Origin of the sequence: Gelidibacter salicanalis (assembly GCF_016469035.1) — a bacterium.
Lineage (GTDB): Bacteria > Bacteroidota > Bacteroidia > Flavobacteriales > Flavobacteriaceae > Gelidibacter > Gelidibacter salicanalis_A.
The window spans coordinates 1-53,650 of sequence record NZ_JAEHJZ010000012.1 but is presented as its reverse complement, the minus strand read 5'-3'; the positions used below and the strand labels follow the sequence as shown (position 1 = coordinate 53,650).

Genomic DNA, 53,650 nt, shown 5'->3' with positions numbered 1-53,650 from the left:
CCGTTCAACCAGTTCCAGCTTAAGTTCGATAAATTTGACAGGCAGTTCCTTACAGAGCGTGAACTCGAACTGATTGAGAATACGCATTATACCAATGCGCGGTTGGAACGTGTAAAGGATTGTTTTATTTTCTCCTGTTACACGGGACTTTCCTATGTAGATGTCAGGGAACTGACCCTGGACCATATTACCCGGGGCATCGATAACAACTATTGGATCTTTACCAAACGTGAAAAAACAAATGAAACGGTCAAAATTCCTATTTTGCCCAAGGCCTTGTCAATTATAGAAAAATACAGGGATGAAGCCGAAAAAACAAAAAATAAAAGAATCCTACCTCTCAGCTCAAACCAGAAGACCAATAAATACCTAAAGGAAATAGCAGGGGACTGCGGAATCCATAAGAGCATCTCGTTCCATGTTGCCAGACATACTTTTGCTACAACGGTAATGCTCTCCAATGGGGTTCCCATTGAGACCGTATCAAAGCTCTTGGGGCACAACAAGCTATCGACCACACAGATTTACGCCCGGGTGGTAGAGTCAAAGATAAGCGAGGACATTGGCAATCTGCTGCTAAGGTTTGAAACTAAAAAGTCAGTGCCAGGACCACAGACCAAACAAACATTTTTTTAGACTTAAAATGAATTTCCTTTCAATGCGCTCCTCACAAGGTTACGGGAGTGTATTGAAAGGAAATTTCAGTTAATATTAAATTTCAAAAACACAATTTTAGTTTTAAGGACTCGTACTATTCAATTCAAACGGCCTTGGCCAAAATACAAAAGAGCTTTTGGCTGGCTTTATGTTTTTTAAAAATTTCAATTTTTTAGTAATTTGGAGTTCATAAGTAAAATGAAAAACTCCATCTACAATAAGTTTAACTTTAAAATCATTCTTGCCTTTCTGAAAATTTTCCACGTTTTCACTTTTTTCCTTATAGTGATAATTGCTATTGAAAAGAAAAAAAAACATTATAGCCGTTACGACACTATGTGGATTGAATAGTTTTCTGAAATTCTTAAACACTGTTGGACATTATTAAACTTCCCCATAAAGACTCGATAATTCATCAATTGACGCAAATTCTTCCCTATTTACAGGCGGTTTGAGACCATTTGACGCAAATCGATGAAATTTTAAAAAACAGTATATTTTTAACTAATTGATAATCAATAAATTGTACTGGAATGGGAATATGTAACGTGGCTTTGCCCGTTACCCTCTTGCTATTCCATCCCTTACTTTAATTCATACCTTTAGAGGAATTTTTTGTGCCATGTGAAATAAAAATCCGCTTAACTTAAAAATACCTTACAAAACTTTTAATGCATTCTCAGCTTCTGTTTTTATTAATTTGTTAGAATGCTTGCTAAGTACCACTATTTTCTCTCTTGCTTTTAACGACTTCAATTGACCTAATGCTTTGATAGCTTGCACTACAACTTCATCATCGTCAAGTAAATCAATTAATACATTTTCGACATTTTGCAAATTGACTTTTCCTAAGGCTGCAACAAACATTTGCCTAGATATACCATTCTCTTTATCTTTTATTATTGGTATTATTCGATCGACATCATGTTTGGTAATTGTTTTAAATATGGCATTTCCTATGGTCCAACGCAATATTGTTTGATCTTTCGACAATTTCATATATTCATCGATTAAAGTTGGTGTCGCTTTTCCAATTGCTTCTTTTACCGTCAGAGCTCTTACTATGCCTTCTTTATTTTTTTCACTATAATCTTTAACTAAATGTTTTAATAAAATACTTATAGCTCTGGGGTATTTTTTCCTCGTGTTAACCAAGTCCCATATTGAGGATATATTTAAACCGATACCATTGAGTTCATCCACTAACGTTGAAGCTTCCTCATTCAATGCTATTTCTAATTTAATTCCAATCTCATTTTGCAATTCTAATTCTTGCCTTGATTTCTTGGGCTTTTGAATTAATTCTTTGAAGTTTTTAGACAATTCATTTAAGTTCATGTTCGCGATTATTTAAATGGAATAGGTTGAACAATAATACTACCATTATTTATTAAATTTTGCAAAGGTTGAGAAAAAGTTGTAGTTGATCTAGTAAATAAATTAAATTGCAGCCCATTTTGTTGTGAAAACAGATGAAAATCTCTTAATTGTCTAGTTAAACTTAAATGACTGACATTCTTAATTTCGCCTAATGCAGTAGAAGATAAGTGATCAGGAACTCTGTAGGCTGCCGTATTAGTTAAAGAGGGTATTCTTGTTTTTGTCCCCACTCCCACAGCACTTTCTCCTTGCAATCCTAAAGCTCTAGAATTGGCAATTCCAAAATTATTAGTTTCTACATTAACCAAATCAAGTGGATTTTGCACTGGTCTAATATTAACTTCCACGACACCCATACCATCCTTTATTGGCGTAGTGGGTGCTGGCGCAACTGACGGGCTGGTTGATGGAGCAGGACTGGCAATTTTTGAGGTTAGAACTTCGGTTTTTATACTTGCGGCATCGTCTATTGTTGACACTCCCGTTGCTTGGATGGTACTTACAGGCGCAACGGCTGCGCGAGGTGCAGCACCAGTCCAAACGTTATGACCCTTCGGGGTCATAAGACCTCCAATAGAAGCACCCAAAATCCCTCCAGTTATAGCGCCCATAATAGCGCCCTTAACTACTCCTCCCCAAAAATTGCCACTTCCACCTGGAAGAATATTACTAAAGCCCCCTGAAAAAGCTCCAGCGGCCGTACCAGTAGCAATGCCCGTAATAGCTCCCCCCAGAATGCCCCCAGTAATACCTAAGCTAGCCAATGCTGGAGTGATTGCGGCCGTGACAGCAATTCCTATTCCTGCGGTAGCAATACCTATTGCAGCACCACCCGCCATACCAATCCATGTACTACTACTTTTATAAATCCATTTAAGCGGATTCCAAGTTCCATTCGCCTGTGCTCCACCCATATATGCACCCACCAATGCCGCGCCAATTATTAATAAAGGAATAATTTCACCGCTTGGGTCGGAATATAATAGTGGGTTATTCAATACATACCCATACCTATTATAAGACTGGGTACTGTACGGATCCTGAACAAAATTATCGGGCATCAAAAACCTATGTACTATTGGATCGTACAAGCGTCCGTTCATGTGCACCAGTCCAACCCCCAACAAATGTTCGTGGCCTGTATAGCCTCTATCACTTACGGCAAATTTGCGAGGCGCAACTAATTTTGTTTTTTTCTCTTCGGGAATCCCTAATAGCCTTTTTTAATTTGAAAAAAGTTCTTTTAATATGACCTTATTCTTTTTTAAACCATATAGGTTTGCGGTGATCTCTTTATTGTCGAACGATTCAATGATTAAAGGTACTTCGTCGTAACCAAGATTTAGCCATAATACTTTGTAACCATCAATGTCAACAAAAGACCATCGATCTGAACTATTTGAAGTCATATTTCTATAACTATTCGCAGTGCTGAAAAATATGGTATCATTGTTAAATTTGGATTTTAGAACAAATTTTTTATTCTTAAAATAAAATTTATCAATTTTTATTTTATTGTTCTCCTTATCTAAAATTCTATAAATAGATTTTACATTAGAGTTTGAAATCTCCAATATGTTTTCTGTAAACTTGAAGGTCAAACCATCAAGGAGAAATTCGGACTTTTTTTTTGGAATTTCGCCCATAAAAGTTAATGTCTCAGGTTTATATAAATCTCTAAAAAACACCGAATCATTCTTAAGATGAATAAATGAATAATTCGGAGATTTTTTTTGGCCGTTTTTTTGTACCAAGGAGCTACTAATATACGTTACTTCTGCCTGATTATGAATTTGACAAGAAAGCGCAATTAAAAAAAGGAAGTATATATTATATTTCATTTTCATGATTAAGATTTATTTATAAATATAATCTCTTATATATTGGTAGTTCGCATTATTAGGAATACTTAGTCTAACAACACTACCTGAACCTGTGAGAGCAAACGAATTTACCAAAACCTGGCCAAATATAGTGGCTCCGGAACCAATATGTTTAACGTAAGTTACATAATTTTCCGGTCTTGCCCGATAGGTGGCATTAAATTCAATTTTCCTACCTCCTATGGTCATTCTCCCTGAAAGATTTGCGTATTCATTGTCGGCTAAAATACCTGATCTATAAGGATATTCACTAAAATTGAAGTCTATAGCGTTAAAACTATCATGAACAGGATTGAATGGATCCGAAGCTAAAAATCTTAACATCGCTTCTCTTTGAGCTTCTATTGCTTGTTCAATTTTGGAAATTAATTTACTTGAGGCAGTTTTTTGCTGTATTAAATGCGCTGTATGATTCAACCCGGAACTTATAGCACCTTGGCGCACCCCGTTCCAAAAATTGCCACCACCAATTACACTACCGACGCCTCCAGAAACAGAACCGGCACCTACTATTCCAACCGCTTTCCATACCTGGCTTGCATTCTTTAGCAGGCCTCCCGCAAAAGAACCTATTCGGGAACTAATGCCACCTGCCAATGCCGCGCTTAAAAAACCCCCACCTTGGGCGACAGAGAGGAACCCGCTTGTGTAGAAATGGGCAGCGGATTGAAAGGCCGCAGACCCTAGGGTCGATGCAATATTTGCAGCAACTTGGCCTATTCCAAAAGCTGCTGCCCCGCCAATAGCTCCAAAAAAAGCTGCTTTTCCGGCCCCTTTAAAAAAACCTTTACCATTTATGGAGTTATTTATTCCATTGGTAATAATACCAATGGCTGCTCCTATTAGAGCTGCTATTATGAACTCCCCACTTGGATCTGTGTACATCAACGGATTGTTCAACACATATGCGTATCTGTCAAAGTTTTGGGTGTTTAACGGATCCTGAACAAAATTATCAGGCATCAAAAACCGATGCACTACAGGGTCGTACAAACGTCCGTTCATGTGCACCAGTCCAACGCCCAATAAATGCTAAGGGTTCAATAATGTTAATGATATTTCAAAGAGCTTTTCCTTTAGGCATATCTATTGTATAAATTGCTGAATGTTACATGGGTGACAATTACTGGATTAATTTTCAGCAATGAATTTGTAATAATATACTCTCTTATTAATTGATATTTTTACTTTTAAGGTATCATTTTTCCAATAATTAATAAAATCAACTTTTTTAAATCTCCGCTTTGGATAAGCAATTACATCAAGACGCATAGTGTCATGTGCCCCTAATTGAACAATTACCTGATCAAATCGATTGATTTTAAAATCTTTACTTATGTCAATATTTCCAATAAAAGTGGAGTCGTACTTAATATTCTTATAAGAATATTCAAAGTCTATAGGCTCTACTAATATAGGGTCCAATCCACTGTTGATTATTTTTAGTTCTCCCCAAAGATCTATGTATGTCTGTCCTGCTGTGGTGGAGTGGATCTTCAATTTTAAATTAACTTGATCTTTTTCAAAGCTTGGACATTCTATACATTTATAACCAAAGAATTTAGGTGGAGGTGGCATAAGGCACCCATTAATGATAACACAACAGGTTAAGAAATAAGAATATCTTAAAATTTTCATAATAGTTTAAATTAAATTATTACCATTTTGGTGCCTTTCCATAATCACGTGCGAAGACTCTAGCTTCATATTCGTTGCTGCCAGGTCTATCATAAACACTTTGACCTATAAATATTTGCTCAAAAATACCTCTGCCTTGGAATGTTGACCAACCTTGTTGTCTAGCTTGTATAATATGACCAAACTCATGAGCAAATATATCTGGATCTGTATTACTAAATGTAGCAACGCTATTACCCCAAGTTACCTCTCTTTCATTATCGATTAGCGATTGAATTGCTTGATATGCCCCACCTTTTCTCCATGCTACTTTGTCAGTTGAGAGTCCAAAGGCATCAGCCATTTTATTGGCGTATTTTAGTTGTTCGGTCCCAGGCTTGTAGGTTGCCCCGAAAGTGCCTATCATCAATGCTGATTGGCTAAAAGCACCTATTGCACCATTTTTTGCTCCGTTGACTATAGCATTTTTAATGTTATCTCCATCAAGTCCTGCACCTACGGCGCCTGCTACTGCGCCCCGGACAGTGCCCTTAAATGTGTTAAAGCCAAGTTCGCCAATCCCATTTTTCAACCAACTGCCTTTAACTCCTTTCCAGTTTCCTATTCCTGCTCCAGCAAAACCACTGACCGCACTGCCAGCAATTGTGCTCAACGTTATATTATCGCCCATTATTGCACTAGTTCCAACCTGAGAGGCTACTTCCGAAAGCATATTACCCGTTGCACTTTGCAAAAATGATGATACACCAGTACTTGCAATGGATGCCGCTGCACTAAGTCCACCCGATATAGCTCCTCCAATTGCTCCAAAAAGTATTGACGTGCCAAACCCACTCAAATTCCAATTTCCTGTGACTGCTGCGCTTATTGTATAGACTGCTGCAGAAATTGCTGCACCCACTAAAGCTCCATAAGCCATTCCTATAAGAATAGGGATGAAAAACAACTCTCCACTAGCATCGGTATACAATAAAGGATTATTCAATACATACCCATATCTATTATAAGACTGGGTATTGTACGGATCCTGAACAAAATTATCAGGCATCAAAAACCGATGCAATACCGGGTCGTAGAGCCGTCCGTTCATGTGCACCAACCCAACACCCAATAAATGCTCGTGACCTGTATAGCCTCTATCAAAGACTCCAAATTTGGTCAGCGCAACGTTGTTGCCATCTGTTAACTTTAACTCCCTCGCACGCCGCCTGGCTCCATCGCTAAAAAGCCAAACCCTTGGCTTTTTTTTAACGCTCGGCCCTCCCACGCATCAAAATGCCGCTTTTCTTTAAAAGTGCCATCCTTATCGGTAATGCCAATAATACTGCCTAAATATTCACGGTGCAAATATAAGTATTGCTCACTGGTGATGGTAAGCTGTTCAGAATGAAATATTGATGGAGCACAACATAAATCCCAACTCCTATAATTTATGAAAATATTATTATTGGTGTATTCTTTTTCATATTGTCTTTGTTGTTATTTATTTTAGTCTAAATTGATAAATCTAAAATTGATAAAGCATCTTTAATTGTATAAAATTTATCATGAACCATTTCGTTCTGTTCAAAATGTTCAACCAGATCAACAATAATTTTTTCGCTCTTTGAAAGTTTACGATCAATTAAATACCTGGAAAACATCATTGCTTCGTGTCCTAAATCAATCCACTTATCATCTTGTTCGATTTTTCCTGATTCGATTATTTCAAAACCAGAAAAAAAAATTTTGATGATATGATTGAAATCTGATTCATAAAAGCAAGATTTTTTTATAAACAAATTAACTATACCGGTAGGGTGCCGTTCTCGAATTTCCACCTGCCAATTTATCTTCAAATCGTTCTTTTCAACAATTTGATTCAATTTTTCTCGCAATACTTGATAATATGTACGATTCTTTTTAAAGAATAGAGTTATATCTTCCGTCATTGAGGCACTACGTCCAACAGATAGACCGAATTGCCTAAGCACTAACGCTAGTAAAATAAAGCTTCTTCTATCTAAACAAACTAATTTCATTTACCAAAATTTTAAATTTATATAGTACTGAGCTTGGTTACCAGGATTTATTACAAAATTACCTCCACCACTATTTACCCTAAAATAGTTTGAATAAGCTGGATGTGGACTTTGATAGGGTATTAATATGTCATTTGAAAGTCTCATTTCAATGAAAGCACCGTTTTGATAGTTATCGAAATTTTGATTTCCATTGAAATTTGGACTTCCCTCGAAATCTGTTCCTTTAAAACCATATCCAGAATCTCTTGATGGTGTAATTTCTTGGCTGTTTTTAATAGAAGCCATAGCTTGGGGGCTAGTATGATGCCTAACAACAGTTGAGCCTTCTTTAGGTATAAGTTTTCCAGAGAAAGGATCTAAACCGTTGGTTTTTGCATATTTTAAACCTTGTGCTCCACCAATAATACCACCGACAGCCATTCCCATCTTGAGGATATATTTAAACCGATGCTATTAAGTTCCTCCAACAGTGTTAAAGCCTCTTTATTCAATGCAATTTCTAATTTAATTCCAATCTCATTTTGTAATTCTAATTCTTGCCTTGATTTCTAGGTTTTTGAATTAATTCTTTGAAGTTTTTAGACAAATCCATTTAAGATCATAAATATTGTGATTTTAAAAAATAAGTTTTACTTTCTAAAATCACTTACTTTATGCGAATATCCTTTTTTATCTTTAAAACCAACAAAATTAATTCCTTCACAAAAGTTTAAATTTCCGTCCAAAATTGTAGTGTCCCAAAAACTTAAAAAATCGAGATTCTCCAATTTTTCAATGAAATCTAAGCTTTTAATTTCACCACATTCTGTTATAATTAGTTTCCTTAAGGACTTAACTTCTCCCAATAGATGTAGATCATCTATATTTTTACATTTTTGAAGTCGAAGTTCTTTAATTGAAAACAATGAAGTTAAAGAAGCAATTGTTTTTAGTTTATTCGCATCGAATATTTCCAATTTTTCAAGCTTTGATAAAGCTTCAATACCTTTCAAATCTTTAATGCCAGTCTTAAATAAATTTAACTCCTTGAGATAAATTAATTGTGATAATTCAGATAAGTTATCATGTTTAGAGTTAAATCCTGTCAATGTTAAATTGTTTAATGTTATACAAGTTTCTAATCCTATTAATCTACTAGAATAATTGGTTGCCAAAATTTCAATTTTCGGAAAATTGGATAGATCTATGGTATTCTTTTTATTGTCAGCAAATCCTAAAAACCTTAATTTATGAAGGCTATTAATAATTTCAATGTCGAATTTGGTTTCTGGTAAGTGTAATCCTTCTATAACTTCTGATATTTCTTTTAAAAAATCTATGTTATCCAATGAATATCCTTGAAAACAATTGATTGTAATAGATTTTGTATTTCCATCTAAAATATATTTTATGCAATCCTCTAATCGTGAAGATTCGATTATTAATTTTTTTGAACCGTCTATTTCATTTTGAAATTTAAATCTATGCATTATATGAAGTTATTAACACATTGTTTAAAGAAAAAAATTATCCTATGCAAACATTTATAATTTCATCTTTGAAAGTGACATTTAAAAAGTTAAATTTCCAAATTATTCAACAACCAATGCAATAGAGTCACCAATTAAAGTTGCGTCATCTTTCCCCATACCTATAAATGGCATTTCATAAATTAAACCGGTTTTGCGCTCAATTGCGAAAGCCGTATCAGCTCCATCACTACCGAAGATAAAAAATTCAGGAGCATAAACATCTACTTGGTAAGCATGGTTTAACTCCTCCATTTTCTCAAGACTCCATAGAATGATATAACCTTCATCTTTTTGAATTTCTAAATTGTTAGAATTGATATAAAAATCAACAAACCCCTTTGGTAATTTAAAATTGAATTTATTTAATATCTCTTGTTTGTTCATGGTTTCTTATTTATGTTTCTCATAAGAGAATTCCATAATTTGGATATATCGCTTGCCTGCATTCTTCTCAAAAAGATCTTGGTTGAAACCAAGAAAGTCAAAGTTATTGCCACACCCGACCCGATAGCCCTGTTTGCACCGCTCTCCGCAGGGTGCGAACTGCAGTAAATTCTTGCAGACCTTCGCAGCTCTAAAAATCAAAAGCCTATATAAAAGGGCGTTAGATTTTACTGGATGTGTGCAATTTCAAAGTCAAACCCGCTTAGCATCTCTTCTTCTACCATTTCTCTAAAAGCAGGTGAACAAAAGTATAATGGCTCAGGTCGTAGTAAGCCCCTCTTAACACCTATCTGCTGTTTGCTTGAAAAAAAATCATTCTCAGTGATTGATTGGCTGTTTAAAACATATGCTTCTGATAACAAATTTAAGCCTAGAGTATGCCCCTTCGGGCATTTGTAAATTTCTCTTTCACTACTGGCTGACAAGTCAAATGGATTAATACCTGCGACTGTGCTTTGTGATAACTCAATTTTTGTCGAAGCAACTAACTGGTAATAATTAGAAGCTCCTTTATCAAAAACAACGGGTTCAAATATTAATCCTTTTAATCCTTTTTGTTTAAACGCTGTTGCGAACTTTTCGGATACCACTACTTCTCCTGCTATCGTTCTAGCTATATCCTTTTTCGGAACAGAACCATATTTTAATCTTAATGGACTTCTCTGTTTTCTTTTTGCTCCACATATTTCGCAAGCTACTGTTTCATCATAAAGCGTTCCGCATTCTTCACCTGCAGGTTCAAACGTGGACTTAATTTTTATGTGCAATAATGGGGCGGTATCTAATTCTTTCTTACTGTACTTCCGTTTGATTTCCCAACCAAAAAAAAACACTTCATCATATTTCTGCTTGACCTTCTTTGCAATTATTGGAACCTGATTATATCGTGGGTCATTTTTTAACAACTCAACCACTTTTACAGAAGTTCCTAATTTTTTTCCTTCATCTGCTTTAAAAAGCAAATTGGCATAATCATAATTTATTCTAAGCTCAATTGTTTCTTTCATTGTCGATTGTTTTTAATAGCCTGGTGGCAATGGATTTTTAGAATAAACTTGTCTCATTATGTTCTGTAATATCAATCGAAAAGGCTTGGTTTTTTTTATTACTTATTATTCCCACTCCCTAATATTTCTTATTTAGCGTATTTGTCACATTTCGATAATTTCTTCCTTGCTCCAATACTGTAATAAATTCCAAAGATATTTCCCTAATGCTCCTTTAGATTTAAGATCCCTTTTAACTTCGGATTCGGATAGAGCTTTTTTAGCATATAAAATCATCTTTTCTTTATTGTCTGATTCTCGCATATCTAAATTCCTATAGTTAGCCCACTTATAAAGGGTATAATTGGGTTTAAGCTCTAATGCTCTATGCATCATGCTTTGGGCTTCTTCAATTTCAATATCAAAATACCATTCAGATATACAGGCTATTTGTCCTATATAAAATAGATATTCTGGGTCATGGGAAAACTTAGAGTAGGATTCAAGAAAATACTTTTTTAATAACCCCGCATAATAATCATGATTCCTGAGTTCGTATTGTTCTTCAACTAATAAATTCATAAGTAAGTAATTCATACTTAAATAGGCATTTATTGTATTATTATTTCCATCAATAGTTTCCTGTATTAAAGCAATAGCCGATTCCCAATCTCTGTTTTGTTCGAATTTTGATAACTGTTGTTTCCAGTTCATAGTATTATTTTTTTAAGGGATAAACATTGTTCCAATTTTCGGAATTCCATTGACAACACTGCCTCTTACAATAACATTGTAACCTCCAACATCTAAAAACACATTATTAAAAACACCACTCGTCGGAAGTTTTCCATTTGCAGCATTTAAAACAGATCTAAAGGTGTTTTCTTGTCCACCAAGACTTTTTACTAATGGGTCAAGATTATGAGCAGAATTTCCAAAGACGTGAGAAATTTTATTTTTCATTGCATACGCTACACCATCTTCAATAGCACTACCTGAAAATTGGGATATAGTTTTTGTTCCCGTATTGACGGTAGACAAATCAAGCGATTTCTGCACAGGTCTAATATTAACTTCCACGACACCCATACCATCCTTTATTGGAGTAGTGGGTGCTGGCGCAACTGACGGGTTAGTTGATGGAGCAGGACTGGCAATTTTTGAGGTTAGAACTTCGGTTTTTATACTTGCGGCATCGTCTATTGTTGACACTCCCGTTGCTTGGATGGTACTTACAGGCGCAACGGCTGCGCGAGGTGCAGCACCAGTCCAAACGTTATGACCCTTGGGGGTCATAAGACCTCCAATAGAGGCACCCAAAATCCCTCCGGTTATAGCGCCCATAATAGCGCCCTTAACTACTCCTCCCCAAAAATTGCCACTTCCACCTGGAAGAATACTACTAAAGCCACCTGAAAAAGCTCCAGCGGCCGTACCAGTAGCAATGCCCGTAATAGCTCCCCCCAGAATGCCCCCAGTAATACCTAAGCTAGCCAATGCTGGAGTGATTGCGGCCGTGACAGCAATTCCTATTCCTGCGGTAGCAATACCTATTGCAGCCCCACCCGCCATACCAATCCATGTACTACTACTTTTATAATTCCATTTAAGCGGATTCCAAGTTCCATTCGCCTGTGCTCCACCCATATATGCACCCACCAATGCCGCGCCAATTAATAAATAATCCCCGAGGCAGAGCCGTCGGGGTATTCAACGGAAGAAAGTTTTAACATTTAATGAAAACCATCCGTTTTCAAACTTTCCTTTAAAACCTCCGAGGCAGAGCCTCGGGGAATTCTATAGATTAATAAAGGAATAATTTCTCCGCTTGGATCTGTATATTTCAACGGATTCTGCAAAACATACCCATAACTATTGAATGACTGTGTATTGTAAGGATCCTGTATAAAGTTATCCGGCATTAAAAATCGGTGGATGACAGGGTCGTATAATCGACCATTCATATGTAATAGACCTACGCCTTGTAAATGTTCATGATTGTAGCTCCCTAACCCCCAATACTTTGACTTACTTCGACTTACTTCGGCTGCCCTCAGCACAGGCCGCTCAGCACAAGCGGGGGAACTCTAATCGCTATTTCAAAGAACTTTTATAGTAAACTTAATTGTAATTACTGCATTGGCACAAATGTAGCTCTTGCCCTAGCGAGAGGTATATTCATTTAAAAGTATTTTTTACAATAGCGGGTATTTCAATAGGATTTAATTCTACTTCCATAAAAATGTAATCTTCATTTACGAAATTTTCTTTTCCGTCTTTTAAAAAAAAAACTCGGTTGAAAGTTAGATGGTCATTTGGATCTTTTTTGCCGGATCTCTCCGTTAAATAATAATTACCTAGATAGTTAGAATAATACCTTACAAAAACCTCATTATCCTTTACCGTGTATTTGCCCCAATTGTGAATTATAGATTTACGATTTATGAAGTTAATACCTTGATTGAAAAAAGCATCATAGTTCTCAATTACACATTTCGCATTAGCCAATGCCGATGACAAGGTATTTGTCAATTTCAAATCAGCACATAGTTCATCAATTTGCTTACCATAAAGATAATTTGACGATGGTATTGCGCCTACGTTCAAAAAGTACCCATTCTCGAAAAATAGAATAACGTGAATCCATTTTTCTTGGTTGATGGTTCTTTCGAAATAATAAAAACCATCTGTTTTAGGTCCGCTGACCAGACTTATTTCATTGGGTTTAAACTGTTCTCTTTTGTTGTTTATACTAACACAGGAACATAACAAAAATGTAATTAGCAGGACGATCTTTCTTACCATAATGTATAAGGATTATAAGATTGATATTGGAAATAACCAGAAACGTTTCTGCTCAACATATTAAACCTAGGCTGGGGAGAAGCAATATCATGTGCAATTATATTCTGGAAAAAATTTCTTACATGTTCCGAATTCACTCCGGAACGATAACCCTTAAAGCCAAACGACAAGGCTCCCAAACGATAGGAATCCGCTCCTTGGTTTTTCCAATATCCGTTCTTTCCTCTAGTAAAATCAACAAGGTCGCCACTTTTAATCGCATCTTCAAAAGGGAGGCCACTTTCATCTGTACCTGATTGACCAGTAAATAAATTTCCTCGAAGTGAAAAATCGCCTATCGAAACTTCGAATGCTGTAGTTCGATACATATCCGTGTTTCCACTAGTTATTTTACCCAATAATGTTCTGCCATCATTCTCATACCTAAATCCAAAATCTCCTTTTTTGAAACTAAATCCTCCAACCTTTTGTGAAGTTTTTCCGCTATCAAAGGTAGTGCTGTAAAGTCCAAAACCACTCTTTCCATCGTTCCAATTGGCTCCCCATGATTTTCGATATTCCCATCCGCTAGATCCAGTCCCATGTGCACTGCCTACATAACTAATTCCGTAACCTCCTGAAATGCTAAAATTGCCGTCGTTAAAACCGACGGAAAAATTTGCTCCGAATGAAATACCTTTACCAAATGCGATAGCAGGAGATATACTAAAATTCCAATTCCCCAGACTAAAATTAGCATTAGGCAGAAGACCAGCAACAAATGCCCCACCGACAGAATTTAATAAAGCGGTCGTCGTTATGGTTGTCACGGATGCCGCGATACCACCACTTATGCCTCCGATTAAAGCACCGCTAACTATGGATACGGCGAACTGGCCCCAACTCCAGTTGCCAGTACTAATTGCGCTTGCAATATATGCGGCAGCCCCAGTAGCCGCACCAATTATGGCGCCAATCGCAAAAGCAATCCACAAAAACTCTCCGCTTGCATCAGTATACATCAAAGGATTATTCAGAACATAGCTATACCGGTTATAATTTTGGGTATTGTACGGATCCTGAACAAAATTATCAGGCATCAAAAACCGATGCACTACAGGGTCGTACAAACGTCCGTTCATGTGCACCAGTCCAACGCCCAATAAATGTTCGTGGCCCGTATAGCCTCTATCAAAGACTCCAAATTTGGTCAGCGCAACGTTGTTGCCATCTGTTAACTTGACAAGATTGCCCCAAGCATCAAAATGGCGCTTTTCTTTAAAAGTGCCATCTTTATCGGTAATGCCTATGATACTGCCCAGATAATCACGGTGCAAATATAAGTATTGTTCACTGGTGCTGGTAAGCTGTTCGGATCGCCATATTGCGGGAGCGGAATAGGCATCTCCGGCCATATAGGTTATAAATGTAGTCTTACCGGTGTTTTTTTCGTAACTAATTTCCATAGTCCCATCTGCAGAATAATGTTTTCGCATTGGTCGCAATAATTTATCGCTATTCGTGTTGCCATAAAACATATTGGATCTGCCCATTGCGGCATTATATTGGAAACTCACCTTATCCTTTCCTGCCTCCGTGATCTCTACCGGACTTTTAAAAGACGTGTAGGTAATGTCCTGTCTGGTAGTTGGTGCATAAAAGGCCTGACCGGGGGTGTTGAGTATTAGCTCTTTCAATTGGTACGATTTGCCCGTGTAGGCATAAGTGCCCACATTGCTGTTATTGGTAATGCGGCCTTGGGTGTCGTAGGTATGGCTTTTGCTGCCTGCATTATCATTAAAGTTGACCAATCGATCGAGGTTATCATAGGTGAAATTTTCATTCCATCCAAAGAGACTATTTGTCCTGCTGTTTAAAAGCCCTTTTTGGGTATTGAATGCAAAGGTGAGCTTTACAAGTTCCAAAGGGGTTGCATTGATATTTTTCTCGCTCTTAAACTGGGTCAGATAGCCATAGGAGTCGTAGGTATAGGCCTTACGCAGGTTGTTGCCCATTGTTGATGTGGTGACCTGGCCCCGTGCATTAAGCCCCGACACATTCCACAATACTTCCAAAGTGCTGTTATCTGTAATGGATTTTAGACCTCCATTCTGGTAATTATTTTTAATAGTCTTTGAGCTGATCTTATTGTTTATGAGTAATTTAGCTTCACTTTTCTCTGTAGCCACTTGTCCAAAAGTGTCATAGGTAAAGATTTTTGTAAATTGGGCATAAGGATTTGTTTCTATGGAAGAGAACAAGCGTTTATAACTGTCATAGGTATATATATAGTTACTGTTGTTGCCATCGGTATTGACCAATGACATGCTATTGATTAATTTGCTTGTGTTATCGTAGATATAGTTTATAACCATGTTGGTCAAATCTCCCACGATCTTTTTTTGTTCCAATTTCCCCAATGAAGAATACGTATAGGTCGTAGTACCTTTTGGGGTTGTTTCGGTCAGCATTTCACCAAATCCATTGTAGGTATAGGTATAAGTGCCCGCTGCCGGGTCAGTAGTTTTTGTTTTACGGCCCCAACCATCTTGCTCGGTCGTCAGTATCACGCCGTCATAGTTGGCAGTCTTCATGGTACCGTTACCATAGTATGTGTAATTAATAGTTCCCCCCGGATCGGTCACCTGACTGATTTGTCCAGTAGGATTCTTGGTGGTCACTACCGTTTTTGTGCCGTCATTGACGGTCGAGGACAGTCCAGAATAGCTGATAGTGGTTGTTTTTCCGGTAAAGCTGGTCAATTTGGTTGTCCGGCCATATACATCAAACTCTGAAGTATTCCATTGACTCGGTGCACCGCTATAGGGTTCGCTCACTTTCCACGCCCTATCAAATTTATCATATTGATAACTTTTGCTTATCCACTGGCCCAATACATCCTTGTTTTTTTCTGTGATCAACCGTTTTAAAGGATCATATACTTTTATACTGCTGGCACCATTATCTGCGGAGACCGTAACGGTATATAAATAGCCGGACTCAACATATGTAGTGTTGGCGTTTTTTGACAAATAGTCCGTAACCTTGGTCAATCGGTTCCATCCATCATATAGATAGTTTGTGGCAAGACCATAAGGGTTTGTCTCTTTTTTGAGAGTTCCAGTGCTTGGATTGTAATCAAAAAGGGTTATCAAACCTTCAACATCTGTAGCTTTAGCCAGATATCGACCTGAAATATCATATTCAAAATTGACTATTCGAGGGGCGGTGTTATAAGGTGTGGTCGTTTTTTGGGTTATATTCCCGAAGCTATCATACAGATAGGTTTCTGTTTCAAACTGTGTACCATTACCTTTTGATTTTTTGTTAGCTATTAAATTATTGTCATAAACGTATTGTTCTTCAGAACTGAATGAATTTCCGTTGATTGTGTTGGTCTCTATTTTGGTCAATGGTCTACCAATAAAATAGGGATTGGCAGTGCTGTTTGCATAAGTCAAATCCAAAACCGTAGTCCCCTGTCCTGAGTAAGAGGTAGTAGATTTGGTCAGGTTGTTGTAGCCATCGTACAAAAAGGACTGCGTGGTTACAGTACTCTCCATCGCATTTTGGGTTACCATGGAACTGTTGGAAATTTTAAAGACCTTATTTCCTAGCAAGGTACTTGAATAATTGTAGGTGGTTTTTGAAATATACGAACTTGATGGGACGGTATAGGTATAGTAGCCCAACATTGCATAATTATTGGATACCGCCCCCCTCAATGATATATCATGCTTTGAAATATTCCAGATGATATCTTCGGGACCCGTGTTCCAATTGGAGCGTGCGACCCCCTCGAAACCCATAAAACCCAATCCTTCAACATTTGATACAGCGCCGTAATAGTTGAAATTTTGTTTCAGTGTCGTGGTGCCTGAGGAGATGCGCTGCAATTGACTGACTACTTTTAAGCCCAAAACTACTCCTATATCTGCATAAGGATAAACTTGGTCATAAGCCATGGTATAAATTGGGTTATAATCATGCCCTGATTCACTTGGGTCAAGGTTCTTATAATCGATGCTTTGGGTAAGTCCGTTATTGGTAACAGATCTTAAAAGCATATCTTCCCGATTGTCTTGGTTAAAAGCAAACGAAGTAACCCAGTTATTACTGATAGAGGCAAAGTTTAAGTTGCTGTTAGGTTTGTCCGGGCTCAAAAAAATAGGGATTGGGAAGTGTTTTAGATTTCCTGACTTCGTAATAGTTGTAGTATAGCTGAAGGCGGGCAAGGCCGCAGCAGAAGTCGAAAATGTGTTATTATATTGTATTATAGTCTGTGAGCCATTGCTACTATCATTATAAGTTGTGGTCTTGTACTCTAAAATGTCCGTTTTTCCATCGCCATTGACATCTACGGGCAATAAGTTATATGTATTTGTAGTTGATCCCAGTGAACTTAATTTATAAGCGAAGGGGTAGGTGTTTTCGCTCTTTAACAACGAAGTACCAGATGATAAAAATAGAGCAAATAGAGTACTGTTATTTGCGGTCGGATACATAAAATCCATTTTACCGTCCCCATTGAAGTCACCAATCATAGGCTGGTATTCAAGTTTTATTCTAGAATCGGAAGTTTCCCAAAGTAAGGTGAGATTGTCCGTGCTATTCAAAGTGTATACGCTTATCTTCCCTGCTGCAATACGGACAATATCAGTTTTGCCATCGCCGTTCATATCGAATGCCATTAACTGATCGGTGCTTTTAAGGCCTCCTGACAAAAAGCCTACCGATTTCACAAAATTAGTGGTCATTCTTCTGTCCAAACTTATCAAGTTGACTTGAGTTGACGTACTATTGGCAGTTTCACATACACAACAACCTTCAATTGTGTTAGCACAGTTGTCACCTGGTAAAGGAAGATAGGCAATACAGTTTTGATAAGAGTAATTTTTGGATACTGCAATAACATCGGATAGACCATCACCGTTAAAATCGCCAGAAATGTATTCTTGTGGAACCAAATAAGTGTTTACATTATCGTTACAAGAAGTCCGATTTGTGTAAGTTGGTGCATTCCAAATTTTTTCATATTGGTAGTAAATGGGAGCAGTAGTACCATTGGAATAGACCTTGAATTTGATTTGATTGGTCGCAGTCGAGTTTTGTACAATAGCGATGCCCTGACTTGAGTGAAGCTTATTATTGTGCGTCAACCATGACACTGGAAAAATAGCCTCAAAGGCACCTGAATTGACCGTAATTGGATAGTTGAAACTACCGGTCTGCAATTCCTTAAAAACCCAAAACTTTGTTCTTAAGCTCTTGGTTTTTGGATACACCAAAAAATCCATTTTACCATCTCCATTCAGGTCTAAAGATACTGTTTCTGCATTTCGCTGTTCAATATTTCCTATACCCAATTCAGTAACAATATTTCGGTCATTGGTAATGGTTGCGGCAGAAGTAGAATAATTAAAAGTAATTGGTGTGTGCGCCAAAGTGTTGTCTCCATTTTTCTCTTGTACGCTAATCAACCTCTCATAGCCCAAAGAATTGAATGCATGGGTTAGAACGTAGTTTTTATAACCAACACCGCCAGCAATAACTTTTATCTCTTTCAGCAGGTTTTTTCTAATGAAGGAGTTTGCCACTGTTGGACTTTCTCCAATATAAGCTTGTTCAAATCTTTTTCTTGGTGCATATACAAATTGAACTTCATTGATTGGCGTATTCGTAGTTCGAGATCCATATTTAATTCTGCTGATGCTTAAACTATTATCAGCTAATATATAAGAATAACTGATACGCACTCCCTGGGGATTTTCCCAATAAGTTATGGCATAATCAGTTCTTGATTTGGAATCGGGGCTATTGCCATAGTGGGCAAAAGAACCATCTGGATAATATACAATAAAATATGATGGCCCGTAATTAGCCCCAAAAGTGGAGATTCCATACGAAACTATTTTTACATTTGAATAATTTTCAGTCTCATATTGGGCGCCATGAGCACCATAAGTTCCAGCTTTTAAAAGGAGTCTTTGTCCATCAAAGCTGAACCTGTCAAGTGCATCAAAGTCCACTGGATCAATATGATTGTCATGAAATTTTGTGGAAGGAATCCTGGTGATTACCGAAACTCCTGTCATATTCCAGCCATAACCTGCAAGCCCATTTGCGCCTTGACTGCCATAGGATAAAGCTATTGATGGGACTACACCGTTAATCCCGGGAGGAACGGCAATGGGCACTGTGTAATTTGCCCCTCCAGTTAAGGAGACAGACAGTTCACCAGTAGTTTCCCCTATACCTAAATCAGAGCCGCCCATCATGGCATTCGCTATGTCAGGATCTGGCAGGGAGTTGAATAATGATATAGATTCATTACTTGTTGCAGTTGTTTTTAATGACGAGTATGTAAATTCATCTAATGGGTTAACACCTTGCTGTCCGAAGAAAAGTGACGAGTACAATAACCCAAGTGCCAAAAGTAGTTTTTTATCCATAGTCATTATTTTTTAATAATCTTAAATGTTTTTTTTGAGTGGTTTGTATAATGTATGACTACATTATAAATCCCAGCAGGAAAATTTGAAAAATTGATTTGTTGTTCTCCCTGTCTGTCATTAACATTCATATCATACAGGAGCTGGCTGCTAATTGAAAATAATTGGATTTTAGCCACTAACATTTCAGGGTTGTTGACCCACTCTACATAAAGTTCATCCACAACTGGATTGGGATAGGATTTTAATTGGAACTCAGTGACAGTTTTGAGATCATTATCGGCAATGCCAAGGGAATCAGACTCTGTAGTTGCAGATCGCGATAGGGGATTACAGTTTAGACATATCCGCTCTCTGGTAATTTGATTTCCAGCTGTGTCGTATTTGAAAGTTAATTTGTCCTGCGCATATATTGAAATTGAACACAAAAAAAATGTTAAAGTAACTATAAATGTTTTCATATTTAAGTATTTTGTTGTATTAAAGCTAAGTAATATTTCAATTGAAAAATTAAACGCTATACGAAAAATACTGTTAATTTTTTGTTAATACTTTATTATAAAATACTGTATTTCAGTTTGTTAATTTTTAGTCAAAAAGACTAATTAAATTTTAAGATAATTGACTTATTATTAAATTTTCAATCAAAATCGCATGATTTCTTGATTTTTTATTGTTTTATAATTAAAATATCGACATACTACATAGCCATGTTAACATTTATTTAACTAAAAATCGATTATTGCTCTAATAATGAAGTATTTGAATAATTCAAAAAAGACGTCAGTTGTTTATTAGTATTTCAAAAAATTCTGAAATTTTTAAGATCTAATAGTTTTCTACTAATATTGACTTGTGATACATTTTATGGTAAATTCAATAAATTTCAGATATTCTTAATACATTTTGTATCTTTACAAAACCAAAGACAAACAAAATTTGTTTTTAAACCGTTCTTTTTGACTTTAGTGTACAATCAGGTGAACAACTACAGTTAATAGTGTTTTAAAAGTTTGACATACAGGGTGTTATGATTACTTAATTAGTCCTGCCACCCCGACAAACCTAGTAATAGGTCAAACTAAAACACTGTTAACGATATGATTATCAGTGTTTTTAGTAACATCACTTGATATCATTTAATAACAACTAATTCTGAAAAAAATACCAATCCTTCAAATCCAATCTGGCGGACTTCATTAAAAATTTCTGGATGCAGTAAAGCTCTTTTCCCAGAATGAAGCTTTTTGCAAAATGTTGGTAATGTGGTGTGCGGCTGAGTAAGTTATTATATAAAGTGGAATATGAGATTTTGAAAGTTATCTGATAATGAAAATTTCAAATTCAATTGACTGGACGGGTGTTTATTGATTCTTCAAAATAGCCACAATGCGAAGTGGCCCACCACTTCCACCTTTGATCTTCATAGGCAAGGCGATCACACTAAAGTCGTTTAGGGGCAGTTTATCCAGATTTGTCAGATTTTCGAAAGCGGGGACATTTTTAGACAGCAAAGCGACATGGGTTTTAAAATCTTGGGATTGGCCATAATCAATGCTGGGCGTATCGATCCCGATAGCGTTAATGTTTCTATTTTCCATCAACCATTTGGCAGCGTCTGGTGAAAGGCCCAGAAAGTGGAGATCTTTAACCGCCTCCTCACCGCGCTTATCGGTGCCCAAATATTTTAATTTATCTGGGTAATATTTGGAGATACCAGTCTCCAATAACACAATACATTCCTCTGGGATTTCTATTCCAGACTCCTTTTCCCAGTTTTTAAAATCTTCAATTGTAATTTGATAATCGCGGTTTTTTTCTACTTCTTTTTTTATATCAATTTTTATGGCCTTTCCCATCAGTTTTTCAAGTGGAATCTCATCTACAGATTGTGTTCCCTTTGCAAAATGTATAGGTGCATCAATGTGCGTTCCCCCATGTTCAGCTGTAGAAAAATTATTGGCTGCATAAAAGTAGCCCTTCTCGGTATCCCCATAAGCTACCGTATCTAACTGAAATTCTTTGGCTGTTACCCAGTAAATGGTTTCACGGGAATAATCGTGGGATAAATCAATGATTTGGGTATCAGCAAAATAATCGAGCTCGATATTTCCCTTTTCAGTATAGTCCTCCGAAACTTCTTTGCAGGAAGTAAAACAGAGTATCGGCAAAAAATTCAGAAGCAATAAAAATTTTAGTTTGAAAATTTTAGAAGTAATTGAATTCATAATGCAACAGTTTTATATGTTTTTTTATGGGGAAACGCCCATTATTCGCCAATATCCTCGTTCCATAATTCAGGTTTTTCAGCAATAAATTGATTCATAAGGTCTATGCACTCTTGGTTTTCTAGCACAGTGACATCCACTCCACGGGATGTAAGCAATTCTTCTTCGCCCATAAAGGTTTTATTTTCAGCAATAATAACTTTGGGAATTCCATATAACAATATTGTTCCTGAACACATAGAACAGGGAGAAAGCGTAGTATATAAAACGCATTCTTGGTAAACCGAAGCTGGTTGCCTTCCTGCATTTTCCAACGCATCCATTTCCCCATGTAAAATAGCACTCCCGTTTTGAACCCTGCGGTTATGCCCACGCCCAATAATTTTATTGTTATGCATAATTACCGAACCTATGGGAATGCCACCTTCAGCGTATCCTTTTCTGGCTTCTTCAATTGCTGCTTCCAAAAATTTATCTGGCTTCATATTATTTTTATGTTTCATTATATTCATTTTCAAAAACTTATTCTACCAGCGACTTTCATTTCTCCTTTGACACGATCTCTATTCTACTATTGTTGGCATATTGCAACGGAAGAAATAGCTTTTACATTTTCTAAAAGCGTGTTATCGCTATTCTGTTTATGGTTAAGATAACTAAGTGAAAACTGGCTGCACGATAGCCCCCCGCCACTCATCGATAGGGCAATGCGTTCTAATGGCTTCCATGAAATTTCTTCATTAAGTTTTATAAAATCTTCCTCCACAGTATGAAGTTTTTATAAATATAAGTAATTAAAATTCAAAATTTTAAAGACTAAAAGCTAATTTGACCTAATGTTTGCTAGTAAAAGTAGAATTGATTTTAGGTAAATAACACAGGAACGACTTGATTTGGTCAAACAGTATAATACAATGTTCTGAAAAATAAAGAATAGATTATTTATTGGCTGACAGAGAGTTAGTTGGTGACAAAAGTTTGGAATTTTTTGAATGAAAATAATATTAGCTATTATATTAGGATCAGGAATAATTTCAAAATTTATTCCTATCAAAAACAAAAATAGTATCACTCCAGGGCCAGAAATTTTATCTGTCCGGCAGTGAAATTTTTGACAGAGATGGCCAAATGGAGTTCTTGATCATTGTTTCATTAAAAACCCCGAGCAGGCAATGGTTTATCATAAGCAAGGATGGCAAATAGAAACGCTTTTAGAGGACTGAAAAGGAGTGGCTATGACATTGAGGACACTCATGTAACGGATTTGGACAGGTTGGAAAAACTCTTTCTGTTAACAATAATTGCATTTGTCTGGTGTTACAGACTCGGTGATTTTGTGGATCAGTACATTAAAAAAACAACAATAAAGAAACATGGAAGAAGGGCTGTGAGCATATTCAAATACGGATTTGATTATTTGTCAAAATTCCTTTGACAGGCAATAAGCCATTAGAATACAGTCTCTTTAGTTTTCTGTCATGTACTTAACTAATTATTCTAAAAATTTATCTTGGGCATACCACTTTTTGAAGACTGTAAAGGCTTGCTTTAATAAATTAACCTTCTATTTTCATATCATTTAATACAATTTGTATCGTTATAAAACCTAAGACAAATAAAATTTATTTTTAAACTGTTCTTTTTAACTTTAATGTACAATCAGATGGCCATCTACAGTTAATAGTGTTTTAAAATTTTGATAAACAGGGTCTTACAGTTTTTTAATTAATCCTGCCACCCGACCATTAAAAGCCTAATGAATCTGTAAGATTTGTTAGGCTTTTTTTATTTTTCCGAGTTGCCAACGCAGTTGAGCAAAAAAACAGGGATCAAAGTATAAAAGTTGTGGGATTTTAGGATTATGCGAAAATTGTTGTTCTTCAAAGTTGAATACAAAACTATCCGAACTACGAAATGTGATAAAAGTGGCCTATTTAATAATTAATCAATCTATGGAACATAGGAAAAACAGGGAGCCCACTTTTATACAGGAAATGTTGACGCTGCAAATATTTTAGAAAATGATATATCATTAAATATTTGATAAAGCCCACTAAACAATCCTTTTCTTTAGAAGAAAATTTGTGCTTAAGCATTCTCGCAGATTTTAAACAAATGTCTTTTTATGGAAGCACCCGTGCAAATTACGAGGCAGAGGAATTTTTATCTTTGTATCTCAACTCTCCCAACTCAATACCAATTGCCGTTTTTGCAAGTATGGTAAATACAAATGCTCCCAATGCCCAAATACCTAGAGTAACTCCTATTTCTATGCCAGTTGGCAAGTATTCCACTATTTTTCCATAAGGTCCAGGAATAAATCCAGGGACAATTAGACCAAAACCTTTTTCTATCCATATGGCGACAAATAGAATAAAACAACAGAAGTATAATACCTTGAGATTGTTTCTTAGTTTGCCAAAGGTGAGCATAATTGTTGCAAGCACGTTCAACGGAATAGCAGTCCATATCCAAGGTAACAGAGCATTTTTGCCGTGCAACCCAAAGAAAAGATAATAAGCACTCTCGCTGTGATGAGTGGGTGCATAGAATTCCTTAAACAATTCTGAAACTAGCATTATCAAATTTATCTGAGCTGCTACAGTAACAATCAGTGCGATTTTTTTGATGGTCCTATCTTCTATTCTAAAAGCAGTAAAAGAACGGATAACAGCTAAAACCAAAATAATCAAAGCAGGTCCGGCAGCAAATGCAGATGCAAGGAATCGAGGTCCTAACAAAGCATTGTTCCAAAAAGGTCGTGCCTGTAATCCTTGATATAAAAAAGCGGTTACCAAATGGATAGCTACCGCCCAAAAAACGGACAAAATTGCCCCGGGCACATACACTTTTTTCATTGCCTCTTTTCCTTGGTAGTGTCTGAATAGAATATAAAAAGGGATACTAATATTTATAAAAAGATAGACATTTAATACAATAACGTCCCAAGTAAGCATTGAGTTGGGAAAATTAAAAACACCAATTCCAGGAATCATATGCCAAAGGACAGATGGACCACCCATATCTGCCACAACAAAGGCTAAACACATAATCAAGGCGGCTACAGCTAAGCCTTCTCCTATAAGAACTGCTTGTTTAAAATCTATATCTTTAAGAATATACGTGGGCATAACTAGCATAACGGCCGCCGCTGCTACTCCTACTAAAAAAGTGAAATTTGAAATATAAAGCCCCCAACTAACACTGTCAGACATCCCTGTAACACTGAGCCCTTCATCGAGTTGAATGAAATAACAATACATACCTATAAGCATCACTAAGGTCAACCCCCCCATCCAAATATGATACTTTATAGATCCTTTAGTAATCGTATCTAAACTATCGATCACCAAACTTTTTAATACTTTAAATTGACTCATTATATATGTGTTTAAAACCGATCTTACGAGACACTTTCACACTCGACGTCTTGACTTATGCTTCTATATTACGTTTTTCTGGTTGCTAATCCATAAAATACCAGAACTTTGGTTCTGTTCCCAAGTCTTCTTTAAGTCTAAAGACTTTTTTGTTTTCCAATACCCATCTAATCGTACTGTTTGGATCTAAAAGGTTTCCAAAAATTCTAGCCCCTGTTGGGCAAGCATCTACACAGGCTGGGTTTTTTCCTTTACGAGAGCGTTGCACACAGAAAGTACATTTTTCCATTACGCCCTTTTTACGCATCCTGTTCCCTAAGTAGTGCTGGTTTTTATTTATTTCATTTGCTGGCACTTCAGGTTTGCTCCAGTTAAATCTTCTTCCATCATAAGGGCAGGCTGCCATGCAATAGCGGCACCCAATACACCAATCGTAGTCTATTACCACTAGCCCATCTTCTTCTTTCCAAGTCGCTTGTACTGGACATACTTCAACACAAGGTGGATTATCGCAATGGAAACACTGCGTACCCAAATAAAAATGGCCTTCTGCTGGAACTTCATGATAGTAATTATCATCTGCCTTATCAAACTTGAACCCTTCGCCATCTTTCATCTCGTGTATGCGTATATATTGCATTTGAGAATTTCTATCTTGATTATTCTCTTCCACACAGGCACTCACACAGTCCATATAACCTTGACACTTCGAAATGTTGAAAGCATACCCGAACAGTACATCTTCCTCTGCATTTTCAGCCGTCATACTAATATTCTTACCTGTACGTAGTTCATACGAACGCATAAGCCTATTTATGGTGCCTTGTTTCTCTTCATCGTTCATCAGCTTATAGTTTCCTTTAAACTGTTCTTCCCAATCAATTTGTGCTTTTTCTTTAGTGTCATCTCCCGCTACAACGCTACAAGAAGTACTAACGGCCCCAGCTCCAATGAGAAGACTTGCCGTCAATTTTTTAAAAGCAGTTCTTCTGTCCATCTTAACATCAAAGACTTGCTCAAAACCATCTCTTTGTCTTTCATCACCTATTGATGCATTGATGGCAGCCTCGTAAAATTCATCGGCACTAAGTTCTTCTTCCTGGCTATTGCAACTTCCTTGAGACTTCCCGCATCCACAAGCTCCTGATGCTTCTTTTTTCTTATTTAGACCTAGGTCTAGAGAGTGCCATTTTTTATTTTCGCTCATACCTTTATTTTTAATGATCTAAACCTTCTTTACGCTCTATACCCTTTTGAGTATTAAACTGTACTGGCCATCTTGTTTCATAACCCGGACTGTGCGGGTTATGACAATTTACACAAGTCATTGAGGCGCGTGGTGGGGCCCATCCTGCTACTTTTTTACCGTGAGCACCTCCTTTCCAGTCTTCGAACTGACTAGAGTGGCATTGTGCACAAAGTTTATAGCTAAGGTTAAAATCTATGTTTTTACCAGTCAAGCTATTCAGGTTATTCATATCCTTCCCATTATGGCAGGTGGCACAATTTATTATTTCACTATTGGCGTGATTCATTTTTATGTCCCAGTGCGCTTTTTGTCCGTCTAAGCTCTTCATCTGTGTAACAGGTTTGCTATGGCACTCTATACAAGCAAATGACTTTATTTGTCCTTTTCTTTCCAGTATCAGGAATGTATGTTTTCCTTCGGTAATTTCCATTAGCTCACTTCCGGCCAATAATTCATCAGATGTAAGCTTGCCGTGGTAAGGTTTACTTTCTGCTTCAATTTTGTCAGTAATAGAGTGATATTCTCCTTCTTTTTTGCAAGAGAAAAAGGATACTGCTAGAAGTATTAGAAAGTAATATGTTAGGTTTTTATTTTTCATTTAATTGATCGAATTGTCTTAGAAAAGTGCTAGCGTCATAATTTGGCTGCACTGTGTTTTTTGGCAAATGACATTGTCTACAGTTTACCCGTTCTGGGTGTGAAACCCTTATTTCTTTAGGTGCGCTTGGGCCAGCATGACAAGAAATACAACTTTCTCTCATCTGTAATTGGTGCGGTATCATAGGTGGACTTCCCGGCATTGCATTGTTTACACCCTCTCCCACTTTGGGTGGTAGTGCTTTCGCAAAAGCGAAGTCTTTAAAAGTGGTATTTGTGTTTTTGGTCACGTGACACTGACGACAGTTCACCATCTCCGGATGTGGGGTTACAGGGGCATAGGCATTAAATTTTTCTACAAACCCACCATTCTGGTGACATTGTATACAGGTGTTTCCTCCCATACTTCGCTCCTTTTCTACAGGATGTGGAATACTTGGAGGAGCTCCCGGATAGGCTCTATTGTCATAATAGTCTTTAAGTGTTCGCTGGTGGTTTTCGTCTACGGGCATATTTAGATAATCCATACCAACCTCATCAAATCGCTTAAAAACACCACTTTCTGAAGGAATGAAGTTTCCAGTAGGAGTTTCTATAAGCGGTGTATAGGCGTCTTCTAATCCCTGCTGATAGCTATAGCTCCAAATTACGATAAACACGATGAAGATGACTACAAAAAACGATATGATTCCAAGTCTCTTTTTCATAGCTTATACTCTTTCAACTTTTACGGCACACTTTTTATAGTCTGGTTCTTTAGAAATAGGACAGAAAGCATCCAGGGTCACATCATTGATGAGCATATTCTCATCGAAGAAAGGAACAAACACCTGTCCTTTGGTAGGTAAACCTCTTTCGTTGATGGATGCAGGTAAAATACAGGAACCACGGCGGGAGGTTACTTTAATATTTTCTCCATTTCTTATTCCTAAAGACTTTGCGTCATCTGGATGAAACTCAACATAGGCATTTGGCATTGCCTGATGTAATATGGGTATTCTGCGAGTCATAGATCCCGTATGCCAGTGTTCTACAACACGTCCCGTATTTAACCAGAATGGATATTCTTTATCTGGTTTTTCTGGAGCCTCTTCAAAAGGGCGTTGCCAAATGACAGCTTTACCATCTGGTTTTCCATAAAAATGAAAGTCTTCACCATTAGAACAAGCAGGATCATATTTAGCATTAAAGCGCCACTGTGTGGACTTGCCATTTACATAAGGCCAGATTACCCCAGACTCTTTTTTAAGAACTTCTAGTGGTGCCATACCGTGTTTTGCGCCTTCGTGGAATTGTTTGTATTCGTTGTATATTTCCTCTACGTGATTTTCTTTGCTATAAGGGAATAAATCACCATACCCCATACGTTTTGCTACCTCAATAGTCATCCACGCATCGGGAGTAGTTTCTCCCGGGCCTTCAACCATTTTGTCCCAATGTTGGGTTCTACGTTCAGAGTTACCATATAGACCGCCCTTCTCAATATGCCAGGAGGCTGGGAGAATAACATCTGCAACATCCGAAGTAGGGGTTGGAAAAACATCTGAAACAACAACGAAACAGGATTTTTTTTCCATGGCTGGGCGGTAACGACCTGTTTTAGGTAATGATACCAATGGGTTTGTTACTTGTGTCCAAATAAATTTAATATCCCCTCTATCTACTGCCCTAAACATTTCTGTAGCGTGATAGGTAGGTTTAGACGGAATTCTTTCCACAGGAACTTTCCAAATTTTAGCAGCCATTTCCCTGTCTTTCTTATTCATTACAACGCCGTGCGGTAGTTTGTGCGTAAAAGTTCCTACCTCACGAGCCGTACCACAAGCAGAAGGTTGACCTGTTAATGAAAACGGACCATTTCCTGGCTGCGATATTTTACCTGTGAGTAGGTGAATATTATATACAAGATTATTTATCCAGGTTCCGCGGGTATGCTGGTTCATTCCCATACACCAGTAAGAGACTACTTTTTTATTTGGGTTTCCATAAATGGAAGCTAGATATTTAATGTCTTTTACCGATACCTTAGAATATTTAGAAACTTTCTCAGGACTGTAATCTTTTAGAAACTCTTTGTAGGCTTCAAAATCTATTTTCTCCGGCTTATCAGTAAAGTTAAACTTGTCCTCTAAACCATATCCGATATTTGTGAGCCCTTTACTAAAATTGCAATGCTTCTCAACAAAGGATTTATTTACCCATCCATTCTTTATAATCTCATAGCAAATGGCATTTGCCACCGCTAAATCCGTTTGGGGTTCAAATAAGATGGATCTGTCAGAGGCAGTACTTGAACGGGTAGTCCTTGTAGCAAAATCTATAATTTTAGCACCCCGTCTTGATTTTTGTTCTAACATTCTTGAGAACAGTACAGGATGCATTTCTGCCATATTGTTCCCCCAAGTAATAAAATAATCGGCGTAGTCAATATCCTCATAACAGCCCATAGGTTCATCTGCACCAAATGAGGTTAAAAACCCTGTAACCGCACTTGCCATACAAAGGCGTGCATTACAATCCAGGTTATTTGTGCCAATGGCACCTTTCATAAGTTTAGATGCTACATAGCCTTCTGGAATTGTAGATTGTCCGGAGGTATACATTGCAACAGAATCTTTACCATGCTTTGCTATAGTTTCTTTCATCTTATTAGCAACAATATCCAAAGCCTCATCTAGAGGGGTTTGAACATACCTGCCATTTTTCTTAACTAGAGCGTGTGTAAGCCTGTCTTTGGATTGTATGCACATAATTTGATGGTATCCTTTTACACACAATAATCCTTTGTTTACTGAACAGTTTGGATCTCCCTTAACAGCAACTGCTTTTCCATTTTCTGTGCCTACGAGTATGCCACATCCCACACCACAGAATCTGCAAGGACCTTTTTTCCAATCTAAGTTTGCGTCTTTAGGAATTCCTTTTTCTTGCTCGCTTGCAAACAGAATTCCTGGAAACATAGATGCCGCAGCTGTCATTGCAGATAGCATCGCCATTTTCTTAATAAAACTTCTTCTATTCGTTACAGATTTGTACATAGACATATTAATTTTGAGGTGTGTTAAAACCAGAAACCAAAGACAATAATTTTAGGCTGCTTATGGCCTCAATTTTTTCTTTTAGTATTTCCTCTTCCTTTTCGTTAGGTGTATCGGTCACTAATGCCAAAATATCTTGATTCTCTGCCGGAACAACTTCACATTGATCCAAGCTTACCAAAGCTTTCATTAATTCTTCTTTCTTTCCTTTTATAGCGTGGGCTAAGTAGCTTTTAATTGGCATTTTAAATCGTTCTTTTTATTAGTATGGCGAGTTAGTATTGACTAATTCATTAACAATTTAACAAAAATCCGAAAACACCACTTAAAAAAAGATGACAAAAGTCATCAAATGGGTAAAAAAAGAAGCGCTATATTTGACTGGAAATAACGTTTTTGTATATTCATAAAATAATTTAAATGGAGAAGAATTTGACTTTGACAGAGAAACAAATGAGAGATTTTGGCTATCGTGAGTTATATGCAGCTCTTAAAACACCAATTTATTTATGATAGATGTAAAGACAGCACAAGATCTAGTGTTAAAACATAGTTCGGTTTCTTCTAAAATATTAGAAGTGGATCTCAAAGATTCTCTGGATTTCGTTCTTGCAGAAGATGTTGTTTCCAAAATAGATATGCCTCCTTTTAGACAATCTGCTATGGATGGTTATGCATTGCAGATTAGTGGTGCCATAAATTATAATGTAATAGGTGAAATAAAAGCGGGCGACAATAATAATCCAATGCTAAATATCGGTGAGGCTGTAAGGATATTTACTGGCGCTCCAGTACCTGACACGGCAAATGCAGTAATAATGCAAGAGAAGGTACAGGTTCAAGGAAGCAAGATTATCACACAAATGCCTTTGGCGATGGAGATGAATATTAGACCCATAGGAGAGCAAATTAAAGTAGGCGATATTGCTTTAACCAAAGGGACTGCTATTAAAGGAGCACATATTGGATTTCTGGCTGGCTTAGGTGTAACAAAAGTTGCTATTTATGATAAGCCATCTATTGCTATTGTGGTTACCGGAAACGAACTTAAGGCTCCTGGAAATGTTTTGTCCTTTGGTGAAATATATGAATCTAATGGAGCGATGCTCACCGCCGTATTAAACGAGTTGGGCTATAAAAAGACCTCGGTTATAGCTGTTAAGGATGATTACGATAGTACTAAAAAGACCTTGAAGGAAACCATAGGAAATCACGATGTAGTTATTATATCAGGTGGTATTTCTGTGGGTGATTATGATTTTGTTGGGAAAGCGCTAAATGATATAGAAGTTGAAGAGGTTTTCTACAAAGTGAAACAAAAGCCAGGGAAACCCTTGTTTTTCGGAAAAAAGGATACCGTTTCCATATTTGGATTGCCCGGAAATCCTGCTGCGGCGCTAAGCTGTTTTTATATCTATGTGTATCCGCTTTTAAAAAAGAGTGAAGGAGCTTTAAATACACAGCTTCTAAGTATTTCCTTGCCTTTGTTAACAGATTATACCGCAAAAGGAGATCGTGCTCAATTTTTAAAAGCAAGAATGCACGGAGCTGGTGTTGAAATTTTAGATGGGCAGAGTTCTGCTATGGTTAGAGCTTTTGGAGATGCAAATGCACTTGTATTCCTTCCAGAAGATTGCATGCAAATAAGAAAAGGACAGAAAGTTAAAACAATACTGTTACCCTCTAAATAAATTTTTAATGATGAGCGATTATAAAATTAAAAGTAGAATTTGGATCGAAGAAGGAGATAATGTTTTGGTGGGTGAAGGCAGGGTAGAATTACTCAAAGCGATAGAAGCAAAAGGTTCTTTATCTAAGGCTGCAAAATCCATTGGAATGTCTTATAAAAAAGCTTGGACGCTGGTTGATGCGGTAAACAAATCTGCAAAAGAAGCGGTAGTGACCAAAACTGTTGGTGGAACAAACGGAGGAGGCACGATTATTACACCATATGGCAAGAGGCTCATTGCAGCTTTTGAAACTATTAATAAAAATTGTTGGGCATTTTTAGACCAACAACTTAAAGTATTGGATAGTATATGATTTCAGATGTACCATATTTCTGGGTTTTTCTCTGTTTGTTGCCCGTAATTGCTTTTTTATATGCAGGCGTAGGACACGGTGGCGCAAGTGGGTACCTCGCTTTAATGTCCTTGTTTTCTATGGCCCCAGAAACGATGAAGCCAACAGCTTTGCTGTTAAATTTATTCGTAGCAGGAACCGCTTTTTATTTTTACTATAAAGAGGGTTATTTCAACAGAAAACTCTTTTTATGCTTTGCAATTACCTCTATCCCAATGGCCTATTTGGGAGGTAGTATAGATGTAGAAACTGGAATTTATAAAATCATACTGGGCGTATTATTGATTTTTGCCGTACTGAAAATGCTGAATGTTTTTGGCAGGGAAAGTGAAGTGATACGAGAGGTTAAAATTTGGCAAGGTTTAGTTGTAGGTGGGATAATTGGTTTCTTTTCTGGCCTTATTGGAATAGGAGGAGGAATTATTTTAAGCCCAGTAATCTTGTTGCTGCATTGGGGCAAAATGAAAGAAGCCGCAGCCGTATCGGCACTGTTTATTTGGGTTAATTCTGCTGCTGGTCTGGCAGGTCAATTCAATAATGGGGTTGTTTTAAATAGTCAGTCCATTTTAATGGTTGCTCTTGCGGTTTTTGGCGGTCTTTTAGGGAGTTACTATGGAAGCAAGAAGATGAGCAACGAAAGTGTTCGCTATATCCTAACAATAGTGCTAATTGCAGCATCTATAAAATTGATATTTTTGTAATGCTAGAAACAGTCAACATAACAGGAATTATACTTGCCGGAGGAAAAAGCTCTCGAATGGGTATGGATAAAGGATTCATTCTTTGGGAAGGAAAACCTTTTGTCAATCATATTATTGATGCCCTGAAACCATTGGCAAAAGACATTCTCATTGTGAGCGATCATCCACAGTATGATACTCTTGGCTACAAACGGATTAAAGATATATTACCAGAAGCAGGGCCATTAGCTGGTTTGTACAGCGGCTTAAGCGCAAGCAAAACCGAATTAAATGTGGTGCTGAGTTGCGATGTGCCGCTAATTACTTCGGAACTATTACGGGCATTACTACTGTCATATAACAAAGAAAATGATGCGGTGGTTTGTAAAGTAAATGATAAACTGATGCCACTAGTAGCGATATACACCAAAAAATGTGAAGTAATGTGCCTTGAATTATTACAACAAGATGAACGAAGAATGATGCAGTTAATAAAAAAACTAAATCAGGTTCAGTTTTTATCGTTAAATGAATTCGAAGCAAATCAAGTGAAGAACATTAATAGTCCAACAGAATTAAAGCAGATATAAGATGCATATTGAAATCAAATATTTTGGAATGCTTGCTGAGGTGACAGGATGCTCATCAGAAATTTTAGAGCTTTCGGTTACTCCTGTTTCAGGTTTAAAGGAATTCTTATTTAAAAAACACCCAGGGCTTCAACAGAAAGATTTCAGAATAGCTCAAAACCAAGAGTTAGTTTCAGAAGAAACAATGCTTACAGGGCAAGAAATAGCAATTTTACCACCCTTTGCTGGAGGTTGATCATTAAATAAAATAGAGTGAGTAGATATAGTAGACATATTGTTTTAGATGAAATTGGGCAAGCGGGTCAAGACAAGATAAGTGCCGCAAAGGTTCTTGTAATAGGTGCTGGTGGACTTGGGTGTCCTGTACTGCAATACCTTGTGGCTGCTGGTATTGGGAAAATAGGTGTTGTAGATTATGATACGGTAGACGAGTCTAACTTACAACGTCAAGTTTTATATAACACCGCTTCTATTGGACAAAAAAAAGTCATTGCGGCTAAAGAAAGATTACAACAACTTAACCCTACCATTACTATCGAAACCTATCCAGAAAAATTGGTTTCAGAAAATGTTATAGAGATTTTTAAAGATTACGACATTATCGTAGATGGGACTGATAATTTTTCCACCCGCTACCTTATCAATGATGCGGCCATTATCCTAGATAAGCCATTGGTGTATGGGGCTATTTTTAAATTTGAAGGGCAAGTTACAGTATTTAATTATAAGGGAGGACCTAGTTATCGCTGCCTATTCCCCACTCCACCTCAAAAGGGTTCAGTGCCTAATTGTTCAGAAATTGGGGTTTTAGGTGTATTGCCAGGCATTATTGGCACTATGCAGGCAAATGAGGTTCTTAAAATTATATTGGGTATAGGGACGCCGCTTTCTGGAAAATTGTACTGCTTCAATACCTTGACGAATCAATCAATGACTATTGGAATTAACAGAGAGGAACCAACAATTGCAATGGTAAAGCAACGTGGTTTAAATTTTGAAAATATTGAAGAAACTACTTTCTGTTCTAATAATGCTTTTGAAATAGGGATCGAATCGATTATTTCCGAAGATGATATTCAATTCATAGATGTGAGAGGGCTATCAGAAATGCCACGGATAGAACGGGAAGATATTTTGGAGATCCCTTTGCCGCAATTGACTAAAAGATTAGAACTCATCTCAAGGAAAAAGAAAATTATCATTTTCTGTAAATCTGGAATACGCAGCGCACAGGCGGTTGCTATATTAAAAGAACAAAACATTACTAACTGCTGGAGTTTGAAAGATGGGGTTTCCGCTTTCACGAAAGCGTTATCAAAAACAACTTAAGCTATGAAAACAACCTATAAAAATGTATTCAAACAAGGGCCAATATCTTCTGAATTTATTGGAGCATCCATTGCAAAGCATCAATCAAAAACAGGAATTGGTGCACATAACATTTTTTTAGGCCAGGTGCGTGCCGATGAAATAGACGGAAAAGCAGTTGCTGCCATTGAGTACACTGCCTATGAAGAAATGGCAAATAAGAAGTTTCACGACATACGAGAAACTACCTTTGAAAAATTCAACTTGACCTGTATGCATATCTATCACAGTTTAGGAACAGTAAAAACAGGTGAAATTTGCCTGTTCGTATTTGTGTCTTCACCACGACGAAAAGATGTATTTAAGGCACTGGAATATGTTGTAGAAGCTATTAAAAAAGAAGCACCCGTTTTTGGAAAAGAGATATTTGAAGACCAATCACATCAATGGAAAGTAAATTCTTAAAATTGTGTAATCGTGTAAATGGTCAATTGCGTAATCGTTTCAATCATAAATAAATCAACAATAAAAAATGTCTTATATATTTTCCATTTGAAAAATTAACTGTTTGGATTGATTCTAAGGAATTAGTCAAAAGTATTTATTCAGTTACTCTTAAATTTCCTAACGATGAAAAATTTGGTTCAACAAGTCAACAAATCAACATAAAAAATGGTAGATATCACGCATAAAAGCAATACGTTAAGAACGGCAATAGCACAGGCCATTGTAAAAGTAAGTAGTCAAGAAACTATTGACGCCATTCAGAATAAAACAGTACCTAAAGGCGATGTTTTTGCGATGAGTAAGGCTGCTGGACTTTTAGGGGTTAAAAAAACACCTGATCTACTTCCAGATTGTCATCCGCTACCCATTGAGTATACAGGTATTGAATATAAGATTGATGGGTTGGAGATAAAAGTGTTGGTTACCGTAAAGACGATTTACAAAACGGGCGTTGAGGTAGAAGCGATGCACGGTGCAAGCGTTGTTGCACTTAATATGTATGATATGCTGAAACCAATAGATAAAGGAATAGAATTACATCATATCAAACTGCTAGAAAAAACAGGAGGTAAATCGAGTTTTAAAGATAAGTTTAGACGTGATTTAAGTGCGGTTGTTATTGTGTGTTCAGATTCTATTTCTGAAGGCAAAAAAGAAGATAAGGCAGGTAAAGCCATTATAGCAAAGTTGGAGGAGTGTGAGGTAACTATTAAAGATTACATCATCATTCCGGATGAAAAGGACATTATTCAAGAGAAAGCAAAGCATTATCAGGCAAACGGAGCAGATTTAATTATTTATACAGGAGGAACAGGCCTATCGCAGCGTGATGTTACGCCAGAAGCCTTAAAACCACTTTTAGACCGTACAATACCTGGGATAGAGGAAGCAATCCGCAAGTATGGGCAAGACCGTATGCCCTATGCAATGCTTTCTAGAAGTTTAGCTGGAACGATAAAGAACACCTTGGTTTTGGCATTACCAGGATCTACCAACGGCGCACGTGAGTCCATGGATGCTATTTTTCCTTCGCTTTTACACGTTTTTAGAATTTTAAAAGGCGCAAGACACGATTAATATGGAGAATCAAAGAAGCATACTTAAAGATACTTTTGGCAGAGAACATACCTATTTGCGCATCTCACTTACAGAGCGTTGCAATTTGCGTTGCACCTATTGTATGCCTGCAGATGGTATTCCGCTTTCACCAAAATCCCATATTATGACCTATGAGGAAATCTATACGATCGCAAAAGAATTCGCAGCTAATGGAGTTACCAAAATTCGGCTTACAGGTGGTGAGCCACTTGTGCGAAAGGACGCTGCCTTGATAATGGAAAAACTGGCTTCACTTCCCGTAGAACTGGCAATCACTACCAATGGAGTGATTGTGGATAGGTTTATAGAACAATTTAAGAAATGTGGGATTCATAAAATTAACGTGAGTTTGGACTCATTAGATACCGACAAGAATACCTTTATCACACGTAGAGATTATTTCAAAAAGGTGTACAACAATATCCAGTTATTGGTAAAGGAAGGTTTTGAAGTAAAGGTAAATTGTGTCTTGATGAAAGGCTTTAATGAAAACGAAATCATTGACTTTATAGAATTAACAAAAGAACAGCCATTACAAATTAGATTTATTGAATTTATGCCATTTGATGGTAATAAATGGAATATGGAAAAACTTGTTTCTCTTGAAGAAATACTTAAACAAGTCTATGCACATTACGATTTAAAAAGTTTTATAAGGCTCAATGATATGCCTAACGATACCGCTAAAAACTATCAGATTAAAGGATATAAAGGCACATTTGCAGTCATTAGTTCTGTAACGAATCCTTTTTGCGATAGTTGTAATAGAATACGGTTAACAGCGAATGGGCAACTTAAAAATTGTTTATTCTCAACAACAGAGTCAGATATACTCACACCACTTCGTGAAGGAAAATCCATAGTAGCTGTAATTGAAAAAGTAGTGCTTGCAAAGAAAAAAACACGTAATGGAATGGATACCCTTGAAAAATTCAAAGATCCAAATTCACATAATAACCGCAGTATGATTGCTATAGGAGGATAAGAAAAGGTGCAATCGTTTAGATAGCACCTTCATCTTATCAATATAGTCCCTCTTTATTCTTAATTTACTAATTTGCTTAGGTCAGTTTTAAGGAGATTGGGATTAATAATTAGCCGTACCCAACCCCAGTTATTTGTATTATCGTTAGGTCTTCCCCCTTTTACCAAACTCATACTTTCCGAAGCAAACATATGAGAATATCCTACGTTCAGTTTTACAAAAGGCATGAGTGTTTGTGTATACACTAGGTCTATTTCTGTGCCTAAATACTTATCGGCATCACCGGTCAAGTCAGCATTTGCAACAAAGTAATGCCCTTTTATAAGTAGGTTTGATTTCTCACCAGTGGTAAGTACGGCCTTCGCATAGACATCATTAAGGCCAACGTTATTGGCGTGATTGCCCGCATAGAAATAGTCCATAAATCCATTAAACTTATGGTTTGTTCCATATAATGGGAAGAAAGATTTGTTTTTTGAATCCCCATCTTGGTCCGTACCACTTAGCAATTCAAGACCCAGTCCGTATAATATCTTATCTGTTTTATAGGTTCCTTCTAAAGATGCTTGGTATGCAGCCAGATCTGTAGTAGCATTTGCCTTGCCAAATTGATAGTAAGCACTACCAGCTATGTTTACATTCTGTATTGGGAGTTTAAAGTAAGTGCCTGCAGTTTGCCGATACGATACACCATTTGCAACATCATTAGCATCTCCCGTAAAATCCTGGAAGCCCGTGTTTAAAAAAAGAAAACTTGCAGAACTCTTTTCCCAAGTTTTCTTTAAATAGGCATACTGCATTGATTTATAGGTAAAAAAGCCCTGGATATTAAATGTATTGCCTTCATTTCTTGGTTGTTCTTGACTAAAGGCACCTCCTATATCAACCATAAAACTATCTTTTTTATATTTTAATATCGCCGCATCGTGAAAACGCCCTTGCATGGCCCAGTCCAAACCACCAAAAATGCGCTCATCATCATAAGAAATAACTTGTCTCCCTAATTTTGTGGACCAGTTTTCATTAAGGTGCAATTGTGCCCAAGCTTGGAATAATGAAAAAGAATCATTACCATCAACAGCAAGTATCTGGCGTGTATCTCCCCAAGTACTTACATCTTGAACGGCAATAAAAAGTTGAAGCTTTTCAGCTTTGTACCCAATATTTAGCCGTGTACGTTGGTTTACAAAAGCAGCTGGTTCTGCATTATCAGGGAAGAGGTTGTTATATCCATGACGGTATTCAAAACGGGCTCTTACATCTGCATCTATATCAAGAGTTTGCGCTGTGAGATTAATTGCCGTAAAAATAAATAGAAAAAACAGTAAACTTGAAATTTTTTGGTTAACCATAATAAATGATATTTAAATATCCAAGCACAAAGATTACACATCTAATTAGCAACAAAGATGACTTTAGTCACCTATATAAAAATAATATTATGACCTATCCCCATTAGGATTTGGGAGCTGTAGCAATAAGACATGTTATAGTTTAAACTCCAGGATTCCAACCAAGGGCTATTGCCACTTGTTTATTTTCTTTGATTATAGACCGTATCATATAGGGTCTGTCAATACCTACTTTTTCTATGGTGTTCTCAATATATTCACCGTCGATTTGGACAGTACCCGTGAAGTTTTTTTTGGGCTGGTGTCCTAGACCGTATCTATTATCTTCTACTAATAATAACATCAACATCTTTTCTGGGTCTGGGCTAGAGCAATAAATGCCTAGATCATCCCATAGATACACTTTGTTTTTTGTTTGTTTAATAGATTCAATACGTGTGGCATCACCAAATATGGTTTTTAGGACATTATAGTTTGTAGGAAAACTAATAGATGAATTATTGATACGTATTTCTTTAAGATCACACTTTATAATAATAGTGCTTGTCTTTTTCTTTCTTTTGTTTGGATCTCTAAAGTCGAATATTCCCATAAGATGCAAGATATTTATTTTTTTGAGGATAGCAGATAATTTGAATTTTTTATCCAAGATTCTGTGAAAAATAGTATTGCTTTCATCCACGCGTAATGAAAATCAACATATTAATTTAAAAAGAACACCCATCACAATTGATTAAGAATTATAATGAATGTTTTCAATAGTAAGAGACATTTAAGCTAGCTCTTACCCTAGCCTTAAAGCCGAAGGAAAGAGACTATTATTTTCTAGATAAATGTGTAAGTATAAATATTTTTCGAATTCATAAAGCATAGAAAAAGTCACTTTATAGAAAAGAGTTTGACTCCAAGCTGAAATTACAATACAGCATATAAAATCGTTTATAGCGAGAATCTTTTGTAATGGATTTTAGTTCAGTTACCTTTATAAGGTTAAATAGACAGGAATGGAAAATCATCACGACGGTAGGTGCGAAAATTGTATTGTAAGGCAGCTTAATTCTCTCAAAGTACTGACCAGAGAGGAATTGAAAAAAATATCAGACAGTAAGGTTACAAAAAAGATAAAGAAGGGCGATGCGCTCTTTCAAGAGGGAGAACGCTTAAATGGCGTTTTTTGTGTGAGAAATGGCGTTTCAAGATTATCTAAAATGAGTGAAAATGGGAAAAATCAAATTGTAAAAATAGCTGGAAGAGGAGAAGTGTTAGGACAACGCTCTGTAATTACAGGAGAGAAGACTAATTTAAGTGCAGTAGCACTCAATGATATGGAAGTGTGTTACATTCTAAAAAACGAATTAGTAGATAATATTAGCCACAACATTGAATTTACTAAAGCCGTTCTTTTGCATATTGCAAATGATTTAAAGTTTGCGAATGATGTTATTGTAAATATTGCACAGAAGACTGTAAAACAGCGTATTGCAGAAACATTATGCTACCTTGATAAAAATTTTGGTACCGATAATGATGGTTACATTGCAATGACTCTTACACGTGAAGACATAGCAAACGTGGTGGGTACGGCCAAAGAAGCCTGTATACGCACTTTGGCAACCTTTAAAAAAGAAGGTTGGATAAGTACTGATGGTAAACGCATTAAGATAGAAGACCATAAAGCACTTTGTAGGCTCATTGAAGATATGTAAAATAAGTTATTCTGCTTTATTTCAAAATTATCCTAATTCATAAAGAGCTTTAACAATATGAAGAGCTTTTCCATTTTAATTGTCATATATTTTTTCTAATATTAAGCTTATTGCATTTTTAATTCTTTTCATTCCTTCAGGTTGATTGATGTCAATCTCACAAAATAGCGTATCAGTAGATTTGGCATGCAATACCATATAATAGATTCCAGCGACCAATAACGCTGATACAGCCCTTACATCAATATTTTTGCCCTCCAACTCTCGATCAACTAACTCAAAAACTTTAGAGCCAAGGCGCTCTCTATCATTACATACTTCATACATGACCTTGGTTTTTTTACTGATTTCCCATAAAATTATTTTTTGCATTTCAGGGTTATTGTAAAAATACTCAAGTTGATTTTGCAAAAGATAATCAATGACTTTTCTGGTGTCCCGACCTTTATTTTCTACAATTATCTTATCAGCATTTCCAGAAGCAGCACTCCAATAGTCCTTATTCCTGACGTAGGTTTCCACTAAATCATCAACAGAATCAAAATAAATCGTAATGAGGCGACGGCTTAGACCAGCTACTTTTGCGATATTGGTTGCTGTTAATCCCGTATATCCTTCAGATTTCAGCACTATACCAACTGCGTTAATAAGTTTCTGTTTTGATCTCTCCTTATCATTAATTTCTCCTTGGTACCTTTTTTTTGCCATTAATCTCATATCTATTATATCAAACTTATACATTTTTATGTAAATAGATTGTTTCTGATTCACTTATAGAGGATTGAACTCAGAGCAAAGACACATCACAATATTCCCACTATTGAGAAAATTGTAATATATTTGTGTTAAATTTTGTGCAGTCGTACAACAAATTTGATGCAACCTTTTTAAGCAGAATACATCTAAAAATAAAACAAACTCTGAAACAGATGAAAAAAATTAGACACTTAAAAGAAATAACATGTCAACCCTCCGCTTGCTTTTTGCTTATAATAGCATTGCTCTTAACAGGTTGTCAAAGTGATAATATTGATCCCTTAGAAAACAACCAACCTTTAGCAAGTGCATATTCAATTTTCATCAATGAAGGGAAATTATTGATTTCGGGCTTTGCAGCTCGGGACGGTCAGTTAAATACTCAATATTGGGTTGATTCAGAAGTTGTGAATCAAACAGATTTTGAGAATTTAGTGAATAACAGAACGCTTTATCGAGAAGCGGTTGATGATAAATATAGAACTGTTTATGCTTATAAAGATGAACAGGGTGAACTTCAAAAACACCAATTTGATCAAGGAAGTCTATCTGAGGACGGAAGAGTTTTCTTTTATAAAAATGACGTAATAAAGAAGTTGGATACCGTTTCCTTGGGGACAATTTCAGCTTTAACATTTTTTGACGATAAACCCTATTATATTGGATATTTTGGGACTATTGAACCTACAGAAGCTGGAAATTCTTTATCTCGAGAAACCCCTTTTATCTGGAAAGAAGACTCCACTTTCAACGAATTACCACTGCCTCCACAAGTCAACTCCTTTCAAGGCACGACTAATTTGTACGTTCATAATCAAAATGAATTCTATGTTGGGGGGCTGGTATCCTTCCCAATGTATTGGAAGAATTTCGAACCTGTAGTCCTAGATAAGAGGTATGGAGAGGTTTGGCAGATAACAAAATCTGGAACAGATGTTTATGCTGTAGGTTTAATCAATAAGAGTAATTCAAATAGCACAGGACATACTGCCTGCTACTGGAAGAATCAGGAGCTTGTTGAGCTGGAAGATGATGCTCAGGCTTATGGTATATTCGTTGAGGGCGGAGATGTATATGTTTCGGGTGCTGTTGGCCATAAACCTGTCAACTATAGACCCTGCTATTGGAAGAATGGAGTTCGGGTAGATCTAACTTTTTAGATAAAAAATCAATTAAACGAAAAAATAGATAATCAGTTATTACCAAGAAATATCCAGAGGATTCAGGTGACACACTTTGAAATCTGATTTTATTTATCTATTTTTAAACAAGTAAAAAGTTAATGCCATTTACGCCTATTTACCGGATAAATAGCAAAGCGGTGCAATGCGTTAAATAAGCAAGATACGTGGCTGACTATGAGCGAATTAAAATTCAATAAAGCATTCTACCACCCGACCAATAAAAGCCTAATGAACCTGTAAGATTTGTTAGGCTTTTTACGTCTATGATAGGGTCATCGGCATCCATGAATTGTAAGCTAAGCTGGTTACGTTTTTAGTTAAAAACATGGACATTCCCGAAATTGAGCATACTTTATCCCGGGATGTGCCAAAGAAAATGATAAAGAGGCACCCAATGAATATTAGACTCTTTTTCAAATTTTCCATAATTAACATCTCCCGAAAATTTCGGGAGATTTAGTGAAAAATTTCTGCTTCTATTCATCCCAGAAAATTCTGTCCAGTAAAGAAACATCAGGAACATTTTGTCCATTTCTACTTCTTTCTGAATCTGGATAGGCAAATCTTCTTATAAACTGACCATTAAGATCGGGATTAAGATTTTCGGGAAGATCAAAACCTTCATATTTATAATCATATCTTCTTGCATCTACCCAAGCTTCAGGATTTAAAAACATTGCTATATATTTTTCCTCAAAAATATCGTCCATGGTAAAAGCTGCTTCGCCCATCCCAACTTCCGGACTATTGAGATAGGTCTGAATCTCTCCTTCAGGCACTCCAACTTTTCTCATATGAGCCATAATCCCATCAATGTAAGCCTGATAAGATCGTGATTTGTTTATATTGAAGGCTGCTTCAGCCTCTATGAATTTTTGCTCAAAATAAGTGGCGATCAATACGGGTCCTGTTTCCGTTGTATAAAACTGGTCAGGTATCAATGTAGATCTTGCTCCTGCTTCTGGCGCACTTCCACGACCAGCTCCATTTACGACGCCAACATACTGCCCATCATCTGTTGCTCCTACCAATAAAAACAACCTCGGATCTGCAGTCCCAAAAGTACCATTGGTTGCCTCTATAAATTGCTGAGATATCCAACCACCAAGAAAAAGATTCTCATTACGAATGGCGACATTTGCCCATGGGTTTCTTTCCTCATCAAAATATTCCACTTGTGCATCATCAGCATTACCATCAAAACCCATATCAATGGCTGTTAAAACAGCCGCGGGATCATAAGATCCGGTTCCACTTAAATGGTTGAGATATCTCGCTTTAAGCATATATGCAAATTTCACCCAACGCTCTGCATCCCCTCCATAAATAAAATCATCATCGTCCACAGGTAAAACCGTCTCTTGAGAAAGATTTACAATTCCCTGGTCTAGTAGGGACAACACTTCTGTATAAAGTCCATTATCCTCATCATATGCTGGTGTAATTGTTTCAAAATTAAATGATTGACTGAATGGAACATTTCCAAAGGAATCTACAGTCATAGCAAGATTGAGCGCCAAAAGGATTTGGCCTGCGCCCTGATAATGATTTGCCCCGGTCTCTTCTGCCTTTAAGATCATATCATTAAGATCTGTCATTACGCCATAAAGATTTTCCCACAAGTTATCAAAACTGGACTCCTCCATAGTATCTGATGAGCTAGCTGGGTTAGGAGATGCCAAGTATTGTACATAATTGGAAGTTATATCCCCTAACCTAAACACATTTTGTGCGGTTTCAAAAGTCGAATTGGTCATTAATCCGGCCAGAGGAGCCTGGGTGGGATTATTTGGATTATCGTTGATGTCTAAATAATCATCACAGGAAGACGCAAGAAGCATAACTCCTATAATTAATGAACATTTATAAATGAAATTTATATTTTTCATATGTAGATATTTATTGTTATTTGATGGTCACCCGATAGCTATCGGGAGTAATTTACATATACCTCTCGGTCGGTAGACAGGTTTATTGGTGTTTGTAGCGTATGCCCGTTTGATTTTTTCATAATGATTTTTTTTTAGAAACCAACCGTAAAAGTAAAAAATACACTTTGAACACCAGGGTAGCCTAAGCCTGAAAAGCCCGTAGCATTTCCACCGGCACCAGCACTAAAGGATTCCGGGTCAAAGCCATCCCATGGAGTGTACAGGATGATATTGTTTGCAGCAACAGATAGTCTTGCTGATTTCACAAACTCTACGACACCTAAAATATTATCCTGAAAGTTGTATCCCAAAGTTATGTTTCGCAACTTTATGAATGCAGCATCCTGGATAAAATTTTCAGTGAGCCTTCGGTATGTATTCCTGTAAAAACCTGCGCCATAGTTCTGGCCATCAGGCCCTGTTCCCTGTCCCAGCCAAACTTCCTTAGTATTTGGAGTTCCATCTGCCAATACCCCTTCAAATACCCGGGTTTCATTTCTATCCAACGTTCTCTCTGAAATACCAAAAGCTGCAAAAAACATATCATATTGATTGTATTGATCAACTCCTGCCCTAAAATCTATTAAAAAAGAAAAATCAAAAGCCTTATATCTAAAATTGTTACTCATACCACCTATCCATTTTGGGGTAGAATTTCCTAAAATCAATAAATCTGTATTTCTTACTGGAAAACCATCTGCGCCAATCACTATTGGAAGATCTTCATTTAAATGTGTCCCGTCTTCAGATGCTCCGAACCGTTGGTAACTTGTACCGTACAAATTACCATAAGCCTCCCCCTCAGTAAGTATCATATAAGCCCTACTTCCTGAATAACCAAATTGATTTCCCAATTCAATTTGCTCAATACCTTCCCTTATGGAAACTATTTCATTTTTATTATAGGAAGCGTTGAAAGTTAAATCCCATCGGAAATCTTCATTCTTAATAGGAGTTGCCCGTAAAATCATTTCCACCCCACTATTTTCTATTTCTCCGGCATTTGTGATGAACGTAGTGAAACCAGTAGTATTGGAAACCGGCACGGGGATAATTTGATCCTTACTGTTAGATTTGTACCACGTTACATCCAGTCCCAATCTGTTTTCAAAGAACCTTAAATCTGTTCCCAATTCAATCGCAGTGGTCCGCTCGGGTTTTAAATTCAGATCTCCAAATTGACCGAACCTTGTAAATCCTACTTGTCCTCCTAAAGGATAGATATCTGGCGAAGTATAGGTTTGACCTATTAAATAGGGATCGGTGTCTTTCCCTACTTCAGCATAGGAAGCCCGTATTTTTCCAAAAGTGAAAAAATCTGGGGATTTAAAAGCTTCGGTAAATACAAATCCCAAATTAACTGAGGGATAGAAAAATGAATTATTTCCTATTGGCAAGGTAGAGGTCCAGTCATTTCTGGCCGTGACATTTAAAAACAACATATCAGCATAGTCTACGGTAAGATCCCCGTAAACACCCACCAATCTTTTTTTCCGCTTATCCTGAGAATTCGAAATTTGACTTGCATAGCTTAAATCATAAAACTGAGGAATCACAAAATCTGTACCTGTGGCATCTACTCTTTCAGAGTCTCTCTCAAAAACATCATTACCCAAACGAAGTGTGGTATTTAATTTTTCATTCCAATCCTTATTTATTGTAACAAACAGGTTGGAATTTAAATCCCTACTATTAATCCGGGTTTCAGTAATAAAGCCCGTAGAAGATAAAGGCTGTTCCCCTTCAATCCCCAATGGGCCGGGAGTAATAGATGTACGCGAATCACTGTAGTAATCTGTACCTATAAGGTAGTTCAAATTCATCCAGTCTGACACATTGTAGGTAAATCTTAGATTTCCTGTAATCCTGTTTACTTCATCCTTAAAAGTGCTAAAACGTGCATCGTAAATAGGGTTGGTATTACCTCCCCTGCTTTTCATGGTTCCGTCTTCATTTATATAGTCATTAATATCGGCGTTTGGAGTATTATAAACCAGTCTCTCCATAAACCTGTCATGCGGAACCCTGTTTCCTCCAGATACAACATAGGATATATTTGCGGCAACAATAAATCTTTCGTTTAACCTTAATTCTCCGTTGAGCCTTGCCGATGTTCTTCCCCAGTTACTAAAGGGAATAATTCCTTCCTGATCAAGGTTACTGATGGACGTATAAAAATTGGCGTTTTTATTACCTCCTGAAATATTGAAGGAATTGTCATACTGTGTTCCGGTCCTCATAGCATCTCTCCAGATATCATAGAATTGCGCATTTGGATCAATTTGCCTTATGTCATCCATGGAAGGCCCCCAGTTTGGCCAAAAGGAATCTGGATCATAAACGCCACCAAAACCCTGGCCGTATACTTCCTGAAATTTTGGATATTGATTCACTTTTTCAAATCCCACACTGCTACTCACATTTACTCGCACAACACCTTCTTTACCTTTTTTTGTGGTAATTATAACAGCACCGTTTGCAGCCCGGACTCCGTAAAGTGCAGTAGCCGCGGCCCCTTTAAGGATGTTCATGGATTCAATATCGTTTGGGTTAAGATCTGCCGCCCTATTTGAGAGGCCACGAGGAGTACCTCCAGATTCAATAGTAGAATTATCTATGGGTACCCCATCAATAACAAATAACGGTTGATTGTCTGCATTGGGATCTAAGGAATTGACACCTCTAATTATTATCCTTGCACTTTGCCCGGGTGCACCACCTGAATTGGTGACTTGAACCCCTGCTGCCTGCCCCTGCAATGCACTTACAACATTTTGCTGTTTTGTCCTGGAAATGTCTTCAGCATTTATTTCCTGAACAGCATAACCTAAAGCTTTTGTTTCCCTTTCGATTCCAAAAGATGTTACTACTACTTCATCCAGATCCTCAAGGTCTTCTATCAGAGTTACATTAATCACCAATTGGTCTGTTACCTTCACCTCCCGATTTCCAAATCCAATAAAAGAAAATACCAACGTGGCACCTTGAGGAACAGAGAGCGTATAATTTCCATCCATGTCTGTCACTGTACCTTGGTTTGTACCTTTAACAATAACATTTACCCCGGGTAGGGTCATATCATCTTCGGCACTGGTCACTTGCCCGGTTATATTCCTTTGCTGCGCAAATATTGCCGAAACCTGAAACAAGACTAAAATCACTAGAAGAATAATTTTGTTTTTCATACATTAATGTGTTAAAAATTTATGAAATCTCATTAAATGTAATTAAAATTATGGCGCACTCCAAAGGTCTATATCATAAATAATTATGAAAAAAGATTATTTATTCACAATTATTTAACTAATACAACGATGAAGTTTCCTGTTATTAATGGAATTATATGCCATTTGACACCCAACACTTCCACCTTGAATTTGGGAAAATTTGGAATTCAAAACCAATATTTAATCATGGATTTACATTTCTTGTAATCTATGGACATCTTAAGAAAAGAAAAGAAAATATTGCAGATAATTGGCAACACAAGCGCAACACTTCCATAGAATTGAAAATCAGAATCTCCTCTTTTTTGTGAACAAAACACTCTTCACTTCTCAATCCGACGCTAACTAACTCCGGAATATATAAGCTCTGAAAATGCCGAAGTTATTATCTATTCCTTACCATAATGAATCTTCTTTGGGATCGACTTTAGGCACGCCATTAGTATTCGCCACCGTTTTATTCTTGACAAACCCTACTTGTCCAAAGAATAGCAAAAGATATGTTAAGAATCCTGCAGTTTTAAATTTCATAGCCACCTAATTAAGTTGTTGAATTAGCAATACCACCTCAAGTTTTAGACTTTATTAACTGAAAAATATGTTAATATTAATTAAATATAGGAATTATTTTAGAATACAACATACTAGTTATTAGAAATATAACTTATCAAAACACGTGCGTTTCACTATTTGATTTCCGCTGATTTGTGTTCACACATTTATAAACCACGTTTCTATTTTTAAAATTCTGTTTAAATCTTTATTATATTTGTTAGAAAGGTGTATATATCATCGCTTTTAAAATCTCAGCCCTATGAAATATTCCTTTGTTTTAATTTATTTGTTAGCCCTAACAAGTGTGAGCTGTGACCAAAAAACTCCTTATGAGAAAAAAGAAACGATTTCCACAGAACATCATCTAAACGATACGCTTATAAATGAGGTTGACATAAAGACAAAAAAGGTCTATGTGCCTGTCTATTCTGATATCTACCAACGCACACGCAACGAAAGAACTTTACTGACCTCCACTTTGAGCATTCACAACACCAGCGAAACCGATACCCTTTTCATTAGTCGGCTCGATTATTACAATACCGAAGGAAAGTTGGTCCGAAAATATATAAACTCTTCCATTTTTCTAAACACCTTTGAAACTATTGAATACGTGGTCGATCAAGACGACAATACTGGTGGTTCTGGCGCCAATTTTATTATCGAATGGTATGGCAACGAAAAACTTAACCCGATTTTTCAAGCGGTTATGGTTGGCGGATTGGGTAATAAATCATTTTCTTTTACCACAGATGGTGTTGAAATCGATTAATTTGAATAAAAACCTTCACTCACTTCTCTATCACCTTGTTAAATCTCATTGACGCAGCTCTTAAATTTCTATTTCTTAAGCCCATTTTTGATATAACGGTTCAATCTACCATTAAAGAACATCGTTCTCCGTAATAAGCCTTGGCTCTACCCCCAACTCAAAGGAATTTTATAAATTTAGCATCTTTATGATCATCACATTTCTTAAGATATGAAATACAGGTTTTCTTTAGCAATCACATTTCCAATTCTAAACAATCAATTATGAAAAAGGCACTCCTAATTATGAGCTTAATAGTAAGTGATAGCACAGTGCATGCGCAACAAACAATGACCCCCCGAATTATTATGGAACGTGCAACGCGTTAGTGTTAAGGGACTCGACAAAGAAGGTTCGACCATCTTTTTAGAAATAAAGACACCTAATATTAAAGAAAATAACTTAGACTCCAAATATTATAAAATGCCGGCTACAGGAGGTGCAATGGTCGAAATTATAAAAGAAGACCTTGCTGCACGTGATAAAAACGTTTCGCCAGATGGACTTTATTAACTATTTCATGATGAAGTAGCTATTGAGAGCATAAAAGGAAGTGACGTTTATAAAAACTTAAGTAACATGAAAAATATAATGTCGTACTTTGTAGGTTTTGTGCAGTAAAACAGCTATTTTTATCTCGTAATGAGATATATAAAACTAAAACCAAATGAGATTGAAGCGCTCGAAAAGCTTCACAGAAACAGTCCTGACAATACCGTTCGAAAACGTAGTCATTGTATGCTTCTGTCCTATCGAAAACGTACGATTACTGATTTATCCGGCATTTTTGATGTTGACAGAAGAACCATCGAGCGATGGTTTAGCGGCTGGGAAAAATGTGGTATTGAATCTCTTTCGATTCAGCCCGGCAGGGGAGTCAAAACAAAATTGAAGGGACTTGAAACAGTGGTTTCCGAGCAATTGGACGGGCACAGCCGTAACTTGAAAAATGTGTTGGCCCATCTAGAAGAGGAACACAATATTATCATCTGCAAAAAGACTTTGCAGAATTTTTTAAAAGATACTGGGCTATAGCTGGAAAAGAGCCCGGCTATCTCTAAAAAGCAAGCGCAACCAAATGGACTTTGAATTTAAACGGCAACAAATAGAAAGTCTCAAAGAATTGGAAAACAATGGATATATAGATCTTTATTATGGTGATGAAAGCCATTTTGGACTTACGCCAAATGTTCCATACGCCTGGCAAACAAAGTCAAATCCGGTATTGTTACCTGCTGCCAAAGGAAAATTTTTAAACGTTGTGGGATTGATGGGCCGTAAAAACCATTTGTTTTTCGAAGTGGATGAAACAACATTCAATTCAGATAAGATTATCAGTTTTATGGACAGATTCAATAAACAAATAGTAAAAAGGACAGTGGTAATACTCGATGATTCACCAATACATAAGTCTAAAAAATTTATGGCAAAAATTAAAGAATGGGAAGAAAACGATCTGTTGATCTACTTTCTTCCTCCATATTCGCCAGAGCTAAATCTTATTGAAATACTTTGGCGAAGAATGAAATATCGATGTTTGCCTTTTGAAGCAAATTTTGGATTTAAAAACCTCAAAGAACACGTATCGGAAGTATTGAATAACTTTGGCAGGAAATACGACATTATATTTTAGCCACTACTTAGCTATATGTACCCATTTTAAAGTTTCTTTAGTGGTTTGCTCGTTTGATTTTTCACTGATGTGTATCTCCACATAATCAGCGATATTGATATAGGAAGTACTTTTATCAGTAAATACAATGTTTTGGTCTTCGTCAATGGCGTTTTCAAAGGTTTGGTCTGTTCCCTCAGCCTTATGGTCATCCAACACTTTAGCTTTAAAATAGCGACATTGTCTGTCTACTTTTCCTGTTTCTATATCCTCAAGTACGGTGCTTTCTGCCATAACATTTTATTTTGTCTTACTGCCCCGACCTGCTTTTTGTGCCTTATGTACTAGCCCTGAAGCTTCTATGGCAAAGTAACCTTCGTCCATTTCTATCATGCCCTCTAGAGTATATCTGTCATCTCGCTCTCCCATGGCCTTGCGTAATTTGTGAACCATTGCCCATACAGGCTCATAACGTTTTAAGCCTAATTGCCGTTGTATTTCTTTGGACGAAAAACCTTTCTTGGTCGTGCTTAAAAGAAACATTGTCTTATACCAAATCAAAAATGACAGCTTGGAACTTTCCATAATAGTGCCACTTCGCAAAGACTGTCTGGACCTGCAGGATTTGCACTCATAACTGCGTTTGCTTTGCAACCAATAGTGGTCTGTGCCTTGACAACGATTGCAAATAACACCAATCTTATCACGCTCAGACTTAAAATGTAACCGACAAGTATCTTCATCTGTAAAATGAACTCCAAAAGAAAATATATTCACAAGTAAATATTCGAAATAGTTTTTATTTTAGGGATGTTTACGGATATACAATTTAAATTAATAAATAATATAAAATATTTGTTAAAAAATAAAATTACTTGTATCTTGAACTCGCTATTAATCAAACACATACAATATTCATTTTTATTAATTTATCTTTCTATAACAATTAAGTACTTCTAAATCTACTTAATTAATCAGAAAAACCACGAGTGTTGAACAAACTATTTTAATTCAATATTTATTAGATATTTTATTCCAATTGTTTATCGGTTAAGGCAAAATTTTAGTGAGAGCCTCTTCTCTACACTTCCTTATTTACTATTTCTTTTATAGGATTATGTTTTGGTGTAATGTTAATTAATTATATAGCCATATAACCAATGAAACACTTCAACTCACCAACATTCGGTATCCGGACCCTTTTACTTAAAAAATCTATTTTATTCTTTACTTTTTTCTTAGCCTCGTTAAGTTTGTTAGCCCAAACGGTGACTACCGACAAATTAGATTATTTGCCAGGAGAGACAGCCTATGCGACCGGATCAGGTTGGTTGGCAGGTGAAAATATTGTTATTAATATACATGAAGAACCCGTATATCACCCAGATGTAGTGACTAATATTACTGCAGATGCCAATGGTAGTTTCACGGATTTTGCCGTATACGACTTTGAGCAGCATGATTATGGTTCAAGTTTTACATTGACCGCTACAGGACAAACCTCAGGTAATGTTGCTTATGCATATTTTACAGATGGAGCTCAGTCACTTTGGGCTTGGCGTAAACGAGGACCTACAGCTAACACATGGAATGATGGTACTACAATACAACAAGCTAACTCAATTTATGCTGAAGACGAGTCAATTCCCTTCCGTTGGACGATCAAAACTGGAAATCCAGCGCCCCAATTAAAGGAAGGTGTATTTTATATTGTTCGTATCGAATGGGATTTTGCCGGCGGTACAACAAGTCCAACAACATTTTTTATCGACTATCTAACTACCTGGAATGATACAGAAACTGCTGCTACTGGACCTTTCTCTGATTTTTTTACAGGCGGAAATATCACTACTACGCCGATTCCTAATGACCCTCAACTATTACCCGCAGTTCAAGCACAGGCCGTAGGTGGTTTATTTCATTTATACAATATCGATGCAAGCACCTTAACGTTTGTATCAGGAACAGCATCTGATCGTTATGTTGAGACACCGGTCAACGCGAACCAAACTCGAAAATACATTGAAGTCCGATTCACCCCCAATGATGGAGATGCGACAGCGGGTGAATTTGTTAATGTCGCTATTGCATGGGGTGGCCATCTTGGTGCCGAGTCGGACTACGGTTTGAATAAAGGTGCCAATAACTTTCCAGGAAGTTCGCCACAGATGCTGGTCGATTTAACGCCAACAGCTTCAGGTGATCAATCAAATCTTAACATTAGTCCAAGTGCTGTTGTTCAGCAAGGTAAAATTACAATTGTAAAGGATGCTGTTCCAAATTCTGCTCAAGACTTCTCTTTTACAAGTAATCTATTAGGAAACTTTGTACTTGATGATGATACAGACCCAACTTTATCTAATCAAAAATTATTTTTCGGTCTCGCTGAAGGCACCTATACTTTTACTGAAAACTCCACCTCCGGATGGATGGTAACAGGTGTTACAGGAACTGAAAATGGTGCAGAAGATACAACGCCAGCTGATATTTTCTCGGGAGATATAGCTGCAAGTAAGGCAACAGTTACCATTGCAAATGGCGAAGCATGGAATATTAAATTTGTTAATGAGGTTTCCTTAATACCTAGCTTAACAGTTGATAAGGTTGTAGACCTAGAAAACATATCAGCACCAGGCACATTGACCTATGCTATTACGGTAGATAATACCGGAGATGTGAACATTACAAATGTACTATTGAGTGATGATCTGGCAGGCGTAGCGACTTTAGATAGTGGTGATACAGTAGATCCAGGTGTGTTGAATGTAGGCGAAACTTGGATATACTCTGCGACGTATGATGCAACTCAGGCAGATATCAATGCAGGTACTCCCTTAGTGAATACAGCAAGTGTTGAAACTACTCAGGTTCCAGGTCCAACAACGGATTCTGCAACTACAACCATTGCCCAAAATCCATTGATGACCGTGGTCAAAAGTTCGACCACTACCGAAGTAACCGTAGCCGGTCAGGTAATCACGTATTCTTACTTAGTAACCAATACAGGAAATGTTA

Annotated in this window: 48 protein-coding genes and 2 pseudogenes; 17 read left to right on the top strand and 33 right to left on the bottom strand. The window is 36.8% G+C overall.

What is annotated here, in order from left to right:
* Positions 1 to 636, top strand: a 636-nt coding sequence (locus tag JEM65_RS07230; RefSeq protein ID WP_199598275.1) for a site-specific integrase, incomplete at its 5' end; no start/stop codon positions are given.
* Between the two features lie 678 nt (positions 637 to 1,314).
* Here the strand turns inward: JEM65_RS07230 and JEM65_RS07225 are convergent.
* The 26 genes and pseudogenes from JEM65_RS07225 to JEM65_RS07100 form a co-directional block, all read right to left on the bottom strand.
* On the bottom strand, positions 1,315 to 1,995 hold the full coding sequence (locus tag JEM65_RS07225) for a HEAT repeat domain-containing protein (protein WP_083993942.1): 681 nt from the start codon (positions 1,993 to 1,995) through the stop codon (positions 1,315 to 1,317).
* 8 nt (positions 1,996 to 2,003) lie between these two features.
* Positions 2,004 to 3,245, bottom strand: coding sequence for a putative toxin (locus tag JEM65_RS22995; RefSeq protein ID WP_307810549.1), 1,242 nt, complete (start codon positions 3,243 to 3,245; stop codon positions 2,004 to 2,006).
* A gap of 15 nt (positions 3,246 to 3,260) precedes the next feature.
* A complete protein-coding gene (locus JEM65_RS07215; protein WP_199598274.1) occupies positions 3,261 to 3,878 on the bottom strand; it encodes a hypothetical protein in 618 nt (205 codons plus the stop codon).
* 15 nt (positions 3,879 to 3,893) lie between these two features.
* A complete protein-coding gene (locus JEM65_RS07210; protein ID WP_199598273.1) occupies positions 3,894 to 4,925 on the bottom strand; it encodes an RHS repeat-associated core domain-containing protein in 1,032 nt (343 codons plus the stop codon).
* A gap of 126 nt (positions 4,926 to 5,051) precedes the next feature.
* A complete protein-coding gene (locus JEM65_RS07205; protein WP_199598272.1) occupies positions 5,052 to 5,558 on the bottom strand; it encodes a hypothetical protein in 507 nt (168 codons plus the stop codon).
* Positions 5,559 to 5,577: 19 nt separating this feature from the next.
* Complete coding sequence (locus JEM65_RS07200) at positions 5,578 to 6,825, bottom strand: RHS repeat-associated core domain-containing protein (protein WP_199598271.1); 1,248 nt, start codon at positions 6,823 to 6,825, stop codon at positions 5,578 to 5,580.
* A gap of 226 nt (positions 6,826 to 7,051) precedes the next feature.
* Positions 7,052 to 7,579 (bottom strand): hypothetical protein, encoded by a 528-nt coding sequence (locus tag JEM65_RS07195; protein ID WP_199598270.1) that lies wholly within the window; start codon positions 7,577 to 7,579, stop codon positions 7,052 to 7,054.
* Positions 7,580 to 8,008 carry a hypothetical protein gene (locus tag JEM65_RS07190; RefSeq protein WP_199598269.1) on the bottom strand — a complete coding sequence of 143 codons (429 nt, stop codon included), beginning with the start codon at positions 8,006 to 8,008 and terminating at the stop codon, positions 7,580 to 7,582. It lies immediately after the preceding gene.
* 203 nt (positions 8,009 to 8,211) lie between these two features.
* Positions 8,212 to 9,051: a hypothetical protein gene (locus tag JEM65_RS07185; protein ID WP_199598268.1), complete on the bottom strand. Its 840-nt coding sequence runs from the start codon at positions 9,049 to 9,051 to the stop codon at positions 8,212 to 8,214.
* 102 nt (positions 9,052 to 9,153) lie between these two features.
* Entirely contained in the window at positions 9,154 to 9,477 is a 324-nt protein-coding gene (locus JEM65_RS07180; protein ID WP_199598267.1) for an SMI1/KNR4 family protein, read from the bottom strand.
* Positions 9,478 to 9,704: 227 nt separating this feature from the next.
* Positions 9,705 to 10,544, bottom strand: a complete 840-nt coding sequence (locus JEM65_RS07175) for a hypothetical protein (RefSeq protein WP_199598266.1) — start codon at positions 10,542 to 10,544, stop codon at positions 9,705 to 9,707.
* Between the two features lie 144 nt (positions 10,545 to 10,688).
* The gene (locus JEM65_RS07170; protein ID WP_199598265.1) at positions 10,689 to 11,237 is read right to left on the bottom strand and encodes a hypothetical protein; all 549 of its coding nucleotides are present in this window, start codon (positions 11,235 to 11,237) and stop codon (positions 10,689 to 10,691) included.
* A 12-nt stretch (positions 11,238 to 11,249) separates the two neighbouring features.
* Positions 11,250 to 12,185, bottom strand: a complete 936-nt coding sequence (locus JEM65_RS07165; protein ID WP_199598264.1) for a hypothetical protein — start codon at positions 12,183 to 12,185, stop codon at positions 11,250 to 11,252.
* 152 nt (positions 12,186 to 12,337) lie between these two features.
* A pseudogene (locus tag JEM65_RS23540) lies at positions 12,338 to 12,532 on the bottom strand (RHS repeat-associated core domain-containing protein); the annotation flags it as partial.
* Positions 12,533 to 12,701: 169 nt separating this feature from the next.
* Complete coding sequence (locus JEM65_RS07155; protein ID WP_199598262.1) at positions 12,702 to 13,328, bottom strand: hypothetical protein; 627 nt, start codon at positions 13,326 to 13,328, stop codon at positions 12,702 to 12,704.
* The gene (locus tag JEM65_RS07150) at positions 13,322 to 19,759 is read right to left on the bottom strand and encodes a polymorphic toxin type 23 domain-containing protein (RefSeq protein ID WP_199598261.1); all 6,438 of its coding nucleotides are present in this window, start codon (positions 19,757 to 19,759) and stop codon (positions 13,322 to 13,324) included. Before JEM65_RS07150 ends, JEM65_RS07155 begins: the two co-directional genes overlap by 7 nt.
* 5 nt (positions 19,760 to 19,764) lie before the next feature.
* Positions 19,765 to 20,220, bottom strand: coding sequence for a T9SS type A sorting domain-containing protein (locus JEM65_RS07145; protein WP_199598260.1), 456 nt, complete (start codon positions 20,218 to 20,220; stop codon positions 19,765 to 19,767).
* 903 nt (positions 20,221 to 21,123) lie between these two features.
* Complete coding sequence (locus JEM65_RS07140) at positions 21,124 to 21,987, bottom strand: cyclase family protein (protein WP_199598259.1); 864 nt, start codon at positions 21,985 to 21,987, stop codon at positions 21,124 to 21,126.
* 41 nt (positions 21,988 to 22,028) lie between these two features.
* Entirely contained in the window at positions 22,029 to 22,490 is a 462-nt protein-coding gene (locus JEM65_RS07135) for a nucleoside deaminase (RefSeq protein ID WP_199598258.1), read from the bottom strand.
* A gap of 68 nt (positions 22,491 to 22,558) precedes the next feature.
* Entirely contained in the window at positions 22,559 to 22,753 is a 195-nt protein-coding gene (locus tag JEM65_RS07130) for a hypothetical protein (protein ID WP_199598257.1), read from the bottom strand.
* A gap of 1,378 nt (positions 22,754 to 24,131) precedes the next feature.
* Positions 24,132 to 25,367 carry a sulfate reduction electron transfer complex DsrMKJOP subunit DsrP gene (gene dsrP / locus JEM65_RS07125; RefSeq protein ID WP_199598256.1) on the bottom strand — a complete coding sequence of 412 codons (1,236 nt, stop codon included), beginning with the start codon at positions 25,365 to 25,367 and terminating at the stop codon, positions 24,132 to 24,134.
* 85 nt (positions 25,368 to 25,452) lie between these two features.
* Positions 25,453 to 26,574, bottom strand: coding sequence for a 4Fe-4S dicluster domain-containing protein (locus JEM65_RS07120; RefSeq protein ID WP_199598255.1), 1,122 nt, complete (start codon positions 26,572 to 26,574; stop codon positions 25,453 to 25,455).
* Between the two features lie 10 nt (positions 26,575 to 26,584).
* On the bottom strand, positions 26,585 to 27,214 hold the full coding sequence (locus JEM65_RS07115; RefSeq protein ID WP_199598254.1) for a multiheme c-type cytochrome: 630 nt from the start codon (positions 27,212 to 27,214) through the stop codon (positions 26,585 to 26,587).
* Positions 27,204 to 27,920 (bottom strand): nitrate reductase cytochrome c-type subunit, encoded by a 717-nt coding sequence (locus tag JEM65_RS07110; RefSeq protein ID WP_199598253.1) that lies wholly within the window; start codon positions 27,918 to 27,920, stop codon positions 27,204 to 27,206. Before JEM65_RS07110 ends, JEM65_RS07115 begins: the two co-directional genes overlap by 11 nt.
* A gap of 3 nt (positions 27,921 to 27,923) precedes the next feature.
* The gene (locus JEM65_RS07105; RefSeq protein ID WP_199598252.1) at positions 27,924 to 30,251 is read right to left on the bottom strand and encodes a molybdopterin-dependent oxidoreductase; all 2,328 of its coding nucleotides are present in this window, start codon (positions 30,249 to 30,251) and stop codon (positions 27,924 to 27,926) included.
* Positions 30,252 to 30,258: 7 nt separating this feature from the next.
* Positions 30,259 to 30,495 carry a hypothetical protein gene (locus JEM65_RS07100; protein WP_199598251.1) on the bottom strand — a complete coding sequence of 79 codons (237 nt, stop codon included), beginning with the start codon at positions 30,493 to 30,495 and terminating at the stop codon, positions 30,259 to 30,261.
* A 265-nt stretch (positions 30,496 to 30,760) separates the two neighbouring features.
* Here JEM65_RS07100 and JEM65_RS07095 point away from each other — a divergent pair, with 265 nt between their 5' ends.
* From JEM65_RS07095 to moaA, 9 genes are all read left to right on the top strand, one after another.
* Positions 30,761 to 31,942, top strand: a complete 1,182-nt coding sequence (locus JEM65_RS07095; RefSeq protein WP_199598250.1) for a molybdopterin molybdotransferase MoeA — start codon at positions 30,761 to 30,763, stop codon at positions 31,940 to 31,942.
* A 7-nt stretch (positions 31,943 to 31,949) separates the two neighbouring features.
* The gene (locus tag JEM65_RS07090) at positions 31,950 to 32,294 is read left to right on the top strand and encodes a winged helix-turn-helix domain-containing protein (protein WP_233530558.1); all 345 of its coding nucleotides are present in this window, start codon (positions 31,950 to 31,952) and stop codon (positions 32,292 to 32,294) included.
* Positions 32,291 to 33,034 (top strand): sulfite exporter TauE/SafE family protein, encoded by a 744-nt coding sequence (locus JEM65_RS07085; RefSeq protein ID WP_199598249.1) that lies wholly within the window; start codon positions 32,291 to 32,293, stop codon positions 33,032 to 33,034. The genes JEM65_RS07090 and JEM65_RS07085 overlap by 4 nt, the downstream gene beginning before the upstream one ends.
* A complete protein-coding gene (locus tag JEM65_RS07080; RefSeq protein WP_199598248.1) occupies positions 33,034 to 33,603 on the top strand; it encodes a molybdenum cofactor guanylyltransferase in 570 nt (189 codons plus the stop codon). The genes JEM65_RS07085 and JEM65_RS07080 overlap by 1 nt, the downstream gene beginning before the upstream one ends.
* 1 nt (position 33,604) lies before the next feature.
* A complete protein-coding gene (locus JEM65_RS07075; RefSeq protein ID WP_199598247.1) occupies positions 33,605 to 33,838 on the top strand; it encodes a MoaD/ThiS family protein in 234 nt (77 codons plus the stop codon).
* A 17-nt stretch (positions 33,839 to 33,855) separates the two neighbouring features.
* Entirely contained in the window at positions 33,856 to 34,932 is a 1,077-nt protein-coding gene (gene moeB / locus JEM65_RS22990; RefSeq protein ID WP_199598246.1) for a HesA/MoeB/ThiF family protein, read from the top strand.
* A gap of 3 nt (positions 34,933 to 34,935) precedes the next feature.
* Positions 34,936 to 35,376: a molybdenum cofactor biosynthesis protein MoaE gene (locus tag JEM65_RS07065; protein WP_199598245.1), complete on the top strand. Its 441-nt coding sequence runs from the start codon at positions 34,936 to 34,938 to the stop codon at positions 35,374 to 35,376.
* 207 nt (positions 35,377 to 35,583) lie between these two features.
* Entirely contained in the window at positions 35,584 to 36,495 is a 912-nt protein-coding gene (gene moaCB, locus JEM65_RS07055) for a bifunctional molybdenum cofactor biosynthesis protein MoaC/MoaB (RefSeq protein ID WP_199598244.1), read from the top strand.
* 1 nt (position 36,496) lies between these two features.
* Positions 36,497 to 37,501 (top strand): GTP 3',8-cyclase MoaA, encoded by a 1,005-nt coding sequence (gene moaA, locus JEM65_RS07050; RefSeq protein WP_199598243.1) that lies wholly within the window; start codon positions 36,497 to 36,499, stop codon positions 37,499 to 37,501.
* 59 nt (positions 37,502 to 37,560) lie between these two features.
* Here moaA and JEM65_RS07045 read toward each other — a convergent pair whose 3' ends face one another.
* Together JEM65_RS07045 and JEM65_RS07040 are read right to left on the bottom strand one after the other, a co-directional pair.
* Entirely contained in the window at positions 37,561 to 38,853 is a 1,293-nt protein-coding gene (locus JEM65_RS07045; RefSeq protein WP_199598242.1) for an alginate export family protein, read from the bottom strand.
* 142 nt (positions 38,854 to 38,995) lie between these two features.
* Positions 38,996 to 39,445, bottom strand: coding sequence for a DUF7738 domain-containing protein (locus tag JEM65_RS07040; protein ID WP_199598241.1), 450 nt, complete (start codon positions 39,443 to 39,445; stop codon positions 38,996 to 38,998).
* Positions 39,446 to 39,857: 412 nt separating this feature from the next.
* On the opposite strand from JEM65_RS07040, the gene JEM65_RS07035 reads away from it, so the two are divergent.
* Positions 39,858 to 40,559 carry a Crp/Fnr family transcriptional regulator gene (locus JEM65_RS07035; RefSeq protein ID WP_199598240.1) on the top strand — a complete coding sequence of 234 codons (702 nt, stop codon included), beginning with the start codon at positions 39,858 to 39,860 and terminating at the stop codon, positions 40,557 to 40,559.
* A 75-nt stretch (positions 40,560 to 40,634) separates the two neighbouring features.
* On the opposite strand, the gene JEM65_RS07030 is transcribed toward JEM65_RS07035, so the two are convergent.
* The gene (locus JEM65_RS07030; RefSeq protein WP_307810547.1) at positions 40,635 to 41,330 is read right to left on the bottom strand and encodes a TetR/AcrR family transcriptional regulator; all 696 of its coding nucleotides are present in this window, start codon (positions 41,328 to 41,330) and stop codon (positions 40,635 to 40,637) included.
* A 158-nt stretch (positions 41,331 to 41,488) separates the two neighbouring features.
* On the opposite strand from JEM65_RS07030, the gene JEM65_RS07025 reads away from it, so the two are divergent.
* Positions 41,489 to 42,475, top strand: a complete 987-nt coding sequence (locus JEM65_RS07025; protein ID WP_199598239.1) for a hypothetical protein — start codon at positions 41,489 to 41,491, stop codon at positions 42,473 to 42,475.
* A 500-nt stretch (positions 42,476 to 42,975) separates the two neighbouring features.
* On the opposite strand, the gene JEM65_RS07020 is transcribed toward JEM65_RS07025, so the two are convergent.
* From JEM65_RS07020 to JEM65_RS22835, 3 genes are all read right to left on the bottom strand, one after another.
* The gene (locus JEM65_RS07020; RefSeq protein ID WP_233530557.1) at positions 42,976 to 44,388 is read right to left on the bottom strand and encodes a SusD/RagB family nutrient-binding outer membrane lipoprotein; all 1,413 of its coding nucleotides are present in this window, start codon (positions 44,386 to 44,388) and stop codon (positions 42,976 to 42,978) included.
* A 134-nt stretch (positions 44,389 to 44,522) separates the two neighbouring features.
* Entirely contained in the window at positions 44,523 to 47,615 is a 3,093-nt protein-coding gene (locus tag JEM65_RS07015) for a SusC/RagA family TonB-linked outer membrane protein (RefSeq protein WP_199598238.1), read from the bottom strand.
* A gap of 438 nt (positions 47,616 to 48,053) precedes the next feature.
* Positions 48,054 to 48,188, bottom strand: coding sequence for a hypothetical protein (locus JEM65_RS22835; protein WP_262895231.1), 135 nt, complete (start codon positions 48,186 to 48,188; stop codon positions 48,054 to 48,056).
* Positions 48,189 to 48,471: 283 nt separating this feature from the next.
* On the opposite strand from JEM65_RS22835, the gene JEM65_RS07010 reads away from it, so the two are divergent.
* The 4 genes from JEM65_RS07010 to JEM65_RS06995 all read left to right on the top strand — a co-directional run bounded on the left by JEM65_RS07010 (position 48,472) and on the right by JEM65_RS06995 (position 50,656).
* Positions 48,472 to 48,984 (top strand): DUF3124 domain-containing protein, encoded by a 513-nt coding sequence (locus JEM65_RS07010; protein ID WP_199598237.1) that lies wholly within the window; start codon positions 48,472 to 48,474, stop codon positions 48,982 to 48,984.
* A gap of 354 nt (positions 48,985 to 49,338) precedes the next feature.
* On the top strand, positions 49,339 to 49,536 hold the full coding sequence (locus JEM65_RS07005) for a hypothetical protein (RefSeq protein WP_199598236.1): 198 nt from the start codon (positions 49,339 to 49,341) through the stop codon (positions 49,534 to 49,536).
* A 129-nt stretch (positions 49,537 to 49,665) separates the two neighbouring features.
* A complete protein-coding gene (locus tag JEM65_RS07000) occupies positions 49,666 to 50,058 on the top strand; it encodes a helix-turn-helix domain-containing protein (protein ID WP_199598235.1) in 393 nt (130 codons plus the stop codon).
* 43 nt (positions 50,059 to 50,101) lie between these two features.
* Positions 50,102 to 50,656 carry an IS630 family transposase gene (locus tag JEM65_RS06995; RefSeq protein ID WP_233530556.1) on the top strand — a complete coding sequence of 185 codons (555 nt, stop codon included), beginning with the start codon at positions 50,102 to 50,104 and terminating at the stop codon, positions 50,654 to 50,656.
* A 12-nt stretch (positions 50,657 to 50,668) separates the two neighbouring features.
* Here the strand turns inward: JEM65_RS06995 and JEM65_RS06990 are convergent.
* Positions 50,669 to 51,412 (bottom strand): annotated as a pseudogene (locus JEM65_RS06990) (IS1595 family transposase); the annotation flags it as partial.
* A gap of 383 nt (positions 51,413 to 51,795) precedes the next feature.
* Between JEM65_RS06990 and JEM65_RS06985 the strand changes: the two are divergent.
* Positions 51,796 to 53,650 (top strand): DUF11 domain-containing protein (locus JEM65_RS06985; RefSeq protein WP_233530555.1); only part of this gene is annotated, 1,855 nt, incomplete at its 3' end.

Excerpts from the sequence above, each read along its gene's own strand:
- JEM65_RS07010 (WP_199598237.1), top strand. The coding sequence starts at position 48,472 with ATGAAATATTCCTTTGTTTTAATTTATTTGTTAGCCCTAACAAGTGTG.
- JEM65_RS07150 (WP_199598261.1), bottom strand. The coding sequence starts at position 19,759 with ATGGATAAAAAACTACTTTTGGCACTTGGGTTATTGTACTCGTCACTT.
- JEM65_RS07115 (WP_199598254.1), bottom strand. The coding sequence starts at position 27,214 with ATGAAAAATAAAAACCTAACATATTACTTTCTAATACTTCTAGCAGTA.
- JEM65_RS07085 (WP_199598249.1), top strand. The coding sequence starts at position 32,291 with ATGATTTCAGATGTACCATATTTCTGGGTTTTTCTCTGTTTGTTGCCC.
- JEM65_RS22835 (WP_262895231.1), bottom strand. The coding sequence starts at position 48,188 with ATGAAATTTAAAACTGCAGGATTCTTAACATATCTTTTGCTATTCTTT.
- JEM65_RS07065 (WP_199598245.1), top strand. The coding sequence starts at position 34,936 with ATGAAAACAACCTATAAAAATGTATTCAAACAAGGGCCAATATCTTCT.
- JEM65_RS07000 (WP_199598235.1), top strand. The coding sequence starts at position 49,666 with ATGAGATATATAAAACTAAAACCAAATGAGATTGAAGCGCTCGAAAAG.
- JEM65_RS07035 (WP_199598240.1), top strand. The coding sequence starts at position 39,858 with ATGGAAAATCATCACGACGGTAGGTGCGAAAATTGTATTGTAAGGCAG.
- JEM65_RS07105 (WP_199598252.1), bottom strand. The coding sequence starts at position 30,251 with ATGTACAAATCTGTAACGAATAGAAGAAGTTTTATTAAGAAAATGGCG.
- JEM65_RS07090 (WP_233530558.1), top strand. The coding sequence starts at position 31,950 with ATGATGAGCGATTATAAAATTAAAAGTAGAATTTGGATCGAAGAAGGA.
- JEM65_RS07110 (WP_199598253.1), bottom strand. The coding sequence starts at position 27,920 with ATGAAAAAGAGACTTGGAATCATATCGTTTTTTGTAGTCATCTTCATC.
- JEM65_RS07225 (WP_083993942.1), bottom strand. The coding sequence starts at position 1,995 with ATGAACTTAAATGAATTGTCTAAAAACTTCAAAGAATTAATTCAAAAG.
- JEM65_RS07205 (WP_199598272.1), bottom strand. The coding sequence starts at position 5,558 with ATGAAAATTTTAAGATATTCTTATTTCTTAACCTGTTGTGTTATCATT.
- JEM65_RS07185 (WP_199598268.1), bottom strand. The coding sequence starts at position 9,051 with ATGCATAGATTTAAATTTCAAAATGAAATAGACGGTTCAAAAAAATTA.
- moaCB (WP_199598244.1), top strand. The coding sequence starts at position 35,584 with ATGGTAGATATCACGCATAAAAGCAATACGTTAAGAACGGCAATAGCA.
- dsrP (WP_199598256.1), bottom strand. The coding sequence starts at position 25,367 with ATGAGTCAATTTAAAGTATTAAAAAGTTTGGTGATCGATAGTTTAGAT.
- JEM65_RS07155 (WP_199598262.1), bottom strand. The coding sequence starts at position 13,328 with ATGGTAAGAAAGATCGTCCTGCTAATTACATTTTTGTTATGTTCCTGT.
- JEM65_RS07075 (WP_199598247.1), top strand. The coding sequence starts at position 33,605 with ATGCATATTGAAATCAAATATTTTGGAATGCTTGCTGAGGTGACAGGA.
- JEM65_RS07215 (WP_199598274.1), bottom strand. The coding sequence starts at position 3,878 with ATGAAATATAATATATACTTCCTTTTTTTAATTGCGCTTTCTTGTCAA.
- JEM65_RS07190 (WP_199598269.1), bottom strand. The coding sequence starts at position 8,008 with ATGGGAATGGCTGTCGGTGGTATTATTGGTGGAGCACAAGGTTTAAAA.
- JEM65_RS07045 (WP_199598242.1), bottom strand. The coding sequence starts at position 38,853 with ATGGTTAACCAAAAAATTTCAAGTTTACTGTTTTTTCTATTTATTTTT.
- JEM65_RS07140 (WP_199598259.1), bottom strand. The coding sequence starts at position 21,987 with ATGAATTCAATTACTTCTAAAATTTTCAAACTAAAATTTTTATTGCTT.
- JEM65_RS07195 (WP_199598270.1), bottom strand. The coding sequence starts at position 7,579 with ATGAAATTAGTTTGTTTAGATAGAAGAAGCTTTATTTTACTAGCGTTA.
- JEM65_RS07040 (WP_199598241.1), bottom strand. The coding sequence starts at position 39,445 with ATGGGAATATTCGACTTTAGAGATCCAAACAAAAGAAAGAAAAAGACA.
- JEM65_RS07025 (WP_199598239.1), top strand. The coding sequence starts at position 41,489 with ATGAAAAAAATTAGACACTTAAAAGAAATAACATGTCAACCCTCCGCT.
- JEM65_RS07135 (WP_199598258.1), bottom strand. The coding sequence starts at position 22,490 with ATGAAACATAAAAATAATATGAAGCCAGATAAATTTTTGGAAGCAGCA.
- moaA (WP_199598243.1), top strand. The coding sequence starts at position 36,497 with ATGGAGAATCAAAGAAGCATACTTAAAGATACTTTTGGCAGAGAACAT.
- JEM65_RS07015 (WP_199598238.1), bottom strand. The coding sequence starts at position 47,615 with ATGAAAAACAAAATTATTCTTCTAGTGATTTTAGTCTTGTTTCAGGTT.
- JEM65_RS07100 (WP_199598251.1), bottom strand. The coding sequence starts at position 30,495 with ATGCCAATTAAAAGCTACTTAGCCCACGCTATAAAAGGAAAGAAAGAA.
- JEM65_RS07145 (WP_199598260.1), bottom strand. The coding sequence starts at position 20,220 with ATGAAAACATTTATAGTTACTTTAACATTTTTTTTGTGTTCAATTTCA.
- JEM65_RS07210 (WP_199598273.1), bottom strand. The coding sequence starts at position 4,925 with ATGAACGGACGTTTGTACGACCCTGTAGTGCATCGGTTTTTGATGCCT.
- JEM65_RS07175 (WP_199598266.1), bottom strand. The coding sequence starts at position 10,544 with ATGAAAGAAACAATTGAGCTTAGAATAAATTATGATTATGCCAATTTG.
- JEM65_RS07080 (WP_199598248.1), top strand. The coding sequence starts at position 33,034 with ATGCTAGAAACAGTCAACATAACAGGAATTATACTTGCCGGAGGAAAA.
- JEM65_RS07170 (WP_199598265.1), bottom strand. The coding sequence starts at position 11,237 with ATGAACTGGAAACAACAGTTATCAAAATTCGAACAAAACAGAGATTGG.
- JEM65_RS07020 (WP_233530557.1), bottom strand. The coding sequence starts at position 44,388 with ATGAAAAATATAAATTTCATTTATAAATGTTCATTAATTATAGGAGTT.
- JEM65_RS07095 (WP_199598250.1), top strand. The coding sequence starts at position 30,761 with ATGATAGATGTAAAGACAGCACAAGATCTAGTGTTAAAACATAGTTCG.
- JEM65_RS06995 (WP_233530556.1), top strand. The coding sequence starts at position 50,102 with ATGGACTTTGAATTTAAACGGCAACAAATAGAAAGTCTCAAAGAATTG.
- JEM65_RS07120 (WP_199598255.1), bottom strand. The coding sequence starts at position 26,574 with ATGAGCGAAAATAAAAAATGGCACTCTCTAGACCTAGGTCTAAATAAG.
- JEM65_RS07180 (WP_199598267.1), bottom strand. The coding sequence starts at position 9,477 with ATGAACAAACAAGAGATATTAAATAAATTCAATTTTAAATTACCAAAG.